Origin of the sequence: Modicisalibacter ilicicola DSM 19980, from assembly GCF_900128925.1 — a bacterium.
GTDB lineage: Bacteria > Pseudomonadota > Gammaproteobacteria > Pseudomonadales > Halomonadaceae > Modicisalibacter > Modicisalibacter ilicicola.
On record NZ_FQUJ01000005.1, the window covers coordinates 1 to 57,671 of the forward strand.

Genomic DNA, 57,671 nt, shown 5'->3' on the forward strand with positions numbered 1-57,671 from the left:
AAGACGACGAGGTTGATAGGCGGGATGTGGACGCACCGCAAGGTGTTGAGCTAACCCGTACTAATGGTCCGTGAGGCTTGACCATATAACACCCAAGGGGTCTGCCGGACAGTGAGCAGGCCCGCGCGACGCGCGCATACCGGAGACGAGAGTCGTATCACCGAGGCCACCGAAAGCGCCTCGGGCATTGTCAGCGAGATTCAGGTTGTTACCGATTACGCCTGACGACCATAGCGAGCGGGTCCCACCTGACCCCATGCCGAACTCAGCAGTGAAACCGCTCAGCGCCGATGGTAGTGTGGGGCCTCCCCATGCGAGAGTAGGTCATCGTCAGGCATCTTTCCCCAAACCCCCGATCTCCCCGAGGTCGGGGGTTTTTCGTGGGCGGCAGGGAACTGCTGAAAAGCTGCAAAGGCGTTATACTTCTGGCGAATGGTAACGAGGGGCATATCTTGTGACGTTAACTACGCCGGCATTGCTGTTTCCAGCGATTTCCTTGCTGCTTCTGGCGTATACAAATCGTTTTCTTACCTTGGCACAACTGATCCGCAAGCTGGTGGACGAGGAACGCGACCGACATCAAGATGTCGCGAGAAAGCAGATCGTCCTGCTACGCAAGCGCATCAGCCTGACGAAACGTATGCAGGTGAGTGGGGTGCTCAGCTTCCTACTGTGTACGCTTTCCATGTTCGCGCTTTTTCTTTCTCTGCAATTGCTGGGCATGGCGTTGTTCGGTATCAGCCTGCTGACGCTTTCGGTTTCCCTGGTCTACTCCCTCTGGGAGGTGACTATTTCGACCAACGCCTTGAACGTGCAATTGGAAGACCTCGAGACTGGTTATCAGTGACCCGATCAGCTCCGCCACACAGCGCCGGCATTGCCAATGAAGTCCTGCTCTATTGTCGTCCAGTCTTCGAAAGCGACCTGAGTGCCGAAGTCGCCGAGAAAGCGGCGCAACTGGGTCATGAAGGCTACCCTATCGCGACGAAGGGCAGTGGCTATATCCGATTTGTGCTGGGAAATGAAATTCCAGCCAACGGGGTGCATCGCGCGCTGTCGCTGGATGCCCTGGTGTTTGCCCGACAATCGCTGGTGGCGCTTCCCCCCTTGGAAGCCTTGTCCAGGGAAGATCGCCTTTCCCCTATCGTCGACCAGGTCGTCGCAAGTGGCTGGAGTTTCGAGGCGCTGTGGCAGGAGACGCCGGATACCAACGAAGCGAAATCATTGAGTGGCCTGATGAAGGCACTGAAGAGACCGCTGGAGTCTGCGTTGCGCAAGCGTGGCGCATTGCGGCGCAAGGCAGGCGGCCGCCGCCTGCACCTGTTCTGGACCGAGGGCGACAGGGTGCAACTCGGCATGAGTTTCCCGGGTAACCGCAGCGAGCATCCCGGGGGGATCCATCGCCTGCGTTTTCCCCGAGAAGCGCCGAGCCGTTCTGCCCTCAAGCTGGAAGAGGCGTGGCACGTCTTCGTGCCTCGCAGCGAATGGCCAAGCCGTCTTGGACAGGGCATGCAGGCAGCAGACCTGGGGGCTGCTCCCGGGGGGTGGACCTATCAACTGGTGAAGCACGGCGTTTTCGTCTATGCCATCGACAATGGCCCCATGGACAAGGGGCTGCTTGCCACGGGCCAGGTGGAACACCTCCGTGAAGACGGGTTCGTCTGGGAGCCGCCCTACAAGCTGGATTGGCTGGTATGCGATATCGTGGACAAACCCATGCGTGTCGTCGACATGGTCGAGCGCTGGCTGGTGCGGTGCTGGTGTCGGGAGGCGGTCTTCAATCTCAAGCTGCCGATGAAGCGTCGCTGGGAAGAGGTCAGGCGCTGCCTGATTCGACTCGAGGAGAGCCTGTCCCAGGCGGGTGTAGAGGCCGAGATGCGATGCAAGCAGCTCTACCATGATCGTGAGGAAGTCACCGTGCATGTCCGATTGCTGAATTGATGTGCCGCGAGGCGATCAGGGGTGCTCGTAGGCAGTGACGCGTTCCTCCTCGGTGAGCAGAGGAAGCAGGCGTTGCATGGCATATTCACGTGCACTGCTGCGCTGCCACTCCTTCCAGGCTCGCAGGTCTCGCCAGAGGGTGATCAATAGGCGATGCTCGGTTCGGTGGTACTCCTGCAGGCTCTCTCCCGCGATGAAGCCCGGAGCGCTCATCGCGGCACGCATCACTTCGCGTGCGGCCTGTTCGTATTCCTCTTCGAGCCCAGGCATGATATGGCGCTCGATGATGATCTTTATCATGCAACTCATCCATCCAATGAGGTGAACGATGGTTAATTTTCCCGACTTCGATGCCGAGCTGGACACATCAGGGTTGTATTGCCCTGAACCCATCATGCTGATGCACAATCGAGTCCGGGACATGACCAGCGGTAGCATACTGAAGATCATTGCCACCGACCCTGCGACGACACGCGATGTGCCGAAGTTCTGTAATTTCCTGGGGCATGAGTTGCTGGCCCAGAGCGAAGAAGGCGAAACCTACCTCTATTTCATCCGTCTGCAGTGAGACGGTGCTACTCTTCGGCAGCCATCATGCAGGCAAGTGCCTCGAGGGTCGCCGGGTCCTCCTGACGGATGCGATTGGCGATGGATCGCTGGAAGAAATAAACCACTCGGTGGCGACTGTGCCCGGGATAAAGACACGCATCGCCGGCCAGCACGGGCGTGGAGTGTACCCGTGTCTCGTCGACCAGCAGGGCTTCGACGTTACCGTTGCTGTACAGCCGCCAGCCAAACACCTGCTTGAGTTGCCAGGGGGTGCCGTCGTCGTTGAGGCACAGGGCGTGGGTGCCCAATGTCTCGGGGAGTTGCTGGAGGAGAGTCGGTTCATGGGTCTCCTCGTAGTCGAAGTAGGCAGCCGCATGCTCGAGTTCGAACACCTTGTGTTCGGGAGCGGAACAGAAGATCTCGTCGGTTTCGGGATCACGGTAGCCCACGAAGCGTCCCTGGTCGGAATCATCGAGATCGTGACAGGGTGTCAAGGCTTCCATCCATGGCACCAGGCCGACGACTTCACCGTCTTCTCGCAAGCCCCAGGCGAGCAGTGGCATGCCAAAGAGTGTCTCGGGATCCGATGCCAGGTGATAGAGCATTTCGAGACCATCCAACTCCGGCGCCAGTCTGATGAGACGACGCTTGGCCCTAAGCCGGTGGCGCATGACGTCCAGATCGATGACCTGAGCAGTGCGGGGGGACTGTGGGATTCCCATGTAACCCTCCTAAACGGCAATGATTCGGCTTTGGCCTCGTTTCACTATTAGCACAGCTCGATACGCAAAGTTAAGCCCCAGAGCCATCCTTCGCTCCGGGCATCAGGCCGCAGCTGCGCCATACGTCCTGCCATGATGCTATATGTTCTTGAAGCGCAAGATGAAATTGTTGCCAAGGCGCATCGCGATCGTGCAGCGATAACCACGCCTGGCGATAGCGGCGAACCGCAGGCTTCGCTACCTGATGGGCATCGAGCAAGGCGTTGATGGCCTCGAGCCATAGACGAGAGGTGCGTGACAACGTAGCGAGATAGGGCTGAACCTCGCCGATGAAGGTGGCGATGAAAATATCGTACAGGCGATCGGCGGCTGGATTGCTGTGTCCTTTGTAGCAGATCGGTCGTTCGGCCAGCCTGGCCTCGAGCAGACCGGTCGTTTCGACGAGGCGCTGTCTGGCAAGCATCAGCGAACGAAGTATCTCTGCAGAGAACGGCCGGGTCTGCAGCGTATAGAGATGGGCTTCCAATCGACTCGACTCCGGCGACCAGGCGGGATTGAACTGGTTGAGAGTCACTTGGCGAAGGTAATCGACGGCGGCGATGGATTCGGTTAACGGTACTGGGTCGTCCGGTGCCAGCGCCTCGCTGGCACGGGAGAAGCTGGCGACCCATTCGCTGGAATCGAACAGTGCATTCCAGCTCGCCCGGGGAAGTTGCTCGGTCTTGCTGCGAGTCAAGTCATGCAGGCGCTGGCGATCCTCTTCATCCAGACGCGTCACGGCTGCGGTATCCCAGCACTGGCGCAACTTGCGCCAGAGTTCGAGTTCGTATAGCCAGTGCTGGCTTGGGGCAGCCACCTTGCCCAGCTGATTGTTGCGCCGAGCGACCAGGGAAGTGATGCCGCACTCCCGCAGCGCATAGACATCCAGCATGCTTTGGCGCGTCTCGGCAATGTCGAACAACCGCTCGTCTCGGGGTGGAAAGGCCGCGATGTTGTCGGGCGTTCGAGGCGAGGGAGCGTCGACCTCGAGTGCATTGCCGAGGCGCTGTTGATAATCGACGAACAATCCATCGGCTCCGTCACGGCGCTCGCAGCCTGTCGCCAGGATGGCGATTCCGAACAGCAACCAGCGGAGGGGGCCTCGATCAACTCTGGGAAACGTGCAACCTGCCATTCGCCACACTCCTGCTGATGCGTTGTAGACGCCAGCCCAGCAGCAGGGCGGCCACCGTCAGGCCGACAATCAGGCCTACCCAATAACCATGCACACCCAGGGCGCCCGTCAAGCCGAGGAAGCCCTGGGTGCCCAGCAGATGCCCGCCACCGAGTCCTACCAGCCAATAGGAGACCAGGGTGATCGCCATGATGATGCGCGTGTCCTTGTAGCCGCGTAGGGCGCCGGCCATGTTGACCTGCAGCGAATCCGAGACCTGGTAGATCATGGCCAGCAGAATCAGCGACATCGCCAGGTTCTGGACCTCCTGGTTATGCGTGTAAAGCGCTACCACGGGTCTTGCAGTCAGCCACAGGATCAGGTCGTTGAACAATGCAATCAGCAGACAGACGACCATCCCGTTCCAGGCCACGAAGCGTGCCTCTCGAGGCTTGTCGGCTCCCAGCGTGTTGCCGACACGCACGGTCAGGGCCATGGCCAGGGATAATGGCAGCATGAAAAGCACCGAGGTGTAATTGAGCGCCACCTGGTGGGCGGCAACGGTGATTTCGCCGAGGCTGGCGACAAACAAGGCAATCAGGGTGAACAGGGTCACCTCGACGAAGATGGCTACCCCGATCGGCAAGCCGACATGCAGCAACTCGCGAATCATGGCGCGTTGTGGCCAGGCAATCTTCTGCCATAGTATCACCGGTACATAGGCTCGGCTGTGTCGCGTATAGAGCAGCATGGCCAGGCACATGGCCCACATCGAAAGCGCCGTGGCGATGCCGCAACCAACCGCCCCCAATGCAGGCAGCGCCTGCAGCCAACCGGGCAGGCCGTCGCCGAACAGCGTGACCAGGCCCGCGCCACCGTAGATCAGCAGGTAGTTGCTGGGGACATTGATGCCCAGCCCGATCAGGCTGATCCACAGAGCGGGCCGGGTATGATTCATGCCGTCGGAGTAGGCGCGCAGTGCCTGATAGAGGGCAACACCCGGCATGCCAAAGGCGACTGCCGCCAGATACGCCGCGGAAAGCTCGGCCACCCGGGGCGGCACTTCCATCAGGCGGAAGATTGGCGTGACGGCAAACCAGAGCAGCAGGGCTGCTACCACGCCGAGCACAAGGCTTAGCCAGAGCGCCTGGTGAACATAGGGGTAGATGCGTTCGGTGCGCCGGCCGCCCAGGAGCTGGGCGACGATGGGCGTCAGGCCGATCAGCGTGCCGGTGATGAGCAGCATGAGCGGCATCCACAGGCTGGAGCCTACCGAGACTGCCGCCAGGTCGGTGGCACTGGCACGCCCCGACATGATGACATCGGTCGCTCCCATTCCCGACTGGGCCAGTTGCGCTCCGCAGATCGGCAGGGCCAGCCTCAGCAGCGAAGCCGTTTCCTGCCGGCTACGAACCACCAGCGCCGAGGAGAGACGTGGCATGCCGATGCTCCTTACCGGTCGTCAAGAAAACGCCATGTTAGCAACTCCCGTCTGTTCCCGCCCGATCCGTCGCCCCGTATAATGCCTCGCATGTTGGAGCTTGCCATTTCCCATCGCGCAAGCGATGTCATGACCCTATTCGACGGGCTGTTCAGCGATACCTACCGTACGCGCCTGGTACTTGGTGATGATGAACCCCTCTACCTGCCTGCCGGCTCCGAGTGCGGCTACCACCGCATCGTCTTTGCGCATGGCTTCTTCGCCAGTGCCCTGCACGAGGTGAGCCACTGGTGCATCGCCGGCGCCCGGCGTCGTGCCCTCGAGGATTATGGTTATTGGTATCTTCCGGATGGCCGTGATGCCGAGCAGCAGCAAGCCTTCGAAGCCGTCGAGACAGCGCCTCAGGCCCTCGAAATGCTGTTTTCCGAGGCTTGCCGCCGGCAGTTTCAGGTCAGTGTCGATAACCTGGATGGCGTGACTGTCGATCGCGAAGCGTTTCGTCGCCGTGTGGAAGCACGTGCACGTCGCTATCTGGCAGAAGGTCTGCCAAGACGTGCCGAGGCGTTCCTAACGGTGTTGCATGCCTTCTATCAGCGGGGTGAGACACCGCCAAGTGCCATCGCCGCCGGAAGGGCATGCCTTTTTGCCGTCTCGTCGTCGGGAATAGCCGGAGCCTGACAAAAATGTGTCTGACGGTTGTTGTGGAGATGAATTGTAAGTAGAACGATTCTCAGTTAGCATCTGTTTCCACCACCTCAACACTGACTCAGGGATCCTCATGTCCGTTTTGAACAAGACGCTTGCTGTTACCCTGGCCGCCTCGGCCAGCTTCGCTACCACCGCGGCAATGGCGCAGGAAGAGGTCAATGTCTACTCCTACCGCCAACCCTTCCTCATCGAGCCGTTCCTCGACAAGTTCACCGACAAGACGGGCATCGACGTCAATATCATCTTCGGTGATCAGGGGTTGACGGAGCGACTGAAACGGGAAGGGCGCAACTCTCCCGCCGACGTGATCCTGACGGTGGATATCGGTCGTCTTCAGGAGCTGGTCGATCAAGGGGTGACTCAGCCGATTCAGGACGAGACCATCGAGTCCAACATCCCGGAACAGTATTTTGGCGAGAACAATGAATGGGTGGGTCTGACCAGTCGCGCGCGCATCTTCTTCACCAGTGTCGAGCGCATGGAGGCCGGCGAGATCGAGACCTATGAAGACCTGGCGGATCCTCGCTTCGAAGGAAGAATCTGCACGCGCCCGGCCACGAATGCCTACAATGTCGCCCTGGTTGCCTCGATGCTCGCCGAGCACGGCGAGGAGACCACCAGGCAATGGCTCGAGGGGTTCAAGGACAACCTGGCACGCAAGCCCCAGGGCAACGATCGCGCTCAGGTCAAGGCGATTCGCGATGGTGTCTGCGATATCGCCATCGGCAATACCTACTACTACGGCAAGATGATGGAGAACGAGGAGCAGCGTGCCTGGGCGGAAGCCGCACGTATCGAGTTCCCCAACCAGGAAGGCCGTGGCACCCACGTCAACATCTCCGGCATGGCGTTGGCCAAGCATGCGCCCAACGAGGAAAATGCCTACGAACTGATGCGCTTTTTGACCGAAGAGACAGCTCAATCGATGTACGCCGAAGTCAACTACGAGTACCCGATCAACCCGGAGGTGGCACCTTCCGAGACCGTCGCCTCCTGGGGGGACTTCAAGGCCGACGATGTCTCGCTTGCCGAAGTCGCCTCCTTGCGGCGTCGGGCCACCGAACTGATCAACGAGGTCGGCTTCGATGACTGAGCATTCATGATCGGTCCGCTGTTTTCAGTGATGGAGCTTCAAGGCTGCCGGCGTGATCGGCAGCCTGTTTCGTTGTTTGCCAGGGCAGGATCATGAAGGGCACGGTGATCGCCACGGATGAGTTCATCGAAAGGCAGGGAGGCAAGTCCTCGGTCAGGGTGGGCACCCATTGGGGCTGGTTCGCCGCCGCCTGGAGTGTCGCCCTGCTGGTGGTGCTCCCTGTCGTCGCGGTGATCGTACTGGCCGTGACGGGTACCGATGGCGGTGGCAGCATATGGGGACATCTGGCCACGACGGTACTGCCCGGCTACATCTGGACCAGTCTCGAACTGATGGTCGGCGTCACGTTGCTGGCGGGCAGCATCGGTGTCATCACCGCCTGGCTGACCACCATGTATGAGTTCCCGCTGCGGCGTTTCTACGAGTGGGCACTGCTGTTGCCATTCGCCGTGCCCGCCAACGTCATCGCCTACGTCTACACCGATGTCCTCGAGTACGCCGGCCCCCTGCAGAACGCTCTGCGCGATCTGTTCGGCTGGAACTCTCCCCGGGACTACTGGTTCCCGGAGATACGCAGTCTCGGCGGGGCCGTGGTGATGCTCTCGCTGGTCCTCTACCCCTATGTGTTCATGCTGGCACGGGCCGCCTTTCTCGAACAGTCGGCAGCGCTGCGCGACGTCAGTCGCACCCTGGGCTGCAATGGTTTCCAGAGCTTCTGGCGTGTCGCGTTGCCCAGCGCGAGGCCGGCCATTGCCGTCGGGTTGGCCCTGACCCTGATGGAGGCGCTCAACGACTTCGGCACCGTGGACTATTTTGCCGTGCGCACCATGACCGCGGGGATCTTCAATGTGTGGCTGAACATGGGTAGCGTGCGCGGGGCGGCACAGATCGCGCTTTGCCTGATGGTCTTCATCATCGGCCTGATCTGGGTCGAACGCCATGCCCGGCGGCGTCAGCGCCAGTTCGGCAAGGGCGATCAGTTTCGCTGCTACCGCCGTCCTCGGCTGGCGGGGCGCCGGGGCTGGCTGGCCTCGCTGGCCTGCTTCATGCCCTTCGGGCTGGGCTTCATATTCCCGGTCGGTGTATTGACCCGCCATGCCATCGTCTATTTTGAAGAGTCCTGGACCGATCGCTTCGTCGAGTACGCCTTCAACAGCTTCACCCTGTCGATCAGCGCCGCGCTGCTGACGCTGATCATCGGAGTGCTGCTGGCCTACGCCAAGCGACTCGACCGTACCCGCTCCGTGCAGCATGCCCTGAAACTGTCGAGCCTGGGCTATGCCATGCCCGGGGCTGTGATCGGCATCGGGGTGCTGATTCCCCTGGCGGCCTTCGACAACGCCTTCGATGCCTTCATGCGAGACAGTTTCGGTATCAGCACCGGTCTGCTGCTGACCGGCTCGATGACCGCCATCATCATCGCCTACGTGGTCAGGTTCCTGGCGGTGTCCGCCGGCGCCATCGAATCGAGCCTGGACAAGGTCACGCCGTCCATGGACATGGCCTCGCGCTCGCTGGGGGAAGACACCCTGCGCACGCTATGGAGGGTCCACTTGCCGCTGATTCGCCCCGGATTGCTGACTGCGGCCCTGGTGGTCTTCGTCGATGCCATGAAGGAACTACCGGCGACCTTGCTGCTGCGTCCCTTCAACTTCGATACGTTGGCAACCAACGTCTATCAGTATGCTTCGGATTCGCTGCTCGAGATGGCGGCCTTGCCGGCGCTGGTCATCGTCGTGGTCGGGGTGCTTCCGGTCATCGTGATTTCACGCACCATCGTCGCGAGCCGCAACGAGCTTTGAGCGAAGAGGCTTGATTTTCTTGGCCGATGGACCAAGGTGATAGTTGGATCAGCATCATGTCCGCAAGAGCATCCGCCAAGGAGGGAGAGCATGCTACACCGAATCGGAGCCATCCTGGCCATACTGGCGTCGCTATGGGCACTCATCGCCTCGGGGATTTCACTTTATCTGGGGACCGACGTGGGGCTGCAGAACGATCCCACCGAGCAGACCGTGGCGGGTCTTGGCTGGTGGGAGGCCGGCATCGCGCTCGTGGCGCTGGGCGTGGCTGCCGCTACCCTGGTTGCCAAGAGTCCTTACATGGGCCTGGCACTGGCCGCCGTGGGCGCCATCGGCGTGTTCATTTCCAGCAGCAGCAACATCGCCTTCATGGCCACCGTGGCCGTGGGCGGTTTCATGGCCTTCATGGGACGGCGTCATGCCAGGCGTCATCATGGCAAGGAATTGCCCTGAACGGAGGGCTGTTCAGGTCCTCAGGGTTCGCTCAGGCGCTGATGCAGGTACAGCATCACTTGCACCTCGTGTTCGGGACGCAGCGGCTCCAGTCCCAGCTCGCCGAACAGCTCGTTGCGCGCCCGGGCCCAGCCGCCACCGTCCATGTCCGGGTAGAGGCTTTCGGCAGGGGCCAGCTCGACGAACGGATCGACACCGAAGTCGTCGAACAGCCGTGACAGGGCCGCTTCGTCATCGCTGACACCTGCGGTATAGAGCGTGGTGCTGTAGTGATCGCCCTCGAGTTCCCGCAGCACATCCAGCGGGCTGACACCGAAGGTTCGTAGCTCCTCGAGGCTGTAATCGCCCAACTTGAGTAGCTCGTCATCCAGCCATTCGTCATCGGGCTGGATGAGGGTATGCTTGATCCGGCCGTCGGGCAGCGCCCAGGCGATGGCCAGGGGCAGCGCATCGTCCTCGCCGGTCTCGACGGCAATGAAGCCAGGAAAATCTGCCATCACGCTGCCTCCAGACGAAAGAAACGGTATGCGGTTGCCGTAGTGGCCCGGGCCAGCTCGGCTTCATCGGTGCCGCGCCAATGGGCGATCTCCCTCACGATCCACGGCAACAGCGCCGGCTCATGGCGGCGCCCCTTGAGCTTGGCCGGCAGGTTGCGTGGCAACAGGAAAGGACAATCGGTTTCGACCATCAGCCGTTCCAGGGGAATATCACCCACCAGCTCCCGAAGATGATGGCCGCGTCGCTCGTCGCATAGCCAGCCGGTCAGGCCGATGTGGAGGTCGAGATCCAGATAGCCGTGCAGCGTCTGGCGTTCACCGGTGAAGCAGTGCACCACGGCATCCGAGATGTCATCCCGCCAGGCACGCAGCATGTCCTGCATCCGCTGCCCAGCATCGCGTTCATGGATGAACAGGGGGAGTCCCGATTCCGCTGCCAGCCCGAGTTGTGCCTCGAAGGCGCGTTCCTGCTCGGCGGGCGTGGAAAAGTTGCGATTGAAATCGAGCCCGCATTCCCCGACGGCCACGGTTTCCCCCCAGCGATGCAAGTCGCGCATGGCGTTGGCCAGGGTGGGGCTCCAGCGACTGGCATCGTGCGGATGAACCCCGGCGGTGGCATGGACCCCCGGAATTTCACGTGCCAGCTCCACGGCCTGCTCGGCGTGCTCGAGGTCGGTCCCGGTGAGGATGAGCGTGGTGACGTTGGCCTCCCGGGCCCTAGCGATCACGGCGTCGCGGTCGGAGGCGAAGCTCTTGTGAGTGAGGTTGGCGCCAATGTCCACCAGCTCGGCCGGGCCACGAAAGCGCAGTGCCTCGGGGAGGGGGTTGTCGGATGTTGCGTTCAAGTGAACTCCTTAGGCTGTCGAAACGTCGCGCGATAGCCTAGCGGTCGACGTTGTCGAGGATACGATGAATCTCGGCGGCCTCCAGGGTTTCCTGCTTTTCCAGGGCGGAGGCCAGGTCGTCCAGATGCCGGCGATGGGTTTCGAGCAGGTCTCGGGCCTGGGCCTCGATGTTACCCAGCAACTTGCGTATCTCCTCGTCGATGATGGCTGCCGTGGCCTCGCTGTGCTCACGCCCCTGGCTGATCTCCTTGGCCAGAAAGACCTGCTGCTCGCTCTGGGGGAAGGAAGCGGGCCCGATACGCTCGTTCATTCCCCAATGCGCCACCATGCGCCTGGCCAGCTGCGTGGCCTGCTTGAGATCGTCTTCGGCGCCACTGCTGACCTGGCCGAACACCAGGGATTCTGCCAGCCTGCCTCCGAACATCACCGCGATGCGATCGCGCAGATAGGCTTCGTTGAAATTGTAGCGTTCCTCGTCCGGGGTCTGGGCGGTGGCGCCCAGGGCTCGACCTCGAGGAATGACCGTGACCTTCTCCAGCGGATCCGCATGGGGCAGAAGGTAGGCCAGCAGGGCGTGTCCGGATTCATGATAGGCGATGATATGCCGCTCGCTCTCCGCGAGCACGGCTTCTCGCGCTTCGCCCAGCATCAAGCGGTCCCGGGCATCGGTGAAGCAGGCCCAGTCCACCTCCTGCTGTTCGCGTCGTCCGGCATACAGTGCCGCCTCGTTGGCCAGGTTGGCGAGATCCGCACCAGAAAAGCCGATGGTGATTTCCGCCAGATGGCCCAGGTTCACATCCTCGGCCAGCGGCATGTTCTTGGTGTGCACCTCGAGAATGGCCTGGCGGGCCTTGCGGTGGGGGAGATCGAAGGTGATCTTGCGGTCGAAGCGGCCCGGCCGAAGCAGCGCCGGGTCGAGCACGTCGGGGCGATTGGTGGCGGCCAGCACCACCACGGACTCCTCGGCCTCGAAGCCATCCATCTGGGAAAGAATCTGGTTGAGGGTCTGTTCACGCTCGTCGTGACCACCACCCATGCCGGCTCCCCGTGATCGCCCGATGGAATCGAGCTCGTCGATGAAGATCACCGCGGGCGCCTGCTCCCGGGCTTGCTTGAACAAGTCGCGAACCCGCGAGGCCCCCACGCCGACGAACATCTCGATGAACTCGGAGCCGCTGATGCTGAAGAACGGCACGTTGGCTTCGCCTGCCACGGCCCGCGCCATCAGGGTCTTGCCGGTGCCTGGCGGTCCCATCATCAGGATGCCGTGGGGAATCTTCGCCCCCAGCGCATGAAAGCGTGACGGTTGCTTGAGAAAATCTATCACCTCGGTGATTTCCTGCTTGGCGTTTTCCGAGCCGGCGACATCAACCAGACGCGCATCGGTGTCCTCGCGCTGAATCTTCTTGGCCTTCGATTGGCCGAGTCCGAAGGGGCCTCCACCGGACATCATGCGCTGCTGCATGCGCCCCCAGAACCAGAGCAGCAGCCCGAGGATGAGAATCCACGGCAGCGCACCGACGAGTATTCGCTGCCACCAGGGCGCCTCGGTAGGCTCGGCGGTGATAGTGATGCCCTGAGCCTCGAGTCGTTGCAAAAGAGGCTCGCCTGCCAGCGTCGGGCGCACGGTCTCGAAGGTCTCGGAAGTCGCCGCCTCGAGGGCTTCGCGACCCGCCTGGCTGAGCCGGCCTTCTATCCGCTGGCCGCGCAGCGTGACCGCTTCGACATGGCCGCTGTCCACGGCCTGCAGGAACTGGCCATAGGTGAGATTGCTACGCTCGGGCTGGCGCTGGATGTCGAGGACGTAGAACAGTGCCAGGATGGCCAGCGAGATCCAGAAGAAGAGTACCCAGCGGCGTCGCACGCGCTGCTGAAATTCCTCCTGAGGGTCGAAGCCCGAGGAACTCCAATCCGAAGTCTCCTGACGCTGCCTGCCCTTGTCGCGATTCCAGAACGCCATGACCGCCTCCTTGGCACGTGAACGATATCCTTGCAACCAGAGCTTGCACGGATGGGGCGTGGGCAGCAAGGCTGACGGCGACTTTGCAGCGGGTCTCGCGTTACACTAGACGTTCACATTCTGGAGAGGGTTCTTCGTGACGTTGCTGCGCCTGGAACAATTGCAATTGGCCTACGGTCCGCAGGTGCTGCTTGATGGCGCCGACCTGGTAGTGGAAAGAGGGGAGCGGCTGGCGCTGGTAGGGCGTAACGGCACCGGAAAGTCCACCTTGCTCGGGTTGATCGCCGGCGACAATCAACCGGACGATGGCATGATCTGGCGTGCTCCGGGATTGCGTATCGGGGTGCTGGAGCAGGACCTGCCGGCGGCCAGCGGCATGACCATCTTCGATGTGGTGGCGCAAGGACTGCCTCAGGCCGGAACGCTGCTGGCCGAATACCATCACCTGATCCAGTCCCGGGACCCCGACATGGCGCGTCTGTCGCAATTGCAGACGCGTCTCGAGGCCATCGACGGCTGGTCGTTCCATCAACGCATCGACACCGTATTGACCAAGCTTGGCCTGCCCGCGGACGGGGCCATGAGCGATCTCTCCGGGGGTTGGCGCCGACGGGTGGCACTGGCTCGGGCGCTGGTCTCGGAACCCGACCTGCTGCTGCTCGATGAGCCTACCAACCATCTGGATCTGGATACCATCACCTGGCTGGAGGAGCAGCTGATCGCCTTCTCGGGCGCGGTGCTGTTCATCACCCACGACCGTGCGTTCCTCTCGCGCCTGGCCACCGGGATTCTCGAGCTCGATCGCGGCAAGCTGGGGCGCTATCCGGGCGACTACGCCAGATATCAGGAACAAAAGGCCCACGAACTCGATATCGAGGCACGGGAGAATGCCGAGTTCGACAAGAAGCTGGCCCAGGAAGAGGCCTGGATACGTCAGGGGATCAAGGCAAGGCGAACCCGCAACGAAGGGCGTGTGCGGGCATTGCAGAAGATGCGTTCCGAGCGCTCCCGGCGCCGCGAACGTCAGGGGCGTGCGACGATCAGCGTCGACTCCGGGGAGCGCAGCGGCAAGCGGGTGGTGGAGTTGAGTGGCGTGAGCCAGCGCTTCGGCGACGACTGGGTGATCCGCGATCTCGATCTGGAAATCCAGCGGGGTGATCGCGTCGGCCTGATCGGGCGCAATGGCGCCGGCAAGACGACACTACTCAAGATACTGCTGGGCGAACTGGCACCGAGCGAAGGCAAGGTGCGCTTGGGCACCAACATGAGGGTGGCGTATTTCGATCAGCTGCGCGCCGGTCTCGAGCCCGAGAAGAGCGTCTACGACAACGTTGCCCAGGGCAGCGATCGGGTCAGCGTTGCGGGCAAGGACAAGCACGTCATCAGCTACCTGCAGGATTTTCTCTTCACCCCCGAGCGCGCGCGTCAGCCGGTCAAGGCGCTCTCCGGTGGAGAGTCGAATCGTCTGCTGCTGGCCAAGCTGTTCACCCAGCCGGCCAATGTGCTGGTGCTCGACGAGCCGACCAACGACCTGGATGTCGAGACCCTGGAACTGCTGGAGGAGTTGCTGCTCGATTTCGACGGCACGCTGCTGCTGGTTTCCCACGACCGTCAGTTCATGGACAACGTCGTCACCGAGGTCTTGGCCTTCGAAGGCGAGGGCAGGGTTCGAGAATACGTCGGCGGTTACAGCGACTGGGTGCGCCAGGGCGGCAAGCTGCCCCCGGCACCCTGGGACTTCGATGCCAACGTGGTGTCGAAGAAGGCCAAGGGGGGCGCGGGCGACGGGGCTTCTTCCGGCCTGTCCCAGGCGGCGACGGAACCCGCGAAGAAAAAGAGCAACAAGCTTTCCTACAAGATACAGCGCGAGTTGGATGGCCTGCCGGCGACCATCGAGTCTCTGGAGGCCGACATCGCCGCCTTCGAAGCGCAGGTCAGCGATCCCGGTTTCTACCAGCGGGAATCGGCCGAAGTGACCCGCGTGCTGGAAGCCATGGCAGCCAAGCAGCTTGAGCTTGACACGGCAATGGAGCGCTGGATGGAACTGGAGGCGCTGGCCAACGGCAATGCCTAGCGAGGCGCGCAAGAAAGGCCGTCAGTGATCTGACGGCCAGGGAACAAGGGACGAGCGACGACCAGGTCACTCGTCGGTCTCGCCATCCTTGCCGACTCGCACCGCCAGCACATCGCACTGCGCGCCGTGCAGCACCCCGGTGGAGGTGGAGCCGAGCAGGAGAGCGAAGCCATGACGGCCATGGGAGCCGACGACGATCAGGTCGACATCGTACTCCTTGGCGAAGCGGTGGATTTCGGTATCGGGCATTCCCACGACGACATGCTGATCCTCGCGGGGAACGTCGCAGGGGTCGGCGATCTCGGCCAGACGCTGCTTGGCATGATCGTCGAGCTGATCCTGGATGCTGGTCAGGTCCATGGGGATATCCCCACCGTAGGCGAAACCCAGTGGTTCCAGGGTATGGATGATGGACAGCTTGGCGTGGTTGCGCCGGGCGATGGGGATGGCGCGCTCCAGCACCTTGTGGGAATCCTTGGTCAAGTCCACTGCAACCAGTACGTGACGATATTCATTGCTCATGGCGGGTCTCCCTGTGCGGCGGGTTGATTGCCATCACTTTATGCCGTAGGGGCGGGACACACAACTGACTCATATCAACATTTTAGGATTCTTGTATGGCCTTTTGGCTGGTCACGTTGTTCGCCATGCTGGCGATACTCTCGCCGGTGATGTGGCTGCGGCCATCCCGGCGCGACAGGCGCCTGGGAGAGCTTCGCCAGTACGCGCGCCAGAAGGGGGTCGGCGTCAAGTTCGCCAAGCCGCCGCTGCACGCGCCAACTTCGGGAGTGCTCAGCTACAGTTGGCCTTACCCGCAGCACTCGCCCGGGCCCTACTTCGTGCTGGTGCGCAATAGCCATGCCGGCGAGTCCCTGAGGCCCTTTTCCGAGGAATTCGGAGAGTGGCGCTGGCGCATCGAGCCGTTGAGACCGCTTCTCGAGGAGGCTCGCCGCTCGCTGGAGAGTGCACTCGAACAGCTTCCGGAAGACGCGCTCGTGCTGGAATCCGAGCGAGGCTACCTGACCCTATGGTGGAGCGAGTCCCAGGACGTGACGGCCTTCGATGCTACCCATGCGGTACTCGCCACCGCTCGCGACGCCCTCGGCGACCCGGGGCAAGGGCGTGACAGCCTCAGCGCGCCACCCTAGTCATGTCGGGTGTTGCCGAGTCGCGGGTCTGTACACGCAAGCCATTCTTCTCTATGCGGGTCAGCAGGTCGTCGAAAAGGGCGAGCTCATCCTCCGTGATGCCACTGAGCATCTCGCCACGCGCCTCGGTGACGATGGCCTCGATGCGTTCGAGCAGTGGAGTGGCCTCGTCGGTGAGGAAGATGCGCTTGGTGCGTCGATCGTCGTGACAGGGACGGCGCTCGATCAGTCCTTGTTCAGTCAACTGGTCGAGGGTGCGCACCAAGGAGGGTGCCTCGACGCCGATGGCCCGGGCCAGATCGCATTGCGGCTGGCCGTCGCCCATTTGCCACAAGTGATAGAGCGTGAACCAGCGGGTCTGGGTCAGGCCGAGAGGTGCCAGTCGTTCGTCGAGAACGGCGCGCCACAGTCGTGGCACGCGAGACAGTTTGAAACCGATGCTTTCAGGCATTGTCGTTGTCGCTTCGCAGGCTAATCAGCAAATTGTCCAAGCGTCGTCATGGCAATGCAACCCTTGTCAATAAACGCTATCAGAGGCCGGGAACGAGCCGGCTGACATCCAGCCCTGGAAGACCGCCCGGTGCCCGGATGGTGCCGTCGGCTTGCTTGACATCCCCCGGCTTTTCGCCGACGCGAAAGCGCACCACGCCGATGCGCTGACCGGTACTGGTCATCACGTCGATGCGCCAGTCGCCTTGCGACTGCTCCGGGAAATGCTGCTTGTGCGTCCAGGCGCGATACCCCTTGTCCCGGCCACCGTGAATGATCAGCGGGATGCGGTCGATGAGTTCACCCTCGCGACGCCATTCGTGATAGATCTTCTCGCGCAGGCCACGAGGGGCTCGGATCGCGGTATAGGCATAGAGGCCATTATCCTTGAGTGCCTGCTCGGTAAGCGCAATCTCGCCCCGCGGCTCCCGGGCCGCGGCATCGAACCCGGGAGATAGCGCCGAGCCGGTCAGCCACAGGGTTGCTGGTGGCACCCAGGCACGGCCCGACCAGGCGACCACGGCGAGCACCAGGGTCAGCCCGATCATGGCCAGCCAGCGCAGGATGCCCTTGGGTCGCAAGAGATGAACCAGGCTGGGCAGACTGAAGAACACGGCAGCCAGCACGGCCAGCAGGAAACTCTCCCCGGTGGTCAGCTGCAGCATGATCGGCAGGGTGACGAGCACCACCAGGAAAACGCACTGGGCGTGAAAGGCGAAATAGAGCCAGCGGTGACGCTCTGCCAGTCGGAAATAGAGCGGATCGAGGATCGAGAGTAGTGCGCATCCGATCATCAGCAAGGTGAACAGGGCCTGCCCGCTCGACCAGACGGTAGTGGCGAGGATGAAGGGCAGGGTAAAGAAGAGGGTTTCCTGATGGATCATCTGGGCGATGAAGGCGGTCACGCCACCAGGCAGAATCGAATAGCCGCGGCGGGAGAGCAGGCGACCGATCAGGTTTTCCGAGAGCAGGAGTACCCAGGCCACCAGCAGGCCCAGTGCCAGCACGGCGCCCAGGGTTTGCTGGCGATCGACCAGGAAAAAACTCAACGCGCCCGCCAGGAAGGCCAAGGGAGGCCATAGCCAGGTATAAGGGCGCAGCCGTCGTACCCAGCGCTCGGCACGCTGATGCAGCGCGTTCAAGCGCGAGAAGGCGTCGGAGGTCATGAGAGGGCTATGCTTGATTCGTACGGTTTCATGCGGCGACATCCTAACAGTTATCCCTCCCGGGAGGGAGCCAGGCTTGGTTGCATCCTGCTTGACGGATACGCTGGACTAGCGCAAGCTGGCGAGTATTCAAACGGTTGTATGAAAATACCTTGCTGCCCAACCCTCGTGGAGACCCCTCGATGATCTACCAAGGCAACGCCCTGTCCGTGGCGAACAATGGCGAAGGCATCGCCATACTGACCTTCGATCTGAAGGACGAGTCCATCAACAAGCTTTCCGGCGCCGTGATTCGTGAGCTACAGGAAGCGGTAAAAGCCATCCAGTCCGAGCAGGGGCTGAAAGGGCTGCTGATCACCAGCGCCAAGGACGTGTTCATCGTCGGCGCCGATATCACCGAGTTCCATGGCATGTTCGCCAAGGACGAGGAGTTCCTGGTCAACATGAACCAGGAGGTGCATGCCCTGTTCAATGCTATCGAGGACCTGCCATTCCCTACCGTTACCGCGATCAACGGTCTTGCCCTGGGCGGTGGCTGCGAAGTGACGCTGACCACCGACTTTCGCGTGATGGCGGAGAAGGCGCAGATCGGCTTGCCGGAAACCAAGCTGGGTATCCTGCCCGGGTGGGGCGGTTGCGTTCGCCTGCCGCGTCTCGCCGGTGCCGACAACGCCATCGAGTGGATCGCTGGCGGCAGCCAGAACAAGGCCGATGCTGCCCTGAAGAACGGGGTCGTGGATGCGGTCGTGCCGGCCGAGCGCCTCGAGGCAGCCGCGCTGGATATGCTTGACCGGGCCAACGCCGGGGAATTGAACTATCAGGCGCGTCGCGACGAGAAGCGTGGCCCCCTCAAGCTCAACGCCATCGAACAGATGATGACCTTCGAGACCGCCAAGGGATACGTGGCCGGCAAGGCGGGGCCGCATTATCCGGCGCCCGTCGAGGCGATCAAGGTGATCCAGAAGGGCGCCGGCGAAGGCCGTGAGCGCGCCCAGGCCATCGAGGCCAAGGCCTTTGCCAAGCTGGCCAAGACCGATGTCTGCTTCAACCTGGTCGGCCTGTTCCTCAACGATCAACTGGTCAAGAAGAAAGGCAGCAAGTACGAGAAGCAGGCGGCTGCGGTCGAGCGCACGGCGGTCCTGGGGGCCGGCATCATGGGCGGCGGTATCGCCTACCAGAGCGCCTACAAGGGCACGCCGATCCTGATGAAGGACATCAAGGAGGAAGCGATTCAGCTGGGCCTGAAGGAGGCGCGCAAGCTGCTCTCGAAGCAGGTCGAACGGGGCAAGCTGACCACCGAGAAGATGGCCGAGGCGCTTTCCAACATTCGTCCGACGCTCTCCTACGGCGACTTCGGCGAAGTCGACCTGGTGGTCGAGGCGGTGGTCGAGAACCCCAAGATCAAGGGCTCGGTACTCGGCGAAGTCGAGGCCCAGGTCGGCGAGAACACCGTTCTGACCTCCAATACCTCGACCATCTCGATCACGCGACTGGCACAGAACCTGAAGCGTCCCGAGAACTTCTGCGGCATGCACTTCTTCAATCCGGTACACAAGATGCCGCTGGTCGAGGTGATCCGTGGCGAGAAGAGCAGCGATGCGGCGGTGGCGGCCACCGTGGCCTATGCCCGCAAGATGGGCAAGACACCGATCGTCGTCAACGACTGCCCGGGGTTCCTGGTCAACCGGGTGCTGTTCCCCTATTTCGGTGGTTTCAGCCTGCTCGTCGAGCAGGGTGCCGACTTCGAGCGCGTCGACAAGGTCATGGAGAAGTTCGGCTGGCCGATGGGCCCGGCCTATCTGCTCGACGTGGTGGGCATGGATACCGCGGTGCACGCCAACGAGGTAATGGCCGAAGGTTTCCCTGAGCGCATGGCGCGCGAGGGCAAGACGGCCATCCAGGTGATGTTCGAGAATGACCGCCTGGGCCAGAAGAATGGCAAGGGCTTCTACGGCTACGAGGAGGATCGCAAGGGCAAGCCGAAGAAGGTCTCCGACGACCAGGCCCATGCGCTGGTCAAGCAGGTCGTGGCCGGTCAGAAGGAATTCGGCGACGACGAGATCATCGCGCGGATGATGGTGCCGTTGTGTCTGGAAACGGTGCGCTGCCTGGAGGACGGCATCGTCGGCACGCCCGCGGAGGCGGATATGGCGCTGATCTATGGCATCGGCTTCCCGCCGTTCCGCGGTGGTGCACTGCGCTATATCGATGCCACTGGGGTGGCGGCTTTCGTCGAGCTCGCCGACAAGCTGTCCGCCGAGCTGGGCCCGCTGTATGCGCCCACGGACAAGCTGCGCGAAATGGCCAGTCGAGGCGAAAGCTTCTACGGCGACGAAACTCGGTCAACCCAACACCAGGCCTGAACCACCACGCAATCGCAATTAGGAGAGTGACAATGAGTTTGAACCCGAGAGATATCGTGGTGGTCGATGCCGTGCGTACCGCCATGGCCAAGGCCAAGCAGGGCGCCTTTCGCAATGTGCGTGCCGAGAATCTTTCCGCTGCCGTGATGCAGTCGTTGTTCGAGCGCAATAGCGGCCTCGACCCGCAGGAAGTCGATGACGTGATCTGGGGATGTGTCAACCAGACCCTGGAGCAGGCCATGAACATCGCTCGAAACGCGGCGGTCATGACGGGTATTCCGCATACGGTGCCGGCACAGACCGTCAATCGTCTGTGCGGTTCGTCGATGAGTGCCCTGCACATCGCGAGTGCCAATATCAAGGCCGGCATGGGCGATTTCTACGTCATCGGCGGGGTCGAGCACATGGAGCATGTCCCCATGGATCATGGGGTCGATGTCAATCCGGCCGCCAGCAAGCATGTCGCCAAGGCGGCGATGATGATGGGGCTGACCGCTGAGCTGCTGGGCAAGATGCATGGCATTTCCCGGGAGGACCAGGACGCCTTCGGCGTGCGTTCGCACCAGCGTGCCCTGGCCGCCAACGAGAAGGGCTATTTCGACAACGAGATCATCGGTGTCGAGGGCCACGACGCCGAGGGCTTGCGCCAGCTTTTCACTCGCGACGAGGTGGTGCGTCCCGATGCCAATCTCGAGGACATGGCCAAGCTCAGGCCGGTGTTCGACCCGCGGGGCGGCACGGTGACGGCCGGCACCTCTTCCGCATTGTCGGTGGGCGCCTCGGCCATGGCCGTGATGAGCTACGAGCGTGCCCAGGCGCTCGGATTGACGCCCATCGCCCGGGTCGTCTCCACCGGCGTGGCCGGTTGCGACCCCTCGATCATGGGCTACGGACCGGTGCCGGCCTCCCAGAAGGCCCTCAAGGCCGCCGGCCTGACCATCGACGACATTCAGAGCGTCGAGCTGAACGAGGCGTTTGCCGCCCAGTCGCTGGCGGTGCTCAAGGACCTGAAACTGCGCGAGCGCATGGACGACGCGGTCAATCTCAATGGCGGCGCCATTGCCCTGGGTCACCCGCTGGGCTGTTCCGGGGCGCGTATCTGCACCACGCTGCTCAACGTCATGCAGCAGCAGGACACCACCCTCGGCCTGGCCACCATGTGCATCGGCATGGGCCAGGGAGTGGCGACGGTGTTTGAACGTCTCAAGTAAGCCGGACGTTTCCAGCCGAGCCCAGACCGCAATGATCACGAGGCACCATCCCCGATCGGGGATGGTGCCTCGTCGCGTGTAGGGTTATTTGTGGCGCTGGGTAAACTGCTCGGCGTAGCAGGGAGAAGAACTCAGCCCGGGGCCATCCGCCTGGCGGTCCTCTTCGGCCAGGGCCTCGAGAATGGCGTCGCGGAGCACGGGCAGGTGGGATTGCTCTAGATTGCGTGCACCGCTTAGCAGGGTGAGCCGCCCCTGCCGGCACCAGCGCATCAATGGCACCAGGCAGCCCTCGGCATCGGTCATCTCCCAGCGGTAGCGACGGATGAACACGGCATGACTGATCTCGCCCTGTTGCCACTGGCGACGTAGCGTATTGGACGGCGAGGCGTCGCGGTACCAGTCGGTAAGAGAGAGCGTGTCGCGACGCTTGCCGCGTGGCCATAGACGATCCACCAGCACCCTTGCACCATCCTCGGGATCGATTTCACTGTAGATTCGCTTGAGCCGGATATCGTGCATGCTGCTCTCCTTATCTTGCTGCCGCGCTCCCTTGGATGTCATCGCACACCGGCAGAATGATGCCTACGGTGGGGTACCATCCGGGAAATCCCTTCCCGAGGGGTAAGATACCACCATCGCAGCGGGATGTGAGCCTTGCCGACGATTTAGAGCAGGCATCCACTTATCCGAGGCCCGCTGGCGAGGCGCGAGGTCTCAATCGAATTCCTTGGGAACATGGATGCACGCCACCTTGACCCGGGGGTTGACCGACTCCAGCGGGGGGTCGCCCTGAATGCACTCTTCGGTGGCCATGAAGCAGCGCGGTGCAAAGGGGCAGCCGGGCGGCGGGTCGAGCGGCGAGGGCGGCTCGCCCTTGAGCTTGACCCGCTCCTTGCGCCGGTTCGGGTCGGCTACCGGCGTGGCCGAGAATAACGCCTGGGTGTAGGGATGGCGTGGCTGGGTGAACACCTCCGAGGCAGGCCCGGTCTCCACCGGCTGGCCGAAATACATGACGATCACATCGTCGGCGATGCGCTGTACTACCGACAGGTCGTGAGAGATGAACACGTAGGCGAGGCCGAACTCGTCCTGCAGATCGCTCAACAGGTTCAGCACCTGGGCCTGGATCGACAGATCCAGCGCCGAGACCGGCTCGTCGAGCACCAGGATCTTGGGATTGAGCATCAGCGCCCGGGCGATGGCGATACGCTGGCGCTGGCCGCCGGAGAACATGTGCGGGTAACGGTCGGCGTGTTCCGGCCGCAGCCCGACCCGGTCGATCATCTCGAGGGCTCTCTCTCGCCGCTGATCGGCACTCAGCTCGGGCCGATTGAGCTTGAGCGGCTCTTCGAGCATGGTCGCCACGGTCTTGCGCGGATTCAGCGAACCGTAAGGGTTCTGGAAGATGATCTGGACCTCGCGGCGCAGGTCGCGCGGGGGTGGCTGGCCTTCCTTGAGCTCCACTCGCCGGCCGTTGATGGTCAATTGCCCGCTGGTCGGCGGCTCGATCATCGTCAGCACGCGGGCCAGGGTCGACTTGCCGCAGCCCGACTCGCCCACCACCGCCAGGGTCTGGCCGGGGTAGAGGTCGAAGCTGGCCTCGTTGAGTGCCTTGACCACCGCCGGCGGCGAGAAGGGCCGGGTCTTGACGTGGTAGTGGCGCGTCAGATTGACGGCACTGATGACGGCATCACCACCTGTCGCAGTATCCTTTGGGAGTTCTTGGCTTTTCATAGGAGGCTTTTATAAAAGGTTGGTCTTATAGAGGATAGTGGCAAAGCGTCCGCGCCGGGTCCCCCGACGCGGGGCGCGGTTCCACCTCGCGGCAATGATCGGTGGCGTAGCGACAGCGCGGGTTGAACAGGCAGCCGCTGGGACGATTGTGCTGACCTGGTACCACCCCGGGGATCGTCGGCAGGCGATCCTGGTCGCCGGCACGCTCCGGCAATGCCGAGAGCAGCGCCTCGGTGTAAGGATGGCGGGGATGAGCGAACAGTGCCTTGACCTCCTGGCGTTCGACCTGACGCCCGGCGTATTGGACGATCACCTGCTGCGCCGTCTCGGCGACCACCCCCATGTCGTGGGTGATCAAGATCAGCGCCATGTCATGTTCCTGCTGCAGCTGCAACAGCAGATCGAGTATCTGCGCCTGAATGGTCACATCAAGCGCCGTGGTGGGCTCGTCGGCGATCAGCAGGCGCGGATTGCAGGAGATCGCCATGGCGATCATCACCCGCTGGCTCATGCCGCCGGAGAGTTGGTGCGGGTAAGCATCGATGCGCTTGCGCGGGTCGGGGATGCCCACCTGGGCCAGCAGGTCCAGGGTGCGCTCCTTGCGCTCCTTGCGAGTGCCGCCGCGATGCTGCTTGAGCATCTCGTCGATCTGGGTGCCGACCGTGAAGCAGGGGTTGAGGCTGCTCATCGGCTCCTGAAAGATCATCGACATCTCGCCACCGACGATCTGGCGACGCTGGCGGGAACTCAGCTCGCGCAGCTCCTGACCGTCGAAGAGCATCTTCTCGGCGCTCACCTGGGCCGTCCAGGGCAGCAGGCCCATGGTCGCCAGCATCGAGACCGACTTGCCCGACCCCGATTCGCCGACGATCGCCAGCACCTCACCCTTGTCGATGGTGATGTCGGCGTTCTCGACCGCCGGGAACAGGCCGCTGGTGGTGCGAAAGCGCACGTCCAGTCCTGCGATTTCCAGTAGTGCCATGTGTGTCTCGTGTTGTTTTCAAGATCTCTTCATTTTGGGATCCAGCGCATCGCGCAGACCATCGCCCATCAGGTTGATCATCAGCACCGTCAGCAGAATCACCAGGCCGGGGAAGGTCACCGCCCAATAGGCGCTGCCCATGAATTCCCGGGCGTTGGCCAGCATGGCGCCCCACTCCGGGGTCGGGGGCTGCACCCCCATCCCCAGGAAGCCCAGCGCGGCGATATCCAGGATGGCGGTGGAGAACGACAGCGTGGCCTGCACGATCAAGGGCGCCATGCAGTTGGGCAGCAGGGTATTGAACATCAATCGGCCGTGGCTGGCCCCGGCGAGACGACTGGCCGTCACGTATTCGCGATCCTTCTCGCTCATCACCGCGGCCCGGGTCAGGCGCACGAAATAGGGCAGCTGCACCACGGCGATGGCGATCATCGCGCTGGTCAGCCCGGGGCTCAGCACGGCGACCAGCCCCAGGGCCAGCAGCAGGCTGGGGAAGGCCAGCACCACATCCATGGTTCGGGTGATGAGGGTCTCGAGCCAACCGCGAAAGTAACCGGCCAGCAGGCCGAGGAAGATACCCACAGCCATCGACAGCAACACCACCATGGCGCTGATGAACAGCGAATAGCGGGCACCGAAGATCAGGCGTGAAAGTATGTCGCGCCCCACGGCGTCGGTACCCAGCAGGTAGCTCCAGGTACCCTCTGCATGCCACACCGGGGGCACCAGGAAGGCGTCGCGGTTCTGCAAGGCAGGGTCATGGGGTGCCACCCAGGGTGCCAGTAACGCGACGAGGAGAATCGTGACGATGAAGATCAGGCCGACCAGCGCACCACGGCTGGCGCTGAAGTAGCTCCAGAATTCGGCGAGCTGGTAGCGCAGCGTGCCGGGAGCCGAAGCGGTCGTTGAAGTGCTCATTTCGGACTCCCTAGTAGCGAATGCGCGGATTGATGATGCCGTAGGCGACATCCACCAGCAGGTTGACGATCATGACGATGAAGGCGATCAGCACCAGCCCGCCCTGAACCGCGGGGTAGTCACGCCGGGAGATGGCATCGATCATCCACTTGCCGATGCCCGGCCAGGAGAAGATCGTCTCGGTCAGGATGGCTCCGGCCAGGAGGACCCCGACCTGCAGGCCGATGACCGTGACCACCGTGATCAGCGCATTGCGCAGGGTGTGCACCATGATCACACGGAAGTTGGACAACCCCTTGGCCCGGGCGGTACGCACGTAGTCCTCGCCCAGTACCTCGAGCATCGAGGAGCGGGTCTGACGCGCGATCACGGCCATGGGAATGGTGCCCAGCACGATGGCCGGCAGTATCAGATAGTGCAGCGCCGACAGGAAGGCGGCCCAGTCGCCGGCCAGCAGGGTGTCGATGGTCATGAAGCCGGTGACCGAATCGACGAAATAGAGATAGGAGATGCGCCCCGAGACCGGCGTCCAGCCCAGGGTGCTGGAAAAGAACATGATCAGCAGCAGCCCCCACCAGAAGATCGGCATGGAGTAGCCGGTCAGGCTGATGCCCATCACGGTATGATCGATGCTGGTACCGCGCCGGGTGGCGGCGATCACCCCCGCGGGCAGGCCGATGATGATGGCGAAGGCCAGGGCGAATGCCGACAGCTCCACCGTGGCTGGAAAGCGGCTCAGGAACTCTTCCATCACCGGTGCATGGGTGACCAGGGACGTGCCCAAGTCGCCTTGAACGAGATTGGCGAGAAAATCGAAGTACTGAATGATCGGAGAACGATCGAAGCCGAGCTGTGCCTCGAGTTGCGCATAGCGTTCCGGGGAGATGCCTCGCTCGCCCGCCATCAGCAGGATGGGGTCGCCGGGCAGCAGGCGAATGAAGGCGAAGGCAACGATGGTGACACCGATGAAGGTCGGTATCAGCTGTGCCAGTTTGACAAGAACGAATTTGAACATGGAGTGGTGTCAGTTAGGTCGAGCGACAAATAGCTAGGCCGGGCGGCCATCGCGACCGCCCGGCCTAGAGCATGCTGGCAGGTTACTTGAGGTCGACGCCCTCGAAGCTGTGCCCTCCCAGGGGATCGATGGTATAGCCGGTCACCTCCTGGCGCAGTGGCATGAATACCGTCGAATGCGCGATGGTGTTCCAGGGCGCCTGTTCCTTGAAGACGACCTGAGCCTCCTTGTAGAGCTCCGCCCGCTGGTCCTGATCGGTCAAGGTCTTGGCTTCCATGATCAGTTCATCGAAGGGCTCATGGCACCACTGGGCACGGTTGGCACCGCCGACGCCGTCGCAGCCGAGAAGCACGGCGAGGAAGTTGTCCGGATCACCATTGTCGCCGGTCCAGCCGAGAATGACCGCGCCGTCACGATCGAGGTTCGAGGAGCGCTTGAGGTACTCCCCCCACTCGTAGGTGACGATCTCGGCATCCACGCCGACCTTGGCCAGGTCGGCCTGCATCAGCTCGGCCGTACGCCGGGCGTTCGGCATGTAGGGGCGTTGTACCGGCATCGCCCAGATGTTCATCTCGAGATTCTCGACGCCGGCCTCCTCGAGCATCTGCTGGGCCTTTTCCGGATCGTAGGGATCGTCTTCGATGGCTTCGTTGTAGCCCCACATGGTGGGCGGGATCGGATTCTTGGCCACTTGCCCGGCGCCCTGGAATACCGCGTCGATGATCGCCTCCTTGTTGACCGCCATGTTGAGGGCCTTGCGCACCTTGGGATCGTCGAAGGGCTCCTGCTGGGTGTTGTAGGCGAAATAGGCGACGTTCAGACCGGGCTCCTCGAGCACCTGGATGCTGTCGTTCTGCTTCATCTCGTCGATGTCGGAGGGGTTGGGATAGGGCATGACGTGACACTCCCCGGCACGCAGCTTCTGGTAGCGTACCTGGGCGTCGGAGGTGATGGCGAACACCAGATTGTCCAGGGGCTGCTGGCCACGGAAGTAGTCCGGATTGGCCGAGTAGCGAATCGCCGCATCCTCGCGATAGTTGACGAACTGATAGGGGCCGGTGCCGATGGGCTGCTGGTTGACCCTTTCCGGCGTGCCCGCCTCGAGCATCTTGTCGCCGTACTCCTTGGAATGGATCGAAGCGAAGTCCATCGCCAGGTTGGCCAGGAAGGGCGCCTCGGGACGCGTGAGCTTGAACGTCACCGTGTGCTCGTCGACCTTGACGATCTCGTCGATCAATTCGGACATCGACATCGCGTTGAAGTATTCGTAGCTGCCGTTGTTGTGCTGGTAGTAGGCATTGTCCTCGTTCATCTGACGCTGGAACGTGTAGATGACGTCGTCGGCGTTCAGCGGACGGCTAGGGGTGAAGTAGTCGGTGGTGTGAAACTGGGCATCGTCACGCAGGTTGAAGGTGATTTCCTTGCCATCCTCGGAGACTTCCCAGCTTTCGGCGATACCCGGGCGCAACTCGGTAGTACCGGGCTTGAATTCGACCAAGCGATTGTAGACAGGCTTGCTCGAGGCATCGAAGGTGGTACCGGCGGTATAGAGCGAGGGGTCGAAGCCTTCCGGTGAGCCCTCGGAGCAATAGACCAGGGTCTTGGCCATGGCGGGGGTTGCTCCAAGCGCAAAGGCAGCGACGCCAGCTGCCAGCAGTGTTCTTTTCATTGTTTCCCTCCTGCAGGATGCATAGATGATCGACACGAGTCTCGAGAGCCGGTGCCTGTTCGAGCTCGTGTCCTGCGCCTAGTCTGATGGTCCAACGAGCGTTTGATCAACTAACCCTTTAGTTCAAGATGCCCATCGATGATGCACCCGTGCCCTCCATAACGCCAGGGGCGGTTGTGCAAGCCGTGGCCCACCGGCAAGCCGCCGAACAGCGGCAAGGCCAGCGGACGCAGTACCTCGGCGAAGATCGTCTCGAGGGAGGTTTCATCGTAGGGCGTGCAGCCCTCGAAGGTACCCATGCAGATCGCGCCGGCCCGGTCGAAGGCGCCGGAGTGCACCAGTTGCCAGAGGGCGCGCTCGAGACGGTAATAAGGTTCGCCGACATCCTCGAGGATCACCAGGGCGCCGGGGGGGGCCGTGAATCGAGCCGGAGTTCCCGCGACGCAGGCGAGCGTCGTCAGGTTTCCGCCGACGACCGGCCCTTCGAGAGCGGCGTGGCGAACATGCCGTTCATCCTGGCGGCATGGGTGCAGGGGAAAGGGGGCCGGCGTCTCGTCCCGGAGCAGCGCCACCAGCTCCTCGATATGGCGCTGGGCGACACGGCGCTGTTCCTCGGCGTCGTGACGCATCAGTGCGGCTTCTTTCATGACCGGCCCATGAATGGCCGGCAGACCGTGACGATAGCACTGATCGAGTAGCACGCTGATGTCGGAGTAGCCGATCAGGGGCTTGTTCGGAGACAGACGCGACCAGTCGATGTGTTCGATCAGGTGGGCACCACCGTAGCCACCCCGCGCCGCCCAGACGGCCTGGGTGTCGGGGTCGGCGTAGGCGGCATACAACCCTTCCAGGCGATGCTCGATGCTGCCTGCCAGATAGCGCCGGGGTGATTGCAGCGATGCCGGCAAGCGTATCTCGACCCCCATCGTCTCGAGGGCGAGGGCAGCGGTTTCGAGGGTGGTCGGGCAGGTATGGGACGCCGGGGCGACGATGCTGATGCAGGGAGACATGCAGAGGACTCTGGCAGGAACCGGAATCGCTTATCCTGCCTGAAGCGTCTGGTCGCTGGGAAGGGACCAGACGCGACAAGCTCGGTGACGCCCTTGCGAATGAAGGGCATGGCTCTCACTCTTCTCGCATCGCCCGCGCCAGCATGTCGGTGAAGGGTTTGGCGATGTAGCTGGCGAAGGTACGCTCGCCGGTACGGATCATCACCTCGGCGGGCATGCCGGCGAGGAGTTGCATGCTCTCGGTCATGTCGCCGCGCCCCTGCTCGGAGACCTTCACCTTGGCCTTGTAGTAGCGCACCCGAGTAGCTTCGTCCTCGAAGCTGTCTGCCGAGACATGCACGATCTCGCCGTCGATGACGTTGGACAGGCGTTGGTTGAAGGCACTGAAGCGAATCTCGGCGCGTTGGCCGACATAGACATTGTCGATGTCGCGATCCGCCACGCGAGCCTCGACGATGAAGCCATCGCCTGCCGGCACGATATCGAGCAGCGGATCGCCGGAACGAATCACGGCCCCCAGGGTATGAATCTGCATGCCGACCACGGTTCCGGAGACCGGCGCCAGAACGCGCGTGCGACGCACCTGGTCGCTCAGGGCCGTGATGCGCTCCTCGCTGTCGGCAATCGTGGCTTGCACCTCGCGCAGCCGTTCGCCGATATCCTGCTGGAACTCCTGGGTGCGAATCTCCTTCTGCAGCCGGTTCTCGCTGACCTGGGATTTCAGGCGCGCGATTTCCGCGCTGTGCTGGGCGTTCTCGCCCTTGTACTGCATCACCTGGCGCTCGAGTTCTCGCAGGCGCTGATTGTTGCCCAATCCTTCCTTGAACAAGGCGCGATAGTCATCGGCTTCATTGGCCAGGGAGCGAATGCGCGAGCGGTTGACCGCCTGAATCGCTTCCAGCCCGGCGATCTGCTCCTGCATCTGGACGACCTGTTCATCGAGTGCCGCCAAGGTCCCCCGCAGCGATTCGTGTCGAGCCTCGAACAGGCGTCGCTGCACGTTGAGCACGGCCTGCACCCGGGGCGAGGGCGAATCAAGCAGTTTCTCGGGGAAGTCGAGGATCTGGTCGCCGGCCTGTTCCGCCAGCAGGCGTATCTCGCTGGCGCGGGCAATGTGATACTCCGACTCGGCGATCTGCAATTGGGAGCGTGACTGGGTGTCATCGAGCACCAGCAGGGCCGCCCCGGCATCCACCCGGTCGCCGTCTTCCACCAGGATCTCCTTGACGATACCGCCTTCCAGATGCTGGACAGTCTTCTTGGAACTCTCGACGGAAACCGATCCGGGGGCCACCACGGCGACCGCCAGATTGGCGCTCAGCGCCCAGCCACCGAAGCCGCCGAAGGCCACGAGCAGGATCATCAGGCCCAGGCGGCGATAGGCGGTATCCTTCACCGGTAGCGTGGCGTCGTTGTCCCTGGCTGCGTGGCGTGTGGTGGTCTCGCCCGGAATGAAGTCGGCGCCGCCTTCTGCGCTGTGCTTGGTCATCACTGGGGCTCCTGGGTATCGGGCAGGGAATTGCCCTGGCCTCTTTTTTCCGGTCGGAACGAGGCGAGGCGGCTGCTGCCGGCCCGCGGCGAGCCGGGGATCCCCCGCACCGGCTTGGCCTGTTGCGCGGCGACCTGGTCCGGTGGCGCGAACAGGCTGACCTGGCCCTCCTTCAAGACCAGCAGTCGATCGACGCTCTTGAGAATGGCCGGGCGATGGCTGATCACGAACACGGTGGTGCCCTCCTGCTTGAGATGCTTCAGGCAATCCGCCAGTGCCTGCTCGCCGGCCTGATCCAGATTGGCGTTGGGTTCGTCGAGCACCACCAGCACCGGATTGTCGTAGAGCGCGCGGGCCAGGCCGATGCGCTGGCGCTGACCACAGGAGAGGGCGCCACCACCGCCAGAGAGGTAGGTGTCGTAACCATTGGGCTGGCGCAGGATCATTTCGTGAACCCCGGCTTTCCTGGCCGCGGCGACGACGCGCTGCGGGTCCACCTCGCCGAAACGCGCGATGTTCTCGCTGATGGTGCCGTTGAACAGCTCGATATCCTGGGGGAGGTAGCCCAGGTGCGGTCCCAGCGCCTCGCGATCCCACTGGCCGATGTCCGCCCCATCGAGCCGCACGCAACCGACCTGGGCAGGCCATACGCCCAGGATGACGCGCGCCAGCGTGGACTTGCCAGCCGCGCTGGCACCGATGATGCCGATGTGCTCACCCTCGGAAACGTCGATATCGATCCCGCGCAAGGTGAGCGTGCGTTCCCCTGGCGGCGCCGCCGAGACCGATTCGAGCCTGATCTTGCCGACCGGGGCGGGCAGAGGCATGGGCTGCTGATCCGCGGGGATCATGCCGAGCAGTTCATTGAGGCGGTCATAGGCGGTACGAGCCCCCACGAAGCCCTTCCAGCCTCCGATCATCTGGTCGATCGGGGCCAGGGCGCGGCCCATGATGATCGATCCCGCGATCATCATTCCCGGGGTGAGGCTGCCCTCGAGCACCAGATAAGCGCCCAGGCCCAGGATCAGCGACTGAAACATGATGCGCAGCACCTTGGACAGGTTGGTCAAGGCGCCGGCCCGGTCGCTGGCTCGGGATTGATGCAGCAGGTACTCGTGATGCTTGGCCGTCCAGCGACTCATGATGCCCGGCAGCATGCCCATGGCGTGCAGCACTTCGGCATTGCGCAGGTTGCTGTTGGCAAGATCCTGGGACTGCACATGCTCGCTGTTCGCCTCGGCGAGCAGATCCTTGGTGGTCTTTTCATTGATCAGTGCAAGCACGAACAGCACCACACCCGCTCCCAGGGCGAAGAAGCCGAACCAGGGGTGAAAGAGGAACAGCACGCCGAGATAGACCGGCACCCAGGGCGCGTCGAAGAAGGCGAACAGGCCGTTACCGGTGAGAAACTGGCGCAGGCTGGTCAGGTCATTGAGGGGCTGGGCCGAGGCCTTGCCGGGCATGGCCACCGTCCTCTTGAACATGGCGCTGTAAAGCCGCCGGTTGATCAGCATGTCGAGACGATTGCCGACCCGTACCAGGATACGTGATCGCACCAGTTCAAGGCCGCCCATCACGACGAAGAGAAATACCACCACCAGGGTCAGCATCAGCAGTGTTTCCTGGCTGCGGGTGGTGATCACGCGGTCGTAGACCTGCAGCATGTAAATCGGCGGGACCAGCATCAGGAAATTGATGAACATGCTGAAAAAGGCCACGGATACGAAGGAGCTCCGGCACGCCTTCAAGGCGCGTTGCAGGTCCGTGGAAGTGCTTGGGTTCGCCATTCGTCTGCCTTCATCGTTGTTGTGGGTACCACTGAAATCCGGGAAGCGATCACCGAAACAGTATGTAAGTAAAGGTAACTAATCAAGCGGTCAATGGATTGTCACCAAAGACCCGGAGGCGCGGTAATTATATTAAATTTCTAAGTAATTTGTTTAAAAACAATAATTTATATATTTTTTCTGCCGCCTGGATCCTGAGTCCAGTGACCGAGGGGTCACGTTTGATCAAAAAATTGATAGGCAGGAATTTGCTTTTTTAATCCTCTGTTAACCCTCTGTTTTCTCTACATGCCACCTGGAATGATGGTTTTCATAATCGCCCCAGGGTCCAGGAAAACGCTCTCGCCGAGGCCCGTTTTTAAATTTCTAATCTAACTCAAACTGCTGTTTATAAAGGATCTATTTCGATGCTTTTAATGCATGGAAGATCCTGTAAATGACTTTTGTAAAATCGTTGCTCGTCAATGTTCATTCTTGTGAACAGAGTCGTGAAAGATATTGTTTCATCAGGTAACTCCAGGTGAGTTGTCTCGGGCAGGTACAGGATTGCATTGAATCAGGCCTGTCGGCTGCCAAGCGCGGTGTATCAGCGAGATCGCTCGAGCCACCAGGTAAGCGGCAAACGAAGTATCCGATAAAAACAGATTCCCGCAGAGGTGACTGATGTTCTCTATTTCTCTGATCAATACGTCGAGTGGTGCGCTGCTGGGTGGCCTGAAAGGGGGCCAGCGTATCGACACAAGCGCTCTGGGCGATTACGCGCTGCGTATCGTTCCTGTAGCCGGCACGGGAGTCGACCCTCTCGACGTGAAGGGCATCCGTCTAGCGTTGACCGACGCGGAAGGGGTGACGACGACGTTTACCGATTCCAGCGCGCCCTTCGTCTTCGGCAATCTGCCGGCCCTGACCAGTGGCACGACGAGCCTGGGCATCGAGGCGCTAGATGCCGAAGGTGCGGTGCTTGCCGGTGGGTCGGAGCAGATCGATTTCATCGCGGCCGATGGTATGCCGGCAGTCTTCGAGGCCGTGAGGGTTCAGGCGGAAGACACCGGCGACGGTGATGGCGATGGCAACTTCACCACGCTCTCGCCCGAGGCTTCAGGGCTTGCCGTGGTGAGCGACGACCCCAACGGCGTCAATGCCGAGGGGGGTGCCTACGTCGACTATGGTGCAGCGAGCGGCGAGACCCTGACCTTCAGCGTCAACGTGCCAGAGGCGGGAGAGTACGAACTGGCGTTGAGCTACGCCCTGAGTCAGAACAACGACGGCAGCGACCGCAATCGCCCCCTGCGCCTGGAGGTCAACGAGCAACTCGTCGACCGCACATTCGATCTGCCCAGTACCACCGACACGGCGGATGCCGGGGATTTCACCACCTTCGGCGAGCGCACCATCCGCGTCACGCTAGAGGAGGGCCAGAACACCATCAGCTTCACCTCAAACGGTGCCAGCGGGCCGAACGTGGACTACCTCGAGGTGCGCAAGCCGGCCTTGGGCAGCCTGGTGATCCAGGGCGAGGAGCTGACCCTGTCGCCGGCCCCGGACATCTCCAGCGGAGGGTCTGACACCAACCGCCCGATCACGATGGATAACATCGCCATCGTCGACGATACGTTTCGCGTGGGGGCGGAAGGCGCCAGTTACCTGGATTGGGCCTTCGGCAATGCCAGCGCTTACGGTGAATTCATCTTCGAGGCCCCGGTCGCAGGCACCTATTCCATCACCGTGACCTATGCGGGCTCCTCGGATCGCCCCCTCGATCTCTTCCTGGTCGAGGAGGGTACGCCCACCGATATCGGCACCTTCGCGTTCACCGCCACGACGGCACCCGAGTCGCTTCCCGACGATATCGACGATATTCCCGGCACAGTCGACCTCCCGACGGAACCGAGTCCCTGGGAAGGCTGGACCACCGAGACCCTCGAGATTTCCCTCGGCGCCGGCGAGAATCTGCTGCGCCTGGGTGGTCGCGCCAATGGCCCGAACATCGACAAGATCGAGATGGCCCTGGTTTCCGCCGACCCGGTCGCTCCGACCACGATCAGCCTGGACAACGACAGCGTGCTGGAGAACGAGGTGGGGGCGGCCATCGGCCAGTTGAGTGTCGAGGATCTCGACGACAGTACCCACACCTTCACCGTCGACGATGCCCGCTTCGAGGTGGATGCCAATGGCATCCTGAGGCTGAAGAGTGGCGAGAGCCTGGACTTCGAGGCCGAACAGTCGGTCACCCTCAACGTCACCGCGACCGATGCCGACGAGGCCAGCGTCACCGAGACCTTCGTCATCGCCGTGGGCGACGTGCAGGAGGGCGTCGTGGTTCCGCCACCTGCCTTCGAGCCCATTGTCATTCAGGCCGAAGATGGGCTCCTGGGCGCAGGCAATGACCCGGGAACACTGGTGCGCGATGCCGACAACCCGGAGGCCGGCACCGGCTTCCAAGGCCTGCGCCCCGACTATTCCGGCAGCGGCTATCTCGATTTCGGCAGCAAGCCCGGCGACGTGGTCACGTTCACGATCGAGGTGACCGAGGGGGGTAGTTACGACCTGAATGTGCGTTATGCCTCCAATGGCGACCGTCCACTCGCACTGAGCGTCAACGAAGGCGGCGCCAGCAACGTGCCGTTTCCTGGCACTGACCCGGATGGCAGTGGCGAGCTGGAAGGCTTCGACAACTGGGAATACGTCACCGTCCCGGTCACCCTGAACGCCGGAGAGAACACCATCGCCCTGGCGATACCGTCGGGCGCCAGCAAGGGGCCCAATCTCGACCGCGTCGAAATCACCGAGGCGGGAAGCGGTCCGATTGGTGATGTCACGGCAGACCAGGACGACGATCTTGCCTTGAGCGTTCAAGAGGAAGTCGTCAATGCCGATGCGGCCGGGGCACTGGTGTTCACCCTGGCCGGCATCGATGACGACATCACGTCTGTCGAGGTCAGTCTGGATGGCGGTGAGACCCGCCAGGGCGTGACCTTGGGCGAGGCCGGTGAATTCACCCTCGATGTCAGCGGACTCGCTGAAGGGACGAATACCGCCATGGTCTATCTGATGGACACGGCCGGCAATCGGGCTTCGAGCAGCACGAATTTCACGCTGGACACCAGCGCCGACAGCGATGGGGATCTGGCCCTGGCCGGGCCGGAAGAGGCCGTGGCCGCTGGATCGACGGCGACGACGTTCGATGTCGCGGGGCTGGACGCGGACATCGGTACCCTTGAGGTCAGCTTCGATGATGGCGAGACGCGACAGGCCGTGACGGCGGTAGACGGCGCGGTGACGCTGGATCTCTCGGCACTGCCGGTCGGCACCTCGACGGTGACGCTCTACGCCACCGATGGTGCCGGCAACGAAGCCTCGGCCAGCACCAGCGTCACCCTGGAGGCCCCCTCGTCGGGCCCGCTCGATATCACCTTCGACAACGTGACGTCCTATACCTCCACCCAGGACAACCCGGTCAATGCCCCGGGCTACGTCGTTTCCGAAGACGCCACCAGCCTGGCGCTGAACGACAACCTGTGGAAACGGGTCGACTTGCCCCGGGAGTACACGCTCAGCGAACAGACGCAGATCGTGCTCGATCTTGCCATCGGCGAGAACGATCCCGAGATCGTGGCTGTCGGCTTCGATCTCGATGAGAACGCCTTCGATGGCGACAGGTCGATCTACCAGGTGGGCGGCACCCAGGGCCAGGGGGCCTTCATCGACCTGCGCGGTAGCGGGATCGACAATGGCGACGGCACGACTCGGTTCACCATCGACCTGGGTGAGCACGCCGGCATCACGATCGATTCACTGGTGTTCGTCAGCGACGACGACGCCACCGCCGTGCTCGGTTCGGCGACCTTCTCCAACGTGCAGCTTGTCGAGGACGTGGACACCGGAAGCGAGAACAGCGCACCTCGAGTCGTCGGTGGCGGCATCGCCGACCTTCAGGTCGACGAGGATGGCACCCTCGAGGTCGACCTGCCCTTCGTCGACGATGACGGCGATGCACTGAGTTACAGCTTCGCGCTGTCCCAATCCGGTGTGCCGGTAGAGGATGCGGGTGGCCTTGCGATCAGCGCAGGGGTACTCGGCGGTAGCGTCGTCGGCCTGGAGGCGGGCACCTATACCGTCACCATCACCGCCGATGACGGTAGCGTGACCACCGATACTGCCTTCGAGCTGACGGTCAACAACGTCAACGAGGCGCCGGTGGCGGAAGATGCGGCACTGGAGCCCTATTTCGGTGAACTCGGCAGCTTCTTCGATGGCATCGAGCTGGCGTCCTTCGCCGGTTACTTCTCCGATCCCGATGGCGACACCTTGACCCTGAGCGTCGAGGGGCTGCCGGCCGGCCTGAGCGTCGATGAGGAGGGCGTCATCAGCGGCACACCCGCCGAGGCGGGCATGTTCGATGTGGTCATTCGTGCCACCGATGGCGAGGGGCTTTCCGATACCCTAAGCCTCCAGTTCGAGATCGAGGGGCCGCAAGCCGGAGACACCATCAGTGTCGAGGCCGAGAACTTCACCGGCCTGGCCGAGGCCGACAACTTCTTCGTCACCGGTAACGCCGATGCCTCGGGCAACCAGATCATTCGCCTGGCCAACGGCCAGACGGAGACCCAGGTCACCACCGAACTGGCCGACAACGGGGTCGTGCCAGGCTGGTACAGTGTCAGCGTGGTGGTGTTCGATGAAGACGACGGGGCGGGCACGCTCTCGCTGCAGATTGGCGATACTGCCCTGCAGGCCCGCAATCTCACCAGCGACACCTTGACCGAGAATGTCGTGCTCGACGACGACTTCGGAACGTTCCTCGATGATGGCCCACGCGGTAACGCGGCCCAGGCCGGCAATCTCAAGCAGATCGCCTTCGAGACGCCGGTCTACGTCGATGCGGCCACCCTGGCGACCCTGACCGTCCAGGGCGAGTCCGGCGAGCTGATGCGCATCGACCAACTGGTGTTCACGCGTATCGAGGAGCCCACCAACGAGGCGCCGACGATCACGGGTCTGGCATCGACCATCGCCATCGACGAGAACACCAGTGACGTGGCCACCCTGACGCTCGCCGATGCGGAGGGCGACGCACTCGGCGTCACCCTGGAGGGCGCCGATGCTGCCTTGTTCAGCTTCGACCAGACCACCGGCGCGCTGTCGTTCGTCGAGGCCCCGGATGCCGAGACGCCGGCCGATGCCAATGGCGATGGCCTCTACGAGCTGACCGTCTCGGTCAGCGATGGCGAGAACGTCACCTCCCAGGATGTCGTGGTCAGTATCAACGATCTCGACGAGACCCCCTTCTCGCCGATCACGATCCAGGCGGAAGACGGGACGCTCACCGTGCTCGACGACGGCAGCAATGCCAGCGTCACCACCGTCCGCGATCCCGGCAATCCGGAGGATAACGACAACCTGCCCAACGGCTTACGTCCGGACTTCTCGGGCACGGGCTACGTCGATTTCGGTGATACGGCAGGCGATGCCGTGACCTTCGATGTCACCGTGGGCCAGGCAGGCACCTATGACCTCAACATCCGCTACGCCTCCAACACCGCCCGCCCGCTGGAGCTGAGCGTCAATGGCGGCAGCGGCACCGAGCTGCCTTTCGCATCCACCGACCCTGACGGCAGCGGGGCGGAGGAAGGCTTCGACCACTGGGCGTTCGAGACCGTCACGATCACCCTCGAGGCCGGCAGCAACAGCGTGTCGCTGGCGATTCCCGAGGGCGCCAACACCGGGCCCAACATCGATCGCATCGAGATCACGGAAGCCGGCAGCGGCCCGATCCCGATCGATACCTCGGCAGACGAGGACGGCGACCTGGCGCTGATCGCTGCCGATGCCACGCTGGCCCCGGATGACGCGGCCACGGCTGGCTTTACGGTCTCGGGTATCGACGATGACATCCAGACCGTCGAGATCAGTCTCGACGGCGGTGCGACCCGCAGCGTGGTGACGCCGGACGCCAATGGCGACTTCAGCGTCGATCTGAGCTCGCTGTCCGGCGATGTCACCGCCACCCTCTTCGTGACGGATGCAGCGGGTAACGAGGCAAGTGCCTCTGCCGAATTGACCATCGGTGATGCGCCGGTCGACGTGGACCCGATCACCATCCAGGCCGAGGACGCCTCTCTGGTCCAGATCAACGATAGCGGCGTGCCGACCAGCGGCGATTTCACTCGCGTGGTCGACGCGGCCAACCCGGACGCCTTCGGTAACTACCGCGAGGGCGGCATCGGTGGTGCCTACGTCGATTTCGGCACCAACCCGGGAGACGAGGTCGTCTTCAATGTCGATGCCGAGGTGGCGGGCACCTACACCGCCACCATCCGCTTTGCCAACGGGGGCGAGGAAGCCAGGCCGCTCAATCTGTCGATCAACGGGGGCACCGCTTCGCTGGTCGCCTTCCCCGCCACGCCGGATGACGGTGTGAACGAGCCCTGGGCCGTATGGAACGAACTCGAGGTCGAAGTCGAGCTCGAGGCCGGCAGCAACCAGGTCTCCTTCGCCATCCCCTCGACGGCCGAGGGTGGCGTCGATAACGGTCCCAACATCGATCAGGTCGTCTTCGCCTATAACGACGATGGTGAAGCCCCAGCCGAACCTTTCCTGTTCGAGATCCAGGGCGAAGCCCTGACCATCGACGACACCGAGCCCACGCCGGACACCCAGGTGCGTGATGCCAGCAATCCGGAAACCAACCCCGGTGCCGGCGCCGATGGCCTGTGGGACGGCTATACCGGCAGCGGTTATCTGGACATGGGCAGCGAGGCCGGCGATGCCGCTTCCTTCGAGGTCACGGTAGAAGAGGCCGGCACCTACACCCTGAGCGTGCGTTATGCCAATGGCAGCACCACCCAGGCCGACCGCCCGATGGATATCCTGGTGGGTGGTGTCTCTCAGGGCGAGATGGCCTTCGCGGCAACCGGCGAGGGGAACGCGGGCTGGCAGAACTGGACCGAGGCGACCATCGAGGTCGAACTCGCCGCCGGCAGCAACACCATTCGCCTGGAGAACGTCGGCGACGCCGGCCCCAACATCGACAGTCTGTCGGTGAGTCGGGACGGCACGACGGAACCCGAAGAGCCGGCATCCGAGCCCGGCGAGCGCTTCAAGGTCAAGATCAACTTCCAGCCCGACGGGTTTGTCACGCCGGATGGCTATGTGGCGGATACCGGCCTGGCGTTCGGCGAGCAGTCCGTCGAGATCGGCGGTCAGACCTACCAGTACGGCTGGGTGAGCGAAGCTTCGATTGCCGATGGCACCGACAACGGCACCACGCCGCTGGCGATCAAGGGGCAGTCGAGCGTCGCCATCAACGATCGCACCGACGACATCGCCGGGCTCGATCCGTTGCAGGGTACCTATGCCCACTTCGCGCTGCCGGGTTATGCGGAAAAGGCAGGCTGGGAGATGGAACTGGAGAACGGCTTCTACGAGGTCACCGTCGCCATCGGCGACACCTCTGGCCCGTTCGACAGCAACTACGTGCTCAATGCCGAGGGTGAACTGTTCAACGACCCGTTCGCGCCGTTCCGCCCCGAGGACTTCCCCGCGGATGGCAACCCGTCCAACGACACCGAGGGCTTCCGTTCGGATCTGGTCACGAAGGTCGTGCAGGTCACCGATGGTCGCCTGACCCTCGATTCGATCGGTCTGGAGAGCTTCAATACCGAGATTCAGTACCTCGAGATCCAGTCGTTGCCGGACCTGACGCCGGATGATGATCGTGATGCGCCCGAGGACTATGCTTTCTTCACCGATCCGCGAGCGATTGCCGGGGTAGGGGCGGACGAGGTCGAGGTCAATCTCGACCCGCAGGATGGCAGCGCACCCACCGGGGTCGATCCCTCCTCGGACATCTTCCTGGGCATCTCGGTCGTGGATGGACGCGGTGGCGTCCTGCTGGAAAGCCTCCAGGACGGTTCCGTGCGCCTGTTCGAGACGGTCAGCGGCGAGGAAGTGGCGTTCAACGTCAACACTACCGGTGGCTTCGACTCCCTGACCATCTCGCCGACCGGCGGGCTCAAGGAATTCACCAGCTACACGCTGAAGATCGATGGCTTCCGAGATCGTGGTGACAACGACGATCTGGACGCGCCGACTCGCGAGTTCCAGAAATTCAGCACCACCTTCGTTACCGGCGAGGCGCCGGAAGTGGTGGCGCGGGAAGTGGCCTTCAACGATGTGGTCGAGCTCAACGGTGCCCAGGATGGTGCCTTCGGCCTGACCTCGCTGGAACTCTCCCCGGACGGCTCGAAGATGTATGTCGCCTCCATGGGTGGCGAGATCAAGCGCTACGACGTCGATCCGGTCACCGGGGCCCTTTCCGGCGAACAGACCCTGGCCCTGGATCACTTCCAGGGCAGCGCCGGGCCACGCGGCATCATCGGCATCGTCTTCGACCCGACCGACCCCAACGTGCTCTGGGTGAGCGACAACTATCCGATTCCGCTTTCCGGCCGTGACAATGGCGTACCGGACTTCAGCGGTCGGATCACCAAGATCACCCTGGGCGAGGGTGATGATTTCACTGCCACGGCGGAAACCTACGTCACCGGGTTGCCACGCTCCAACGGCGACCACGTCACCAACAGTCTCGAATTCCGGGCCAATCCGGACTACGACGCCCAGACCAACCCGGATGCGCCCAGCCATTTGCTCTACGTGGTGCAGGGCTCCAACTCGGCGATGGGAGAAGCGGACAGTGCCTGGGGCTTCCGTCCAGAACGTCTGCTCAATGCCAACGTGCTAGAGATCGATCCGACCCGGGATGCGCCGGAAGGCGGTTTCGACGTCTCGACCGAACCGTTGCCCAGCGATGGCCAGAATCGCCGTTTTGTCGATGACGACGGCAATGTCAAGGATGATCCCATCCCCATGGGGAATGGCCAGTTCCTGGTCTTCGCCGAGAACGGCACGGCGACGGTGCAGGATGCCAGCGGCACCATTCTCGACAGCTTCTACGACCCGTTCGCCGACGACGCGGTGGTCAAGATCTTCGCTACCGGCATTCGTAACGCCTACGACCTGGTCTGGCACTCCAACGGCTACATGTATGTGCCGACCAACGGCTCCGCCGCCGGTGGCAGTGTGCCGGACGACCCCTCGACCCCCTTGAACGAGAAGCGCACCGGTGTCGAGAAGCAGGACGACTACCTGTTCAAGGTCGAGGAGGGCGGCTACTACGGCCACCCCAATCCGCTGCGGGACGAGTACATCCTCAACGGCGGCAACCCGAGTTCGGGCAACGACACCAACCAGGTCGGCAATTACCCGGCGGGGGTGGACCCGGATGCCAATTACCGTGTCGACGACGCCTATTCCCTAGGCGAGAACCGCTCGCCCAACGGCGTGACCGAGTACACCAGCGGTGTGTTCGGCGGCAACCTGCAGGGCAGCGTGCTGTTCACCGAGTACTCCGGCGGTGACGATATTCGCTCGATCACTCTCGATGCCGACGGCAACGTCACTGGCGACACGGTGCTGCGTGACGTCAACGGTAACGTGATCACCTACGTCGACCCGCTGGATATCATCGAGAACCCGGCCACCGGCCAGCTCTATCTGCTGACCCTCAATCGCGGCAACGGCCAGAGCCAGCTCGTGCGCCTCGACCCGGCCCCGGGCGGGGTGATCACCGACCCAGGCGATGGTGGCGGCGATGGTGGTGACAACGGCGGTGACAACGGCGATCTCGTCTCGCTTTTGACCATCCAGGCCGAGGATGCCACACCCACTGATGGCACCTCGGTGACCACGGCCAGTGGCGGCGGTGCCGAGATCGAGATTCGTACCGTGGACAACCCCGAACCGAATCCTGACCTGCAGCCCCTCGGCCTGCGTCCCGGCTCCTTCGGGGTGGACGGCAATACCGACGACACGGATGGCTCACCCGGCGGCTATGCGGACTTCGGCTCCACCAATGCCGACTTCCTCACCTTCAACTTCGAACTGACCGGCGATCAGGCGGGTGCATCGGTGCTGCAGGTGCGCTATGCCAACGGCGCGACCGCCAATCGGCCGCTCGAGGTGTTCGTCAACAACGTCAGTGTCGGCACCTTTGCCTTTGCACCGCCCAGCGATGTCACCGGCGATGATGCCTGGAACACCTGGCAGACGCTGGATATTCCCGCGGAGCTGGTTTCCGGTCTGAACACGGTGCGCTTCCAGGCGACTGCGGCGACCGGGCCCAACATCGATCAGCTGGAAATCCTTCAGGAGCCCGAGGACACCACGCCAGGATATGCCGAGTACGAGGCCGAGAGTGCCCAGCTCGATGGCCCTGTCGTCGTGAACGCCAGTGACGATGATCGCAATGCCTCCGGCGATGGCTTCGTCGACTTCGATGGCGCGAGCGATCAGAGCATCACCTGGACCGTTGATGTCGCCGAAGCTGGCACCTACGAGATCGGCATTCGTTACGCCCTGGCCGCCTCGAAGGACGACCGGCCTCTGGACCTGGCCATCAACGGCAACGCCATCGGCGCGCTGAACTTCCCCGGCCAGAGCAACGACGCCGAGGACGACTGGTTCTACCAGACCACCACGGTGACCCTGAACGCGGGTAGCAACACCATCAGCGTGACGGCGCCGGGAGCCAACGGGCCGAACGTCGACCTGCTGCGGGTCGCGGACGACCCCATCGATACCTTCGAGCCGACCTATGCGGCGGTCGATGGCGAGACGCGCATCGAGCTTGAAAGCGGTGACACGGCTCGGGCGGTGAATGCCAACACGGCGGACTTCTACTTCACCGTTGCCGAGGACGGCGCCTACAAGCTCGATCTGGCGGCCAATGCCGGCGCATCCGATGGTGGGCAGCTGACGCTGCTGTTGAACGGCCAGCCACTGGACGAGCTGAGCTTCCCCGGCGTCGGTGACGACGGCGAGGAGTCGGCCTTCGTCGAGCTCGAGGCGGGCGTCTCCTACAACCTGCGTGTCGTGTCCAGCGCCGCGGGTGCCGATGACATCGACTACCTCGATGTCTCGCCGGCACCGGGCGACCCGGATGCGGATATCGGCATCCAGAGCGGTGATGCGGCCCATTTCTCCGATCGTCTGCACTTCAACTATCTGGAGAACAACAGCGCGTCCAACGACGATCGCGATTTCAAGGAGAGCGGCAGCGTCGTGATCAGCAATACCGGCAGCGCCGATCTGTCGATCATCGATGCCGACATGACGGGGCCCTTCGAGCTGGCGGATCCTGACATCTTCACCGGCCTGACACTGGGCGCCGGCGAGTCCATCACGGTCGAGATTCTCTTCGACCGGGAAGCCTATACACCACCGAGCACCAATGGGGGTGATGGGGTATTCGAGGGAGCGCTGCGCCTGGTCACCAACGATGCCGATACGCCGGTTGCCGAGGTGCACCTGGCGGGCTTCTGGCAGGCTCGCGATGAGGGTGGCTGGGAACCCAACGTCAACGAGGTCTGGGAGGTCTTCGGTTTCGGCAACGTGATCGAGGGGCTGACCACCGTCGGCGGCGGCGAGAACTCGGTCCTCAACGACTTCGATCTCTACCGCCCTGTCAACGACGACGAGGTGCTGTCGCGCTACTGGAAGATCGCCGATGGCTTCGAGTCTGCCAAGATCACCCAGATCGCTGCCTTCCATGGCGACGGCGGGGCGAGCCTGGGCATCCACAACCCGGGCAACAAGGGGCAGGATGTGACGCTGTCGAACCATGCCGGCGACAACAACCAGTCGATCCTGCCCATCAAGAGCAACGGGCAGTTCGCGACGGCGACCATCACCAAGGACCTGATCCCCGATGGCTGGCTGGGCAACGACATCTTCGGCATCGAGGTCGCCGGGCTGTCCACCGATCCGTCCCTCAATCCAACGGGAGGCGGCACGGTTCCAGCGGATGCGGAAGGTATCGAGCGCGGCTATACCGTGCGGATGTTCCAGGCACTGGATGCCAACGGCAACGTGATTCCCAATACCTATCTGGGGGTCATGGACTACACCGGCATCAACTACGACTACAACGACAACATGTTCGTCATCGAGGGCATCGAACCCGCTTCCGGCGGCGAGATCTCGATCGAGAACCTGGACGGCGTGCCCTCCGACGATCGCCTGGTGATGAGCCGCATCGAGAATCCGGCAAATGCCAATCAGGAGGTCCATGACGAGGTCACCTTCACCATCACCAACGACGGCTTCGCCGATCTGGAGATTTCGAGTCTCGACATCGCCGACCCGACACTGTTCGAGATCGTCGGCGACAGCACCGATCTGGTGGTGCCGGCCGGCAGCTCGCTGAACGTGACGGTGCGCTTCATCGCCTCGGACAGCAACGACGGCTCCCTCTACGAGTCGACGCTGACGATCAATTCCAACGACGGCGACGAAGGCCAGAAGGTGATCCAGCTGGCGGGCATCGCCCAGGGCCAGTCGGAGAGCGGCCAGGAGCCGATGGTGCAGGAGATCGTCAATGCCTTCGGCTTCAGCACCAACGTGGCCGAGGGTGAGATGAACAAGGGCGGCCTGGTGGAGGCCAACGGCGACGAGATCCTCTCGCCCTACTTCCAGCGTGCCGACGGCAGTGCGCCGATCAAGATCACCCAGCTGGCGGCCTACCATGGCCAGGGGGATATTGCCCGACTGTTCATCCACGATGTCGACAGTCGTGACATCGACGAGATCCTTGCCCACGACGAGCAGGATGGCCAGACGCTCTTGCCGCGCGCGCTCAATGCCGGCGATCAGCTGACCACCACCACGCTCGAGCGTGACGATCCGTTCGGTTTCTTCGCCGAGATCAGCGATCGCCAGGGCTACATCTCCTGGTCCGATCCGGATGCCAATCTCTACGAAGACACCATCGATGCCATCGGCAACCCCGGCAATGACCTGAGCTGGGACGAGAACGACGGCCATCTGATCCGCGTCTATGTGGCGAAGGACGCCGAGGGGAACGTCATTCCCGATACCTATATCGTCATTCAGGACTATGCGGGAGTGAACTACGACTACAACGACAACATCTTCCTGGTCGAGAACGTCCAGACCTACGACCCCACCGGGGCGGAAGATGCGGACGGCAACGGTCGTGTGGACCTCTACGATGACGACGATGGCGATGGCACGCCGAACTTCCTCGACGGCGATGGACCGGTCGTGGAGCAGACCGCCTTCAACGATAGCGAGACCCCTTGGGCGGTGGGTGCCGAGGGTCTATCGCTGGAAGCCAAACTGTTCGACAACGGCGGTCAGGGCGTGGCCTACAACGATACCACCGCAAGCCACCAGGGAGCGTCGTTCCGCAGCGGTGAGGCGGTCGACATCTCCAACGGGACCGAGGCGCTGGGCTACATCGCCGACGGCGAGTGGGTGGAGTACACCCTCAACGTCGAGACGGCGGGCACCTACGCACTGAGCTTCCTGACCTCGGCGGTTTCGGACGGAAAGAGCATCAGCGCCGCCTTCGAGCAGAATGGAAGCTTCTATACCACCGACTCGATCGGCGTGCCGAATACCGGCAGCTTCACCACCTTCCAGAACGTCGGGCCGTTGGAGTTCGACCTGGATGCCGGGGTGCAGACGTTGCGTCTGACCTTCAACGGCGGACAGCTCGACCTGCAATCCTTCGAGCTGGAGGCGGTCGCAGCGGCGAACAACGCACCGGTGGTGGATGCCGGACTTGCCGATCTCACCGTGAGTGCGGATGAAGCCTTCTCGTTCACGGTACCTGCGGATGCCTTCGAGGACGCGGATGGCGATACGCTGAGCTATACGGCGAGCGGCTTGCCAGATGGGTTGTCGATCTCACCGGCGGGGCTCATCTCCGGCACGCCGACCACCGCAGGCAGTTTCGATATCCTGGTCACTGCTTCGGATGGCAGTGCTAGTGTCGAGACCGGCTTCACGCTGACCGTCGAGCCAGCGACCGGCAGCGATGAACAGGTAGCCTTCAACGCCACCCAGACAGCCTGGGCCGTCGGTGACGAACTCACCCTCGATGCGGCGCTGTACGATGCGGGCGGTCAGGACGTCGCCTACAACGACAGCAGCGAGGCGCAGGAAGGTAGCAACTTCCGTGGCGATGGCGTGGATATCGTCGGCGATGGATCCGCCATTGGCTGGGTCGAGGACGGCGAGTGGGTCGAATACACCCTCAACGTCGCCGAGGCAGGCACCTACGATCTATCGTTCCTGTCGGCTTTGGGTACCCAGAGCGGCGGCGCGCGCTCGATCACGGCCTCCTTTGCCCAGAGTGGCGGTGTCTATGAGACCGCCTCGTCGGTAGGCGTCGACTACAGCGGCGGCTGGACCAGCTTCGAGCAGACCGGCAGCACCCAGGTCGAACTCGCCGCCGGGGAGCAGGTGTTGCGCCTGACCTTCAACGGTGGTTCGCAGGATCTGGCCTCGTTCACCCTGGCGCAGGTGGATACCAACAGTGCGCCGACGGTGGAGGCCGGGCTCACGGATCTGACCGCGACCGCGGACGAGGCCTTCTCCTTCACGATTCCGTCGAATGCCTTCGAGGACGCGGATGGTGATGCCCTGACCTACACGGCCAGTGGCTTGCCGAGCGGACTGTCGATCTCCCCGAGTGGTGTCATCTCGGGCACGCCGACGGCAGCGGGCAGCTTCGACATCCTGGTCACCGCCTCGGATGGCAGCGCCAGTGTCGAGACCGGCTTCACGCTGGATGTGGAGACCGCGCCGGTGGACGATGGCCAGAGCGCCTTCAATGCCGGCGGGACGCCCTGGTCGGTGGGCGAGAGCCTGACCCTCGAGGCGGCGCTGTTCGATGAAGGTGGCCAGGATGTCGCCTACAACGACAGCAGTGCCACCAAGCTGGGCGACAGCTTCCGTGACGGCGGTGTGGACACCGTCGGCGATGGCCGGGCGATCGGCTACGTCGAGGATGGCGAGTGGGTCGAGTACACCATCAACGTCGAACAGGCCGGCACCTACAGCCTGTCGTTCATGACCGCGGCGAAAGGTGACGGACGCACCATTACCGCCTCGGTCGAGCAGGGCGGCAACGTCTATGCCACCTCGGAGCCGCTGGACGCGGGAGTATCGGGCGACTGGAACACCTACATTCCCACTGCGGCGCTCGAACTCGATCTGCAGGCCGGGGAGCAGGTGTTGAGGCTGACCTTCAACGGCGGCTCGATGGACCTGCAGTCCTGGACCCTGGAGCAGGGCGGCGTTGATGGGCAGCAGGCATTCAACGACACCGGCACGCCATGGCTGGTGGACGAAGATGGCCTGAGCCTCGACGCCGTGCTGTTCGACAAAGGCGGTCAGGACGTGGCCTACAACGACAGCAGCGAGGTCCAGCGCGGCGACGACTTCCGCGAGGATGGCGTGGACGTGGTCGGCAATGGCGAGGCGATCGGCTACGTCGAGGATGGTGAGTGGGTGGAATACACCATCAACGTCGAGCAGGCCGGCACCTACAGCCTCTCCTTCGAGACCGCCACGCCGGACGATGGGCGCACCATCACCGCCTCGGCGGAGCAGAACGGTACCTTCTACGCGACCTCCGGGCCGCTGGCGGTACCCAACTCCGGCGACTGGGGCAACTACGTCACCACCCAGGCCCTGACGCTCGATCTGCAGGCCGGGGAGCAGGTGCTGAGGTTGACCTTCAATGGTGGCGAGATGGACCTGAAATCGCTCAACATCGAACAGCAACCTGGAGCGACATCCGCGCAGTCACTGGCCCTGGACGAGTCGTTCCTCATCGAGGAGACATCGCCGGCGGCCAATGACGATGTGGTGCCGATGAGCGACGATGTCAGCCTGGCCGGGCTCGAGGTGGATGGAACGGAGGACTACATGCTGTAACGGGGACCAAGGTCCTGTCGTGCTCAAGGCGCTGCTTCGGCAGCGCCTTTCTTTTGGATCGCAGAATCCATCTGCCGGCAGCACACCCTCCGTGACGCCGTGACCATGCTCAGATCATGCCGCTGTCCAGCGCAGCGGCCATGGTCAGTCCCAGTTCCTCGACCTCATCGGCGAAGGCTGCCTGCCACTCGCCTTGCAATATCAGCGGTTCCTGCACCCAACGCCAGCGCAGACCGGTGACGATGCTCTCCACCGCCCGGCGGGTGCCGGTGCCATCGCGGCCGGCGCGGATGTAGAGTGCGCAGGGAAGGCCCTGTTTCTCTTCCAGCACCGGGTAGTAGCTGCGATCGAAGAAGTCCTTCAGGGCCCCGCTCATGTAGCCCAGGTTCTCGGTGGTGCCCAGCAGGATGGCATCGCAAGCCAGCACGTCGTCCGGCCCGGCCTCGAGTGGTGCCTTCACGGTGACTGCGACGTCCTCGATATCGGGATGGCGCGTACCGCGAACCGCGGCGTCGCATAGCGTCTGGGTATTGGGCGAAGGCGCGTGCGCCACGATCAACAGTCGTTTGGTCATGGAAGCCTAGAGTCATGCCGGTTGCGAAGTCAGTATTACCTTAAGACTAGAGGGCGCGGATGGTACCGTCGAGCCATGCGACCATGGCCTATGCCCCGTCAAATGACGCTTCGGGGGGACGCTGCTAGGATGGGGTGATCTCGAGATAACGGCTTCACCCTGGGCCGTTCCGATGACATCACCCGATTGAACGTGGAATTCTGATGGCTACCCTGCTGCTCCATTTCGAGGACGAAAATGTGCCTGCAAGGCGCCTGGCGGAGGCGATGGAGCTTTCGGCGGCGTTGATCGAGCGCCACCGCTTTCCCGATGAAGAACTACGCCTGACCCTGCCCTTCGCCGAAGGCGGCCCCGTTCCCGACACGCTGGTGGTCTATCGCAGCCTGGATCGGCCCAACGACAAGCTGGTGGAGTTGCTGCTGATAGCCCGCCACGCCCGCCAGCAGGGGGCACGACGGCTTGTGCTGGTCGCGCCTTATCTTGCCTACATGCGCCAGGACATCGCCTTCCATCCCGGCGAGGTCGTCAGCCAGACCATCGTCGGCGGCTTCCTCGGCGAGCTGTTCGATGGCGTGATCACCGTGGACCCCCATCTGCACCGGATCGATCATTTGCAGGAGGCGATCCCTCTTGACCAGGCCGTTACGCTTTCCGGCGTACCGCGACTGGCCGAGCTGATCGCCGCCAGGCTCGACGATCCGCTGCTCGTGGGGCCGGATGCCGAGTCCGCCCAGTGGGTCGAGGGTGCCGCCGCGGCAACCGGCTTCGATCACGGGGTGTGTCGCAAGGTGCGCCATGGCGACACTCGGGTGGACATCGAACTGCCGGGAATCGATGTCGATGGTCGCCAGGTGGTGCTGATCGATGACGTGGCCAGTTCCGGTCATACCCTGGCTCGCGCCGCCGAGGCACTGCTCGGTGCCGGCGCCGCTTCGGTAGACGTGGCCGTGACCCATGCGCTGTTCGCAGGGAATGCGTTCGAGGTGATGAAGAACGCCGGGGTCGGAAAGGTCTGGAGTACCGACTGCATCATCCACCCCAGCAACGCCATCAGCATGGCACCCGTGCTTGCCGATGCGCTGGGCAGGATGCTGGTCAAGGGTGCAAAGCCGGGCGACGCCAGAACTGCATGATGGGTGTGCCTGGGCCCGACGGGACTTGTGATTCACCACACTAGGGGACACCGGCGACATAATCGACCGATTCCAGCGAGTCCCTGCCGGTAACGATTGCCTCGAGCGAGTCGCAGAAGGCATTGAAGGCATCGCTTGCATGGCCCGGCGTGCGGTGCATCTCGATCTCGACTCGGCCGAGCGGCGGCAGGCCTTCGCGGTCTTCCACGATTCGGCAGCCCTCGGGAATGCTGCGAGGTGTCTTGACCGTCAATGCCAGGCCCGCCCGCACCGGCAGATTGATGCCGGTGGGCGACTGGCTGGAATAGCGCACGTCCCATCGACGGTCCTCCTTTCCCAGTGCAGCCAGGGCATGAGCTCGAAAGATGCATCCCTCCGGATTCAGTGCCAGCGGCAGGGTCTTCCATTCACTTACACGGGCCTTCTCGGCGGCTACCCATACCAGGGGCTCATGACCCAATAGCTGCCCCGATTGCGTCGGTATGTGTCGAACCGCGAGCACCGCATCGAGCAAGCCTTCCTGAAAATCGCGGACCAGCGCACTGCTGATATTGCATATGACCTCGAGCCGGACATTCGGATGCTCCTCGGCAAAACGCGGCAGCAAGGAGGGCAGGTAGGTGCTGGCCTGTTCTTCCGAAATGCCGAGCCGGATCAATTCGTCCCGACGTTCGAGACCCATCACCCGCTTGGCCTCGTCTTGCAGCTTGAGGATATGTCGGGCGTAGGGCAGCAGACGCCCGCCGGGCGGTGTGAGCACCACGCTGCGACTGGTACGTTCGAAAAGCGTCTCGCCCATCTGATGCTCGAGACGCTTGATCTGCAGGCTGACGGCGGATTGAGTGCGGTGCAGTACCTTGCCGGCGGCACTGAAGCCTTCGCACTCGGCGACGGTGACGAAGGCACGAAGCAGGTCGGTATCCATTGTCTATGAGTCCTTGCAATACAGGCTATCTGTATCATTCATTTCTATTATCGAATCATGCTCACTACCCTGTCCATACGACACTGACGGCAAGAGAAAGGACCATGTACGTAATGGGCCAGCAAGAAAAGGGCACTTCCCTCCGAGGGCTGATCGACCTGGCGCGTTATCCGATCGATGCGCTTGACGACAAGGCAGGACAACAACTGATCGAAGCGTGTCGGCACCAGCTTGCCGGCGACGGCTGCGTGGTGCTGAAGGGATTCGTCCCCGCGCAGGCATTGGCGCGACTGGAACGGGAAACCGAGCGCCTGTCGCCCGAGGCGCACTACAACCAGACCGAGACCAACCCCTACAACAGCGATGGGGACCCCGGCCTGCCGCCCTCGCATCCCAAGAATCGCTTCGCCGATCGCACCAACGGCTTCGTGGCCGGGGATCGTATCGACAGTGACACCATCATCCGCCAGGTTTACGAAAATCCCGAGTTCCAGCGCTTCATCGCGGCCGTGGTGGGCATGACGGAGATCCACGAGTATGCCGATCCCCTGGCCGGGCTGGTCGTCAACGTGCTGCGCGAAGGTTGCCAGCACCCTTGGCACTACGATACCAACGAATTCATCGTCACCATGATGACTCGCCAGTCTCACGGGGGCGGTCGCTTCGAGTATTGCCCCGGCATCCGCAGCCCCGAAGGCGAGAACTTCGAGGAAGTGCAGAAGATACTCGATGGCGATCGCAGCGGCCTCAAGTCCCTTGACCTGCAGCCGGGTGATCTGCAGATCTTCTTCGGGCGCTATTCCCTGCACCGGGTAACGCCGGTCGAGGGCGACAAGGAACGCCATACCGTCATCTTTGCCTATGCCAAGGAACCCGGCTTCATCGGCCGGCCCGAACGCGCTCAGCGAATCTTCGGTCGCATGGCGCCGATCCATGAACGTCTGCTTCGCGAGGGCATGAGCCGCAGCGACAATCTGGCCGACTAGCCTGGTTCAGCCACAAGCCATCAATTCTTTCCCAGAGATACGCTATGAGCATCGTCGACTTCGAACAGCTGTCCGACAACGAACCCCACAGTATCCCGGTGGTGCCCTCGGCGCCCATGGCCAACGGCGACAGCATCCCCACCGCCTTCGATCCCGTGCGATTGCGTGCCGGACGCCTGTCGCGGCTGCGCGCCATGATGGCGAAGCAGGGCTATGCGGCAGTGGTATTGTTCGATCCCTACAACCAGCGCTATGCCACCGGCTCGCGCAACATGTTCGGCTACTTCCTGCGCAATTCCACGCGCTACATCTATGTACCGCTGGAAGGACCGGTGATTCTCTTCGAATACCCGGGCAGCGCCCATGTCTCCACCTGGCTGGAAACCATCGACGAATCACGCACCTCCAAGGTGGTGTGGTCGGCGGTCAATCAGCGCGACAACCTCTCGAGCGATCCCTTCGGTCAAGAGATTGCCGAACTCGTCGAGGCCCACGGCAAGGGGAGCCGCAAGGTGGGGCTCGATCGTTGTGCGCTGAATCTGGCACGCTCGCTGGAAGCCCAGGGGCTGGAGGTCTTCGATTGCATGCAGGATACCCTGCACTGTCGGCGCATCAAGACGCCCGAGGAAATCGCCTGTCTGGCGCAGTCCATGGCAGGTAGCGAGGCGGCGGTAGCGCGGGTCGAGGAGGCGATTCGCCCCGGGGTCACCGAAACTGAGCTGTTCGCGACCCTCTACGGGGAGGTGATCAGGCAGGGCGGGGAGTTCATCGAGACGCGCCTGCTCTCCTCGGGGCCCAGGACCAACCCCTGGTTCAACGAGGCCAGCGATCGGGTGATTCGCCCGGGCGAATTGGTGGCGCTGGATACCGACACGATCGGCTGTCATGGCTACTATTCCGATTTCTCGCGCACCTTTCATGTCGGCCCGGGCCGACCCAGTGCCTATCAGAAGAGCCTCTACCGCATGGCCTACGACCAGGTGCACCACAACATGGACATCCTCGCGCCGGGGATGAGTTACCGCGAGATCGCCGAGAAGGCCTGGAAGATCCCCGAGCGGTTTCTCGATCGTCGCTATCCGTCGATCATCCATGGCGTGGGCATGCATGGCGAGACGCCGCTGGTCGCCCACCACATGGATTTCGATCGCTTTTCCAAGGATGGCGTTCTCGAGCCGGGCATGGTGGTCTCGGTCGAAAGCTACATCGGCGAGGTCGGTGCGGCCGACGGCGTCAAGCTGGAGGAAGAAGTACTGGTCACCGAGACAGGCATCGAGAAACTGTCGCGTTATCCTTTCGACGAGGCGTTGCTGGATCGCCAGGTGTGACCAGGAACGGATGCGCTCGGGTCAGCCTTTCCTGTCCCATTGCTGGAACAGCTTGTCACGGTACTCGCCATGTTCCAGCAGGGGGCTGAGGCGGCGCCCGTAGGCCTGGGCGCGAACCTGCAACAGGCGCAGGCGCGCGCAGGCCTGTTCCCGCTCCTCGCCGTGATCCATTCGCGCGATCAGGCTTTCCACTTCACGAATTTCACGTACGAGTTCCAGCTCCGGGGGCAGGAAGCCGGCATTCTTCAGCAACCGATAGCCGGCGCGCAATTCCGGCGGGATCATGCTGTCGTCATCCAGTCTCAGTGGCTCGCCGCTGCCCGGCAGGTCATCCAGTTCGCCGTTTTCCAGGGCTTGCTGGATATGCGCTTCCGCCAGTCGATCGATCAGGGACATGACATCGGTTCCTATGTGGCTCGTGGTGCCATCCCGCCTTCCTGTGAATGAAGTGTGTCGGGAAGAGGGTGATCACTGTCTCAACGGTAGCCTGCCATCAGTTCCCGGATCAATGGCGTATCGGCATCACGCAGCGTGGGCAGTTCGAAGCGCGCCTTGGCAATGGCGGTGCGTGACAGGGTGGCCTGGATGAGCATCTCTCGATCGTCTGCCTCGGCGAGGCTTTCACCCCGCGGCCCGAGAATCCGGGTGCCGCCCCAGAAGTGGCTGCCGCCTTCCGGGCCATAGCGATTGGCCATGATCACGGGCGTACCGTAGGTCATGGCATAGAAACGAACGTTGAGCGCCCAGTTCTGTTCGTTGGAGAAATCCTCGCTGACGATGCCGGTGGCGGAGTTGATGGGCGCACACAGCACCGACGGCCGCTCGAGCAGGGCGGCGTGAACCAGTGCCGGGTTCCACAGGTCGGCACAGATCAGTTGCGTTGCCGACCAGCCAGGCCGCACCCGAGTATGGGTGAGCTGGCTGCCGTGGGTGAACCACTTGCCTTCTTCCAGGCCACCGTAGGTAGGCAGATTGAGCTTGCGATGTACGGCGGCGAGGGTGCCATGCTGCAGGATCGCCAGGGCATTGTAATACTCGCCGGGACTCGCTTCTTCGATGAATCCGGCGATTACCTGCATCTCTCCTGCCGCCTGGGCCAGGTATTCCAGCCGAGGGTCCACCCTCGGGCAGGCGACGTCCATCACCCGACTCCCCAGCCCATAACCGGTCAGCGAGAGTTCGGGAAACACCAGTAGCTCCAGCCCCTCGTCGCGACCGGCCATGATCATTTCATGATGACGTTCAAGGTTGGCGTCGAAATCCCCCAGGATGCTGTTGATCTGAGCGGCGCCCACGCGAAGACGGTCCTGGTAGTGCATGCTCGGTGCCTCGTCGGATGAAGGGCGGCGACGGCAAATGATCGCACCGGCGCCTCGAGGCATTCAAGCACGGCTGGGCATCGAAGACTCACCAAGCAACCTGACCGCCGAAACGGATGCTCCAGGCCAGTGGCGCCCTTGTCGCGTCTCGACCCCTCAGATGAGGTCATGCTCCTCGAGAAAGCTCTCGGCGACCTTCTCGATGGTTTGCTTGTCGACATCGACCCGGGCATTGAGCGTGGCCATGGTCTCGTCGTCGAGCAGGCTCGACAGTTCGTTCATCTGCTCCTCGAGCTCCGGATTGGCCTCGAGGGTTTCCTTGCGCACCACCGGCGTCAGGGCGTAGGCGGGGAAGTACCCTTGATCGTCCTCGAGCACTCGGAAGTCGAAGGCCGGGATGCGCCCATCGGTGGCGAACACCAGTCCCACGTCCACCTGGCCGTCGCGCAGTGCCGGATAGACGAGCCCGGAATCCATGCGCTTGACATCGCCGCGACTCACCCGGAAATCGTAGGCCTGCTGCAGGGGGCGCCAGCCGTCTTCCCGGGCATAGAACTCGGCATTCAAGGCGAACGTCAGCTCCTCGCCGTCATTGACCGCTTGGGCCAGGTCGGAAAGCGTGGCGATACTGCGCTTCTCGGCGTCTTCCTCGCGCATGGCCAAGGCATAGGTGTTGTTGGCATTGGACGGGTCGAGCCAGACCAGCCCCTTTTCGGCATCGAGTTCCTTGACCTTCTGGTAGGTCTCCTCGGCGGAAAGACGCTCGGTGACATCGTTGTAGTTGATCAGCGAGGTGCCGGTGTACTCCCAGTACAGGTCGATCTGGCCATTTTCCTGGGCCTGGCGCAGCACGGCGGAGCCCATGCCGGCGCGCTTTTCCACGTCGTAACCCAGGCCGTCCAGATATTGGTCCGTCATGCTGGCGAGAATCTGCTGCTCGGTAAAGTTCTTGCCCCCCACCACGATCTCATCGGCATGGGCGGTCAGGGTGCCGGTCAGGGCGATACCGGCCAGCAGGGTTGTCATTGATTTCATGGGTGATCTCCTTGTTGTCGATCTTGCTTCGGTTCAGGCGCGCGATGGGTTGACGCCACGTGGAACCACGATGAATGCAATGCTGGCAATCAGGATGTCGACACCGATGGCCAGCACGGCGGTAGGAATGGCGCCGGCCAGCATCATGACCGGGTCGTACAGGTCGATGCCGGTGAAGATGAGCTCGCCCAGTCCGCCGGCGCCGATGAGGAACGCCAGGGGAACGGTGCCGACGTTGATGGTCAATGCCGTGCGTATGCCCGCGAATATCACGTAGAGCGCGTTGGGCAACTCCACCTTGAGCAGGCGCTGAACGGGTGACATGCCGATGCCCGAGGCGGCCTCGCGCAGCGCCGGCGACACCCCCTTGAGGCCGGCATAGGTGTTGCGGGCGATCGGCAACAGGGTGGCGACGAACAGCCCGAAGACCGCCGGCACGACGCCGATGCCCAGAAAGCTCATCGACAGTGCCAGTACCGCCAGCGTGGGAATCGTGGTGCCGACGTTGAGCACCTGCATCATCGACTCGGCGATCCGCGCCATGCTGGGGCGAGAGAGCAGGATGCCCAGGGGAATGGCAACCAGTATGGCAAGGCTCCCCGAGACGGCGGTCAGCCACAGATGCTGGGCGGCCAGGTACCGGATGTCGGGAATGTAGAAGATGAACTCGTCGATCACGCCGCTGGACTGGCTCCAGACTCCGGCGAAGAAGACGGCCACCAGAAGCAGCAGGCGTAGCGCACCGGCTAGGTTCAGCGTTGGCATGGGCTCACTCCTCGGCGGCTGATGGCGTCGGGGTACCCGTGTCGTCGCCGGGCCCGGAAGATTGGGTGGCCCGGTAGCGAGATCCTAGATGATGGGTAATGGCCCGCTGGGTGATCTGGCCGCAGACACGCCCCTCATCGTCCACGCAAGGCATCCAGGTCATGTCGTAGGCGAACATCAGCGATGCGACCTTGCGCAGGTCGTCGTCGAGGCTGACCACCGTCGGGACGCTCTGGAAGTGGTCCCGGCAATAGCCGCTCGTGGTCCGGGCGACGGAACGGTGAATGATGCCGACGGGCTGACGCTTGTCGTTGATCATCAGTATGGCGTTCTGGTAGCCGAAGCCTTCTATGCGCTCGAGTGCGGTGGCCAGGGTGTCCTCGGGACGCACGACACCGATCTCGTCGCTGGCGAGTTCGCGCACCTTGACGAGGTTGAGTCTCTTGAGCGCACGGTCCTCACCCAAGAAGGACTCGACGAAGGCATTCCTAGGGGCAGCCAGCAGATCGTCCGGTGGCGAGTATTGCACGAGCTTGCCTTCCCGGAAGATGGCGATGCGATTCCCCATCTTGATGGCCTCGTCGATGTCGTGGCTGACGAACATGATGGTTTTCTTGAGTTCCTGCTGCATCTTCAGGAACTCATCCTGAATCACCGCGCGGTTGATCGGGTCGATGGCCCCGAAGGGTTCGTCCATCAGCATGACCGGGGGGTCCGCGGCAAGCGCGCGGGCCACCCCGATACGCTGCTGCTGGCCTCCCGAGAGTTCGCTGGGGTAGCGCTTGAGGAACGCATCGGCATCGAGGGCGATCATGTCCATCAGCTCCCGGGCACGACGCTTGTAGCGATCCTTGTCCCAGCCCAGCAATCTCGGCACCGCGGTGATGTTTTCCTCGATGGTCATGTTGGGGAACAGGCCGATCTGCTGGATGACATACCCCAGGTTGCGTCTGAGTTCCTGGGTATCCAGTGCGGAGGTGTCTTCTCCGTCGATGAAGACCTTGCCGGAAGTCGGTCGCACGATGCGGTTGATCATCTTCAAGGTGGTCGTCTTGCCACAGCCTGAAGGGCCGAGGAGTATGCAAATCTCGCCGGCGGGGACTTCCATGCTGATATGATCGGCAGCCGTGACGGCTCCCTTGGGGGTATCGAAGACCTTGGTCAGGTTATCGAGTCGAATCATGAAGCGTTGTCCTTGTCTGGTGAGCAGCGCGGCGGCATGCGACGCATCAGGCAGTAGTCGCGGCGCGTTCCATGCCCCTGGGCGTCAGGCGCTTCTGCAGTGCCAGCAATGAGTAGTCCACGATGATGGCCAGCAGGCTCACGGCGACCGCGCCGACGATCAGTTGGCGTGGATCGGATTGGGAAATTCCGCGGCTGATGAAGGTCCCCAGTCCCCCCGCGCCGATGTACGCGGCGATCGCCATGACCCCGATATTGAGTACCACGGCGGTACGCACGCCGGCCATGATGATGGGGATCGCCAGGGGAATCTCGACCTGCCGGAGACGCTGATTCTGGCTCATGCCGATGCCGCGAGCCGCTTCACGCAGCGCCGGGTCGACATTGTTGATGGCGGT

Annotated in this window: 42 protein-coding genes and 2 rRNA genes (1 of these 44 running past the window's edge); 17 read left to right on the top strand and 27 right to left on the bottom strand. The window is 62.8% G+C overall.

Annotation, left to right across the window (positions count from 1 at the left end):
- The 4 genes from BUA41_RS06160 to rlmM all read left to right on the top strand — a co-directional run.
- Window positions 1-85, top strand: a 23S ribosomal RNA gene (locus tag BUA41_RS06160); the annotation flags it as partial.
- A 135-nt stretch (window positions 86-220) separates the two neighbouring features.
- A 5S ribosomal RNA gene (gene rrf / locus BUA41_RS06165) occupies window positions 221-336 on the top strand.
- A 118-nt stretch (window positions 337-454) separates the two neighbouring features.
- Window positions 455-847 (top strand): DUF2721 domain-containing protein, encoded by a 393-nt coding sequence (locus BUA41_RS06170; protein ID WP_072820853.1) that lies wholly within the window; start codon window positions 455-457, stop codon window positions 845-847.
- Complete coding sequence (rlmM, locus tag BUA41_RS06175; RefSeq protein ID WP_245791862.1) at window positions 844-1,941, top strand: 23S rRNA (cytidine(2498)-2'-O)-methyltransferase RlmM; 1,098 nt, start codon at window positions 844-846, stop codon at window positions 1,939-1,941. The genes BUA41_RS06170 and rlmM overlap by 4 nt, the downstream gene beginning before the upstream one ends.
- Window positions 1,942-1,956: 15 nt before the next feature.
- Here rlmM and BUA41_RS06180 read toward each other — a convergent pair whose 3' ends face one another.
- Complete coding sequence (locus tag BUA41_RS06180) at window positions 1,957-2,241, bottom strand: antibiotic biosynthesis monooxygenase family protein (RefSeq protein ID WP_072820856.1); 285 nt, start codon at window positions 2,239-2,241, stop codon at window positions 1,957-1,959.
- 28 nt (window positions 2,242-2,269) lie between these two features.
- Between BUA41_RS06180 and tusA the strand changes: the two genes are divergently transcribed.
- On the top strand, window positions 2,270-2,509 hold the full coding sequence (tusA, locus tag BUA41_RS06185) for a sulfurtransferase TusA (protein WP_072820860.1): 240 nt from the start codon (window positions 2,270-2,272) through the stop codon (window positions 2,507-2,509).
- A 7-nt stretch (window positions 2,510-2,516) separates the two neighbouring features.
- Here the strand turns inward: tusA and BUA41_RS06190 are convergent, their stop codons facing one another.
- The 3 genes from BUA41_RS06190 to BUA41_RS06200 all read right to left on the bottom strand — a co-directional run bounded on the left by BUA41_RS06190 (window position 2,517) and on the right by BUA41_RS06200 (window position 5,806).
- Window positions 2,517-3,212, bottom strand: coding sequence for a hypothetical protein (locus tag BUA41_RS06190; protein WP_072820863.1), 696 nt, complete (start codon window positions 3,210-3,212; stop codon window positions 2,517-2,519).
- 70 nt (window positions 3,213-3,282) lie between these two features.
- Window positions 3,283-4,386 (bottom strand): DUF3080 domain-containing protein, encoded by a 1,104-nt coding sequence (locus BUA41_RS06195; protein ID WP_084671219.1) that lies wholly within the window; start codon window positions 4,384-4,386, stop codon window positions 3,283-3,285.
- Window positions 4,358-5,806, bottom strand: a complete 1,449-nt coding sequence (locus BUA41_RS06200) for an MATE family efflux transporter (protein WP_072820868.1) — start codon at window positions 5,804-5,806, stop codon at window positions 4,358-4,360. Before BUA41_RS06200 ends, BUA41_RS06195 begins: the two co-directional genes overlap by 29 nt.
- A 129-nt stretch (window positions 5,807-5,935) precedes the next feature.
- On the opposite strand from BUA41_RS06200, the gene BUA41_RS06205 reads away from it, so the two are divergent.
- The 4 genes from BUA41_RS06205 to BUA41_RS06220 all read left to right on the top strand — a co-directional run bounded on the left by BUA41_RS06205 (window position 5,936) and on the right by BUA41_RS06220 (window position 9,862).
- Entirely contained in the window at window positions 5,936-6,484 is a 549-nt protein-coding gene (locus BUA41_RS06205) for an elongation factor P hydroxylase (RefSeq protein WP_245791863.1), read from the top strand.
- A 100-nt stretch (window positions 6,485-6,584) separates the two neighbouring features.
- Complete coding sequence (locus tag BUA41_RS06210) at window positions 6,585-7,607, top strand: Fe(3+) ABC transporter substrate-binding protein (RefSeq protein ID WP_084671222.1); 1,023 nt, start codon at window positions 6,585-6,587, stop codon at window positions 7,605-7,607.
- Between the two features lie 92 nt (window positions 7,608-7,699).
- Window positions 7,700-9,409: an ABC transporter permease gene (locus tag BUA41_RS06215; RefSeq protein ID WP_072820871.1), complete on the top strand. Its 1,710-nt coding sequence runs from the start codon at window positions 7,700-7,702 to the stop codon at window positions 9,407-9,409.
- 90 nt (window positions 9,410-9,499) lie between these two features.
- Window positions 9,500-9,862: a hypothetical protein gene (locus BUA41_RS06220; RefSeq protein WP_072820875.1), complete on the top strand. Its 363-nt coding sequence runs from the start codon at window positions 9,500-9,502 to the stop codon at window positions 9,860-9,862.
- A 20-nt stretch (window positions 9,863-9,882) separates the two neighbouring features.
- Here the strand turns inward: BUA41_RS06220 and BUA41_RS06225 are convergent, their stop codons facing one another.
- Genes BUA41_RS06225 through ftsH form a run of 3 tightly spaced genes read right to left on the bottom strand, consistent with a single transcriptional unit; the run spans window position 9,883 to window position 13,164 of the window.
- Window positions 9,883-10,359: a hypothetical protein gene (locus BUA41_RS06225; RefSeq protein ID WP_072820877.1), complete on the bottom strand. Its 477-nt coding sequence runs from the start codon at window positions 10,357-10,359 to the stop codon at window positions 9,883-9,885.
- Window positions 10,359-11,204 (bottom strand): TatD family hydrolase, encoded by an 846-nt coding sequence (locus BUA41_RS06230; RefSeq protein WP_072820879.1) that lies wholly within the window; start codon window positions 11,202-11,204, stop codon window positions 10,359-10,361. Before BUA41_RS06230 ends, BUA41_RS06225 begins: the two co-directional genes overlap by 1 nt.
- Before the next feature lie 37 nt (window positions 11,205-11,241).
- Complete coding sequence (gene ftsH / locus BUA41_RS06235) at window positions 11,242-13,164, bottom strand: ATP-dependent zinc metalloprotease FtsH (RefSeq protein ID WP_084671225.1); 1,923 nt, start codon at window positions 13,162-13,164, stop codon at window positions 11,242-11,244.
- Between the two features lie 136 nt (window positions 13,165-13,300).
- Between ftsH and BUA41_RS06240 the strand changes: the two genes are divergently transcribed.
- The gene (locus tag BUA41_RS06240) at window positions 13,301-15,238 is read left to right on the top strand and encodes an ATP-binding cassette domain-containing protein (RefSeq protein ID WP_072820881.1); all 1,938 of its coding nucleotides are present in this window, start codon (window positions 13,301-13,303) and stop codon (window positions 15,236-15,238) included.
- A 66-nt stretch (window positions 15,239-15,304) separates the two neighbouring features.
- On the opposite strand, the gene BUA41_RS06245 is transcribed toward BUA41_RS06240, so the two are convergent.
- Window positions 15,305-15,760 (bottom strand): universal stress protein, encoded by a 456-nt coding sequence (locus tag BUA41_RS06245; RefSeq protein ID WP_072820883.1) that lies wholly within the window; start codon window positions 15,758-15,760, stop codon window positions 15,305-15,307.
- A 95-nt stretch (window positions 15,761-15,855) separates the two neighbouring features.
- On the opposite strand from BUA41_RS06245, the gene BUA41_RS06250 reads away from it, so the two are divergent.
- Entirely contained in the window at window positions 15,856-16,386 is a 531-nt protein-coding gene (locus tag BUA41_RS06250; RefSeq protein WP_072820885.1) for a preprotein translocase subunit YajC, read from the top strand.
- Here BUA41_RS06250 and slyA read toward each other — a convergent pair.
- Both slyA and BUA41_RS06260 read right to left on the bottom strand, forming a co-directional pair.
- A complete protein-coding gene (gene slyA, locus BUA41_RS06255; RefSeq protein WP_072820888.1) occupies window positions 16,370-16,837 on the bottom strand; it encodes a transcriptional regulator SlyA in 468 nt (155 codons plus the stop codon). The two genes, BUA41_RS06250 and slyA, sit on opposite strands and share 17 nt — an antisense overlap.
- A gap of 79 nt (window positions 16,838-16,916) precedes the next feature.
- Window positions 16,917-18,041: a DUF5924 family protein gene (locus tag BUA41_RS06260; RefSeq protein ID WP_072820890.1), complete on the bottom strand. Its 1,125-nt coding sequence runs from the start codon at window positions 18,039-18,041 to the stop codon at window positions 16,917-16,919.
- 182 nt (window positions 18,042-18,223) lie between these two features.
- On the opposite strand from BUA41_RS06260, the gene fadB reads away from it, so the two are divergent.
- The gene (gene fadB, locus BUA41_RS06265; protein ID WP_072820892.1) at window positions 18,224-20,404 is read left to right on the top strand and encodes a fatty acid oxidation complex subunit alpha FadB; all 2,181 of its coding nucleotides are present in this window, start codon (window positions 18,224-18,226) and stop codon (window positions 20,402-20,404) included.
- 32 nt (window positions 20,405-20,436) lie between these two features.
- On the top strand, window positions 20,437-21,615 hold the full coding sequence (fadA, locus tag BUA41_RS06270; RefSeq protein ID WP_072820894.1) for an acetyl-CoA C-acyltransferase FadA: 1,179 nt from the start codon (window positions 20,437-20,439) through the stop codon (window positions 21,613-21,615).
- 84 nt (window positions 21,616-21,699) lie between these two features.
- On the opposite strand, the gene BUA41_RS06275 is transcribed toward fadA, so the two are convergent.
- The 9 genes from BUA41_RS06275 to BUA41_RS06315 form a co-directional block, all read right to left on the bottom strand.
- On the bottom strand, window positions 21,700-22,134 hold the full coding sequence (locus BUA41_RS06275) for a DUF488 domain-containing protein (protein WP_072820896.1): 435 nt from the start codon (window positions 22,132-22,134) through the stop codon (window positions 21,700-21,702).
- 195 nt (window positions 22,135-22,329) lie between these two features.
- Window positions 22,330-23,349: a dipeptide ABC transporter ATP-binding protein gene (locus tag BUA41_RS06280; RefSeq protein ID WP_072820898.1), complete on the bottom strand. Its 1,020-nt coding sequence runs from the start codon at window positions 23,347-23,349 to the stop codon at window positions 22,330-22,332.
- A gap of 25 nt (window positions 23,350-23,374) precedes the next feature.
- Window positions 23,375-24,331, bottom strand: a complete 957-nt coding sequence (locus BUA41_RS06285; RefSeq protein ID WP_072820899.1) for an ABC transporter ATP-binding protein — start codon at window positions 24,329-24,331, stop codon at window positions 23,375-23,377.
- 18 nt (window positions 24,332-24,349) lie between these two features.
- Window positions 24,350-25,249 carry an ABC transporter permease subunit gene (locus tag BUA41_RS06290; protein WP_072820901.1) on the bottom strand — a complete coding sequence of 300 codons (900 nt, stop codon included), beginning with the start codon at window positions 25,247-25,249 and terminating at the stop codon, window positions 24,350-24,352.
- 10 nt (window positions 25,250-25,259) lie between these two features.
- Entirely contained in the window at window positions 25,260-26,264 is a 1,005-nt protein-coding gene (locus BUA41_RS06295; protein WP_072820903.1) for an ABC transporter permease subunit, read from the bottom strand.
- A gap of 82 nt (window positions 26,265-26,346) precedes the next feature.
- Window positions 26,347-27,933, bottom strand: a complete 1,587-nt coding sequence (locus BUA41_RS06300; RefSeq protein WP_072820905.1) for an ABC transporter substrate-binding protein — start codon at window positions 27,931-27,933, stop codon at window positions 26,347-26,349.
- Between the two features lie 110 nt (window positions 27,934-28,043).
- Entirely contained in the window at window positions 28,044-28,943 is a 900-nt protein-coding gene (locus BUA41_RS06305; protein ID WP_072820907.1) for a S66 peptidase family protein, read from the bottom strand.
- A gap of 115 nt (window positions 28,944-29,058) precedes the next feature.
- Window positions 29,059-30,432 carry an HlyD family type I secretion periplasmic adaptor subunit gene (locus BUA41_RS06310; protein ID WP_072820909.1) on the bottom strand — a complete coding sequence of 458 codons (1,374 nt, stop codon included), beginning with the start codon at window positions 30,430-30,432 and terminating at the stop codon, window positions 29,059-29,061.
- The gene (locus tag BUA41_RS06315; RefSeq protein ID WP_072820912.1) at window positions 30,432-32,219 is read right to left on the bottom strand and encodes a type I secretion system permease/ATPase; all 1,788 of its coding nucleotides are present in this window, start codon (window positions 32,217-32,219) and stop codon (window positions 30,432-30,434) included. The genes BUA41_RS06310 and BUA41_RS06315 overlap by 1 nt, the downstream gene beginning before the upstream one ends.
- 663 nt (window positions 32,220-32,882) lie before the next feature.
- Here BUA41_RS06315 and BUA41_RS06320 point away from each other — a divergent pair.
- Complete coding sequence (locus BUA41_RS06320; protein WP_072820914.1) at window positions 32,883-48,026, top strand: carbohydrate-binding protein; 15,144 nt, start codon at window positions 32,883-32,885, stop codon at window positions 48,024-48,026.
- A gap of 109 nt (window positions 48,027-48,135) precedes the next feature.
- Here BUA41_RS06320 and BUA41_RS06325 read toward each other — a convergent pair whose 3' ends face one another.
- Window positions 48,136-48,600: a flavodoxin family protein gene (locus BUA41_RS06325; protein WP_072820916.1), complete on the bottom strand. Its 465-nt coding sequence runs from the start codon at window positions 48,598-48,600 to the stop codon at window positions 48,136-48,138.
- 203 nt (window positions 48,601-48,803) lie between these two features.
- On the opposite strand from BUA41_RS06325, the gene BUA41_RS06330 reads away from it, so the two are divergent.
- Window positions 48,804-49,733 (top strand): ribose-phosphate diphosphokinase, encoded by a 930-nt coding sequence (locus tag BUA41_RS06330; RefSeq protein WP_072820918.1) that lies wholly within the window; start codon window positions 48,804-48,806, stop codon window positions 49,731-49,733.
- Window positions 49,734-49,773: 40 nt separating this feature from the next.
- On the opposite strand, the gene BUA41_RS06335 is transcribed toward BUA41_RS06330, so the two are convergent.
- Window positions 49,774-50,658 (bottom strand): LysR family transcriptional regulator, encoded by an 885-nt coding sequence (locus tag BUA41_RS06335; protein WP_072820920.1) that lies wholly within the window; start codon window positions 50,656-50,658, stop codon window positions 49,774-49,776.
- Window positions 50,659-50,771: 113 nt separating this feature from the next.
- Here BUA41_RS06335 and BUA41_RS06340 point away from each other — a divergent pair, with 113 nt between their 5' ends.
- Window positions 50,772-51,644, top strand: a complete 873-nt coding sequence (locus BUA41_RS06340; protein ID WP_245791864.1) for a HalD/BesD family halogenase — start codon at window positions 50,772-50,774, stop codon at window positions 51,642-51,644.
- A gap of 44 nt (window positions 51,645-51,688) precedes the next feature.
- A complete protein-coding gene (locus BUA41_RS06345) occupies window positions 51,689-52,972 on the top strand; it encodes a M24 family metallopeptidase (protein WP_072820924.1) in 1,284 nt (427 codons plus the stop codon).
- 21 nt (window positions 52,973-52,993) lie between these two features.
- Here BUA41_RS06345 and BUA41_RS06350 read toward each other — a convergent pair whose 3' ends face one another.
- The 6 genes from BUA41_RS06350 to BUA41_RS06375 all read right to left on the bottom strand — a co-directional run.
- A complete protein-coding gene (locus BUA41_RS06350; protein ID WP_072820926.1) occupies window positions 52,994-53,368 on the bottom strand; it encodes a DnaJ family domain-containing protein in 375 nt (124 codons plus the stop codon).
- A gap of 80 nt (window positions 53,369-53,448) precedes the next feature.
- Window positions 53,449-54,291 carry a nitrilase-related carbon-nitrogen hydrolase gene (locus tag BUA41_RS06355; RefSeq protein ID WP_072820928.1) on the bottom strand — a complete coding sequence of 281 codons (843 nt, stop codon included), beginning with the start codon at window positions 54,289-54,291 and terminating at the stop codon, window positions 53,449-53,451.
- A 156-nt stretch (window positions 54,292-54,447) separates the two neighbouring features.
- Entirely contained in the window at window positions 54,448-55,326 is an 879-nt protein-coding gene (locus BUA41_RS06360; protein ID WP_072820930.1) for a glycine betaine ABC transporter substrate-binding protein, read from the bottom strand.
- Window positions 55,327-55,359: 33 nt separating this feature from the next.
- A complete protein-coding gene (locus tag BUA41_RS06365; protein ID WP_072820932.1) occupies window positions 55,360-56,091 on the bottom strand; it encodes an ABC transporter permease in 732 nt (243 codons plus the stop codon).
- A 4-nt stretch (window positions 56,092-56,095) separates the two neighbouring features.
- On the bottom strand, window positions 56,096-57,274 hold the full coding sequence (locus BUA41_RS06370; RefSeq protein ID WP_072820934.1) for an ABC transporter ATP-binding protein: 1,179 nt from the start codon (window positions 57,272-57,274) through the stop codon (window positions 56,096-56,098).
- A 46-nt stretch (window positions 57,275-57,320) separates the two neighbouring features.
- Window positions 57,321-57,671, bottom strand: the 3' portion of a protein-coding gene (locus BUA41_RS06375) for an ABC transporter permease (RefSeq protein WP_072820936.1). The gene runs 315 nt beyond the window's last position; 351 of the gene's 666 nt are visible here — the last part of the coding sequence; the start codon falls outside the window, past its right edge; it ends in the stop codon at window positions 57,321-57,323.

Coding starts and splice junctions, on each gene's coding strand:
- BUA41_RS06305 (WP_072820907.1), bottom strand. CDS start 28,943: ATGTCTCCCTGCATCAGCATCGTCGCCCCGGCGTCCCATACCTGCCCG.
- BUA41_RS06310 (WP_072820909.1), bottom strand. CDS start 30,432: ATGACCAAGCACAGCGCAGAAGGCGGCGCCGACTTCATTCCGGGCGAG.
- BUA41_RS06295 (WP_072820903.1), bottom strand. CDS start 26,264: ATGTTCAAATTCGTTCTTGTCAAACTGGCACAGCTGATACCGACCTTC.
- slyA (WP_072820888.1), bottom strand. CDS start 16,837: ATGCCTGAAAGCATCGGTTTCAAACTGTCTCGCGTGCCACGACTGTGG.
- BUA41_RS06340 (WP_245791864.1), top strand. CDS start 50,772: ATGGGCCAGCAAGAAAAGGGCACTTCCCTCCGAGGGCTGATCGACCTG.
- BUA41_RS06300 (WP_072820905.1), bottom strand. CDS start 27,933: ATGAAAAGAACACTGCTGGCAGCTGGCGTCGCTGCCTTTGCGCTTGGA.
- BUA41_RS06275 (WP_072820896.1), bottom strand. CDS start 22,134: ATGCACGATATCCGGCTCAAGCGAATCTACAGTGAAATCGATCCCGAG.
- BUA41_RS06290 (WP_072820901.1), bottom strand. CDS start 25,249: ATGAGCACTTCAACGACCGCTTCGGCTCCCGGCACGCTGCGCTACCAG.
- BUA41_RS06210 (WP_084671222.1), top strand. CDS start 6,585: ATGTCCGTTTTGAACAAGACGCTTGCTGTTACCCTGGCCGCCTCGGCC.
- tusA (WP_072820860.1), top strand. CDS start 2,270: ATGGTTAATTTTCCCGACTTCGATGCCGAGCTGGACACATCAGGGTTG.
- BUA41_RS06245 (WP_072820883.1), bottom strand. CDS start 15,760: ATGAGCAATGAATATCGTCACGTACTGGTTGCAGTGGACTTGACCAAG.
- BUA41_RS06365 (WP_072820932.1), bottom strand. CDS start 56,091: ATGCCAACGCTGAACCTAGCCGGTGCGCTACGCCTGCTGCTTCTGGTG.
- BUA41_RS06320 (WP_072820914.1), top strand. CDS start 32,883: ATGTTCTCTATTTCTCTGATCAATACGTCGAGTGGTGCGCTGCTGGGT.
- BUA41_RS06285 (WP_072820899.1), bottom strand. CDS start 24,331: ATGGCACTACTGGAAATCGCAGGACTGGACGTGCGCTTTCGCACCACC.
- BUA41_RS06345 (WP_072820924.1), top strand. CDS start 51,689: ATGAGCATCGTCGACTTCGAACAGCTGTCCGACAACGAACCCCACAGT.
- BUA41_RS06335 (WP_072820920.1), bottom strand. CDS start 50,658: ATGGATACCGACCTGCTTCGTGCCTTCGTCACCGTCGCCGAGTGCGAA.
- BUA41_RS06350 (WP_072820926.1), bottom strand. CDS start 53,368: ATGTCCCTGATCGATCGACTGGCGGAAGCGCATATCCAGCAAGCCCTG.
- BUA41_RS06195 (WP_084671219.1), bottom strand. CDS start 4,386: ATGGCAGGTTGCACGTTTCCCAGAGTTGATCGAGGCCCCCTCCGCTGG.
- BUA41_RS06360 (WP_072820930.1), bottom strand. CDS start 55,326: ATGAAATCAATGACAACCCTGCTGGCCGGTATCGCCCTGACCGGCACC.
- BUA41_RS06190 (WP_072820863.1), bottom strand. CDS start 3,212: ATGGGAATCCCACAGTCCCCCCGCACTGCTCAGGTCATCGATCTGGAC.
- BUA41_RS06215 (WP_072820871.1), top strand. CDS start 7,700: ATGAAGGGCACGGTGATCGCCACGGATGAGTTCATCGAAAGGCAGGGA.
- BUA41_RS06205 (WP_245791863.1), top strand. CDS start 5,936: ATGACCCTATTCGACGGGCTGTTCAGCGATACCTACCGTACGCGCCTG.
- BUA41_RS06250 (WP_072820885.1), top strand. CDS start 15,856: ATGGCCTTTTGGCTGGTCACGTTGTTCGCCATGCTGGCGATACTCTCG.
- BUA41_RS06280 (WP_072820898.1), bottom strand. CDS start 23,349: ATGAAAAGCCAAGAACTCCCAAAGGATACTGCGACAGGTGGTGATGCC.
- BUA41_RS06220 (WP_072820875.1), top strand. CDS start 9,500: ATGCTACACCGAATCGGAGCCATCCTGGCCATACTGGCGTCGCTATGG.
- BUA41_RS06200 (WP_072820868.1), bottom strand. CDS start 5,806: ATGCCACGTCTCTCCTCGGCGCTGGTGGTTCGTAGCCGGCAGGAAACG.
- fadA (WP_072820894.1), top strand. CDS start 20,437: ATGAGTTTGAACCCGAGAGATATCGTGGTGGTCGATGCCGTGCGTACC.
- BUA41_RS06355 (WP_072820928.1), bottom strand. CDS start 54,291: ATGCACTACCAGGACCGTCTTCGCGTGGGCGCCGCTCAGATCAACAGC.
- BUA41_RS06260 (WP_072820890.1), bottom strand. CDS start 18,041: ATGACCTCCGACGCCTTCTCGCGCTTGAACGCGCTGCATCAGCGTGCC.
- BUA41_RS06370 (WP_072820934.1), bottom strand. CDS start 57,274: ATGATTCGACTCGATAACCTGACCAAGGTCTTCGATACCCCCAAGGGA.
- BUA41_RS06225 (WP_072820877.1), bottom strand. CDS start 10,359: ATGGCAGATTTTCCTGGCTTCATTGCCGTCGAGACCGGCGAGGACGAT.
- fadB (WP_072820892.1), top strand. CDS start 18,224: ATGATCTACCAAGGCAACGCCCTGTCCGTGGCGAACAATGGCGAAGGC.
- BUA41_RS06315 (WP_072820912.1), bottom strand. CDS start 32,219: ATGGCGAACCCAAGCACTTCCACGGACCTGCAACGCGCCTTGAAGGCG.
- BUA41_RS06325 (WP_072820916.1), bottom strand. CDS start 48,600: ATGACCAAACGACTGTTGATCGTGGCGCACGCGCCTTCGCCCAATACC.
- BUA41_RS06330 (WP_072820918.1), top strand. CDS start 48,804: ATGGCTACCCTGCTGCTCCATTTCGAGGACGAAAATGTGCCTGCAAGG.
- BUA41_RS06180 (WP_072820856.1), bottom strand. CDS start 2,241: ATGATAAAGATCATCATCGAGCGCCATATCATGCCTGGGCTCGAAGAG.
- ftsH (WP_084671225.1), bottom strand. CDS start 13,164: ATGGCGTTCTGGAATCGCGACAAGGGCAGGCAGCGTCAGGAGACTTCG.